This is a genomic window from Corynebacterium sp. 5QC2CO (assembly GCF_024580435.1).
Lineage (GTDB): Bacteria > Actinomycetota > Actinomycetes > Mycobacteriales > Mycobacteriaceae > Corynebacterium > Corynebacterium jeikeium_D.
Genome location: NZ_JANIKI010000004.1, coordinates 57,672 through 115,342 on the forward strand (window position 1 = coordinate 57,672; position 57,671 = coordinate 115,342).

Below are 57,671 nucleotides of genomic sequence, written 5' to 3' on the forward strand. Positions count from 1 at the left end.
TTTCAAGCAGGGTCACCGGTGCAGACCGGTACGACATTCCGACGAGAAGCACACTCACCGCTCAATCACCGCTCTATTGCTCCTTCACAGGCCCCGCTACGGGCTTTTTCACACAGCTATGACTGTTAACGCTAGACAACTCTGCCATCTCGTCACAACAAAGGCATACTTTACTTAGTCTCTACCTCGATGTTCGCAGCACTCCCCTACTTCTTTGCCGCTACTCCACATTCTGCCATGTCTCCGCAGCTCCTAGCAGTTCGGCAGAGTTGTCTCCCGAACTTATTCGGCCTCCGCTATCGCTTCCAGGAGTTCATCATCATCGATTTCCCAGCAAGCGATCTCCTCATCATTGACCAAAATCACCGGCACGCGATCGCCAAATTCCATGGCCAAGTTCGGATCGGTATCGACGTCTTCCACCTGGAACTGCGCATTTTGGTCCCGAACTAGCGGCTCAATCTGCGCAATCACTCGGGCGCACGAACCGCAGGTCTTCCTACTCATCACCGTCACAGTCACCATAACGGCCAGTCTAAAGGTCGACTGTTTCGCTTTACGACGTCCCCCTCCCCACACTTACCCTGCAAAAGTGACTCTTCTTATCCTTGCCCCATCCGCTCCTTGAATCTCAGCGCGCAGCTTTGCCTAAAGAGCGGATACTATTCAACAAGAGCTTCCGATAACGGATGTCGGTTGCATACCACCGTGGAAAGAGATTTTCGTGCCGTGAGTGAGTTCAGTGCCGACAACCGCTCCCCCTTCCCCATCGACATGCTGGGCGACCTTGCGTCCTCGCAGGGTAACGTCCGCAACTTCCTCGAACAGGTAGTTCTCGCTCCGCTCAATGACGAAGCACAGGAGGAAGCTGGTGCTGCAGCGGCTGCCAATGCACTGGAAGCTCTCGGCGAGGTCTACGACGTCGGCGGCGAAGAACTGGCTACGGGGTTTCGCAGTGTAGCGGGCGCCGAAGATGCCGCTGGCGGTGCACGCGTGCTCTCGCAGCCCATTCCAGGTGTCGAACGCGATCAGGGCGCAGCCGCCTTCTTCGATGTGGACAACACGCTTGTCCAGGGCGCATCAATCTTCCTCTTTGCCATGGGTTTGGTCGAGCGCGGATTCATCAAGAAGCGCGATTTGGCCGGCATGATTTGGAAGCAGCTGAAATTTCGAATCTCAGGCGCGGAAAACGCCGCCGACGTAGCTAAGGCCCGTGAACAGGCATTGGAGTTTTTCGCCGGCCATGATGTGGATGAAATGGTCAAGCTCGGCGAAGAAATCTTTGAAGAAAAGATTAGCGACCGCGTTTACCAGGGCACCCGCGATCTTGCGGAATTACATATCCAGGCTGGCCAAGAGGTCTGGCTGGTCACCGCTACCCCGGTGCAGCTGGCTCAGGTTATCGCTAAGCACATCGGACTGACCGGCGCCCTTGGCACAGTCGCCGAGGTCAAAGATGGCAAGTTCACTGGCCGCCTGGTAGGCGACATCCTCCACGGCCCGGGTAAGAAGCACGCGGTGGCAGCTCTGGCGGCCTCCTCCGGGCTGGACATGTCTCGCTGCACGGCATACTCAGATTCCGCCAACGATATCCCCATGTTGTCCATGGTGGGCACCGCCGTGGCCATCAACCCGGACCGCAAATTGCGGAATTACGCTCAGAAGATGGGGTGGACTGTCTACGACTACCGTCACTTCCGCTCCGCAACCTTCGCCACGATGCGGTGGCTCTCGATCGGAGCACTGCTGGCAGGAGCTGTCGGGGGCGCGGGACTCGTCGGCAAGCGACTGTGGGACGCGAACAAGGAAAGTTAAGCGCTGCTAGGCGTACTCGAGAGTTAGTGACTGCGTTTATGACAAAATTGGCTCGAAAAATGGCCTGAAAGTGTCATAAACTCCTACAGTTTCACATTTGCAGCCCGTAATCGGCAGCCCATGATTAGCCCCCCCCCAACGACAAAACCCGCCCTATCTCAACGAGCCCGGGCGGGTTTTGCTTTTAAAACGTGTACGCGACGCAGCACGCGCGCTCCTGCGATAACGGCAGGAATGCTGGCTTACTTGCCGAGCTTACGACGCTGCACGCGGGTACGGCGAAGCATCTTGCGGTGCTTCTTCTTCGACATGCGCTTGCGACGCTTCTTAATGACGGAACCCATCGGCTCGACCTCGCTATTCGTTGACGGAAATTTCTATTCTTGCACAATGGCGGCGTACTCAATGCGGCCTTACAACCGCCGAGATGTCACGCCCTTTTTCCTTCCGCCTTCACAGCTAGATACCTCATGACTTGAAGACGATAGGAAACAGGGGCGCAGCACAGCACCATGTACTAATCGGATTAATCATAGCGGGGACATATGCGTTCAGGTCAAACAGCCCCGCTTAAAGGCAGAAAAAATTAACCCGCGTTGTAGAAGGAGGAGTCCAGGTATTCCTTGACTGCGGACTCATGGACGCGGAAAGAACGGCCAACGCGCACTGCCGGCAGCTCGCCAGCGTGAACCAGGCGGTAGACGGTCATCTTGGATACGCGCATGATGTCAGCAACTTCCGCAACGGTCAGAAAGGTGCCTTTATCTGCATTCTGCATTAGTAAATATTCCCTTCAGCGCACGCGACGCGCTGCAGGCTTCCCCTCCTGCAGAAAATCGTGACACGCACGTGCTTTTCATATCCTACCGGTAGGCAAGGTACCGGTGCGATTTTTGATAAAAAATAGGGGCATTGGCGAATGGTGTGACAGTTGTGACTAACCCATCGTCCCTGCGTATCGGATTAGCTACTGCCCCTGACCATTTCCAATGCCCCAAATATTGGGGTTACTTGTACACCCGTCTCTACTCGGCGAAATACTTATTTACCCATCTCATTGGCCTTGTCATAGCAAGCTTGCAGCGCGCGATGCACTGCGCGGCGAATGCCTTCTTCCTCGAAAACTCGGGTGGCCGCAGCTGTTGTACCGCCCGGCGAAGTGACATCGGCACGCAGCGCAGTCGGGTCCGCGCCTTCCTGCATCATCATCTCGGCCGCACCAGCAGCCGTAGCCGACGCCAGACGCTTAGCCTGATCACGCTTGAGACCCAGATTCACACCCGCATCGGTCATCGCCTCGACAAACTGGAAGAAGTAAGCCGGACCAGAGCCCGAGACTGCAGTAACTGCAGACATCAGCGACTCATCGACAACCTCAACGCTGCCGACCTTCTTCAACAGTTCGACGACTTCGTCGGTCTGGCTCTCCGTGACAAAGCGGCCCGGCGCGACTGCACAGACACCCTTGCCCACCAGCATCGGGGTATTCGGCATTACGCGGATCACCGGAGTACCGACAGCACAGACGCTTTCCATCTTGTCCAGCGTGATGCCAGCCGCCATGGACACCACGATGGTGTCGACCTCAGAGTCATCGAGCACGTCGGCAATCTGCTCGAGCATGTCGATAATCAGGTACGGCTTTACGCACAAGAACACCACGTCGGCACCGTCGACGGCCCCTACTGGGTCATCGGTATCGACAATGCCGTAAGTCTCCTTCAGACCGGCCAGGCTCTCCTTGGTGCGACCCACCACATAAATCGAGGAGGGCGAGACACCACCGTCGATGAGACCACCAACGAGTGCGCTACCAATCTTTCCGCCACCAATTACAGCAATTCTTGTCATGGACGCTAAGTGTGCCAAAACTGGCCCACACATGCGAATGCAGGGGCCGGAAAACTACGCTTCCGTCCCCTGCATCAGGTGATGATTATTCTGTTGGCCCGCTACAACTGGAAGAGAACCCAAGGGCCAAATGTCAGTGCCAAACCGACAAGTCCTGCGAGAATCGGTGTCAGTTTGTCCTTCTCACGACGCAGGTAGTTTGCCATTGCCGCGAAGCCACCAGCGACCGCGAGAGCCATGATGACAACCACAATCTTTGGCAGCGACGACCAGGCCATGGTGAAGCCCAGGAACACCAATGCACCAGCAATCAGACCCACGAAGACCTGGATTAGCAGCAACGGCACCGAGAGGGAATTGTCCTCGGCGTAGCCATCGCGCGCGGCGGCCTTGCCCTTGGCGCTCCTGGGTTCTTCACGCTTAACGACGTCCCGGGGCTCCGACTGCTTCTCGTCAGCTGTGGCCTGGGCCGGTGTGGTCTCGACCTGTGCAGCCTCAGCGGGGGCGTCCTCGGCCGGCTCGATATCGGCCTGTGCGCCTTCTGCCCGTGCAACTTCAGGAGCGACAGCGGCGGCCACTGCCGCCTTGGAAGCGGCACCGGTATCGGCGTCAGCGTCGGCAGCCTCGAAGCTAGCGGTTTCCTGAGCAGCTTCAGCCTCAGCAACCTGTTCACCGTCGACATCATCCGATTCAACGGATGACTCAGACGCTTCGTCGATACTGTCCTGGACAACCGGAATGGAGGCAGTCGGACGGTCGTCGTAAGCGTTGGAACCGGTGAGTACTGCACGAGCGACTGGCCCCGGCTCCCCAATCTGCTGCGACTCGTCTGCCATGTCACGAAGTTCGGTGAAGGTGTAGGTAATCTCCGAACGCTCGGAGTTGACCATGACCGGACGGGGTTCCATCGGAATTGCCAATGGCACTGCAGGGGCTGCTGGCTGCGCAGTTGGTGTGCTCTGCGCGGCTTGCTCTTGCTGCGGAGCTGCCGGTGCAACCGGAGCATCCGGCTCTTCGGCAACCTCGTCAGCTTCAACGTCGTCAGCTTCGACCTCAGCTACCTCGGCGTCAGCGACTTCGGTGTCAGCCTCAGCTAATTCCGACTCCTTTTCTTCCTGAGCAGCAGCTTCAGCCTCGGCCTCAGCTTGAACCTCATGCTCCGAAGAATCCGCCCCTTCAGCAACTACCGCTGACTCAGCGACAGCCTCCGAGTGCTCCGGAGCTTCTACCTCCGGTTCGGTTGCCTGCGCTTCTTCGGCGGCATTGGCCGCAGCTTCGTCGGCAAGCAGATCGCTCGTAGTCGTCTGATCGTCGTCTGCGTTGGAAAGAGCGTGAGCACCACGTCGCGGTTCGTCGGCCTTTACACGAGGGATTGAGCCGGTGAGTTCCTGAACGGACACACCGCCTTCTTCAAGGCTGCGTCGACGGCGGCGCCGCGGTGGTTCAGAGGGGGCTCCCTCCTTCTGCCGCCGCGCCAGCAGTTCGGCAACGGTGAGCTTTTCCTCGCTCATCTCAACCCTTTCCGTATAGGTCACTGTCCAGTCGTCGGAAGATGATGCCCTCGCGCAAAGCCCAAGGACAAATCTCGACCTTCTCTAATCCCAATGCTCGCATACTAGCCTCTGCAACGAGAGCACCTGCGACAATTTGGTGAGAACGATTCGCACTAACACCCTCAAGTTCAGCACGGTCAGCCGCCGTCATGCGGGAAATAAACGCAATCAACTGGCGCAAACCAGCGGCAGTCAGAGTGCGCTTAACCCGCGGACCAGCGGCGGAAGGCGCCGCACCGGTCAGGCGGGCAAGAGTGCGGAAAGTCTTCGAGGTAGCGACCGCCAAGTCTGGCTCACCAAGCGTACGCAGATGACGAGCTGGCTCAGCGAGCTCAGCATCAATGTAATCGCGCAGCAGGTCAATCTTCTTGCGCTCCGGCGGATCGGTCTCGAACCACTCGTGGGTCAAACGCCCCGCACCGAGCAGCAGCGAGTACGCCGCCTCCGGATCTTCATCGGTACCCGACGTCAGCTCAAGAGAACCGCCACCGATATCCAGGTTGATTAGACGACCAGCAGACCAGCCGTACCAACGCCGTACTGCCAAAAAGGTCAGACGAGCCTCATCCTCACCGGAGAGAATCTGCAGCTTAATGCCAGTTTCTTTCTCAACGTGGGCGAGAACCTCGTCCGCATTCGTGGCATCGCGAACAGCTGAAGTGGCGAAGCTAATCATCTCTTCGCACTTCATCTGCTCAACCAATTCCTTGGATTCAGCGACGTAGCCCGTCAGCTTGTCAATGCCCTTCTTGGACAGGTTGTTGTCCTTATCCAGGTACTCGACCAGCTTCATCGTCGACTTGGAATCGCTCATCGGAGTCGGATGTCCGCCCCGGCGGGCGTCCACCATCACCAAGTGGACGGTATTACTACCTACATCTAATACACCTAATCTCACTCTTAGTAGGTTAGACGGTCTACGGTGTATTGGTGTGAATCAACCCCACCCCCGCCCCGGTCGCGGACCACAACCGTCTCCCGCTGAAGTCGCCTATGACTTTCCCCGCGAGTGGTTCGAGTTCGCCCACCCGGAGGACCCAGAACACATCATCACCTGCGACCTAACCTGGTTGATGAGCTCCTATCAATGCGCTTTCGGCACCTCCGCTTGCCAGGGCATCGACTCCGCGAACGCGGATGTCGGATGCTGCGGCCATGGCGCCTTTATCACCGACGAAGAAGACCGCGAGAGGGTTATTGACGTCGTAAAGCGAATGGAAGGCAATTCCGCAGAGCCCCAGTGGTGGCAGAACCGCCCCGAACAAACGCTGAAGTGGCTCGAAACCTACGAAACCGACCCCTCCGAACCGTTGGAACCGTGGTTAGTATGGGACGAGCTTGACGACGAAAACGGAGAGCCTGAGCCGGCTCTGAAAACGAAGGTCGTGAAGAATGCCTGCATTTTTGCCAACCGTGACGGGTGGCGGAATGGTGCGGGCTGTGCCATCCACCAGTGGGCAATGGCCAACGACATTGACCCCGTGAAGGTCAAGCCGGATGTGTGCTGGCAGGTGCCGCTGCGCCGACTGGAGGACTGGGAGGAACGCCCAGACGGCCAGGAGATTCTGCGCACGACCATTACTGAATACGATCGTCGTGCATGGGGCGATGGCGGCGAGGACTTTGAGTGGTTCTGCACGGGCGCGCCGGCCACACATACCGGTGGCGAGCCGGTGTGGCGCACGCACAAGTCCGAGCTAATAGAGCTCATCGGCGAAGAGTGCTACGAAATTCTGGCGGAGCACTGCCGTGCCCGAGAAGCAGCGGGCGCGGCCAAGGCTTTCGGGCCGAGTGGCTACCCACTGCTGGCGATTCACCCGGCCACACGCGCAGCGGCCGAGGGGCTGGCGCCGGACGAGGTTTAAGTCGAGGTTTCTCAGACCGCCGGCGGAGATTGTCGGCAGCAGTCTGATGAGCTAGTCCTCGAACTTGTAACCCAAGCCGCGAACGGTGACCAGGAACTCCGGCGAGGAAGGATTGCGCTCAATCTTGGAGCGCAGGCGCTTGATGTGTACGTCCAGCGTCTTGGTGTCGCCGACGTAGTCGGAGCCCCAGACGCGGTCGATGAGCTGGCCGCGGGTTAGCACACGACCACGGTTGCGCAGCAAGTACTCCAGCAGGTCGAACTCCTTGAGCGGCATTGCGACATCATCACCGTCAACGGTGACTACGTGACGCTCGACGTCCAGCACGACTGGGCCGCCGCGCAAGACCTCCTCGTAGATATCCTCGACATCGTCGGAGTCGTCGTGACGACCGCGGCGCAGCACAGCCCGGATACGTGCAATAAGCTCCCGGGAGGAATACGGCTTGGTCACATAGTCATCCGCACCAATTTCGAGGCCGACGACCTTGTCAATCTCAGTGTCACGGGCGGTGACCATAATCACTGGGACAGAGGACTTTAAGCGGATGTTTTTGCAGACCTCGGTGCCACTCATACCTGGCAGCATGAGGTCCAGCAGCACAATGTCCGGTTCTGCCTTGGAGAATTCTGCAAGTGCTTCCTGGCCGTCAGCGGCCATCCGCACCTCGAATCCTTCGCGCTGCAGCAGAAACGCAAGCGGCTCCGCCAAAGCCGTCTCGTCTTCGACAATAAGTACCTCAGTCACGGATTACTTCATTCCTTCCTTGGAATCCTTGTTCTGGGAATCCTTATCCTTGCCACGGGTTTTGCCCGTACCTCGCTGCGCGTTTTTCTTAGCCGCAATTTTACCCGCAGGCGGGGTGTGGCCGATTGGCAAACGTGCAGATACATCGCCATCATTCGACGTGGAACCGTTCTTTTCCATCAGCGGGAGCTCAATGGTAAAGGTCGATCCTGTGCCCAGCCGACTCCACAGCTTGACGGTTCCCTTGTGATTCGCTGCGACGTGCTTAACAATTGCCAAGCCCAGACCGGTACCGCCTGTCGCCCGCGAGCGTGCCTTATCCGCACGGAAGAAGCGCTCGAAGATACGCTTCTGGTTCACCTGGGAAATGCCGATACCGCGGTCAGTGACGCGGATAGCGACGGTGTCGTTATCCTCCTTGACCGCAGTCACGGATACAGGCGTGGCTTCTGGCGAGTAGTTGATCGCGTTCGAAATCAGGTTGGACACCGCCGTGATCAGCAGGCTGCGTTCACCTTCAACAACCAAATCCGGCTCACAGTCAACGGTGATTTCAATATCAGCCTGCTCCGAGAGCATCTGGTTACGACGCACGGCTCCCTGGACAATCTCTTCAACCTTCACGGGAGACATGTCCGGCAGCGGCTCTGCCCCCTGCAGTTTCGACAGCGAGATGAGCTCCGTAATCATGGTCGACATCCGCTTGGACTCCTGCGTCAGGCTCTCACTAAAGTGACGCACGGCAACCGGGTCGTCGGTAGCTTCATTCAGCGCCTCGACCAAGAGGCTGATGGCCCCCACCGGAGTCTTGAGCTCGTGGGAAACGTTAGCCACAAAGTCACGTCGCGCGGCCTCCATACGGGCCTGTTCGGAGACATCCGCCGCATAAATCACCACAAAACGGTCGTCCACCAGCGACAACGGAGTTAGCTGACAGCGGACAATTGTGTCCGGCGCCCCCGCCCGGCGCGACGGCAGCACCAGCGTTAGCTCCTGGTCCTCCTGCGAGTCAAAGACCTTGAGCGCAGCTTCCCAGCCCACGTCATTGAGGCGGCGCTCATAGACCAGCCCCAACTTGTGCGCCATGGAGTTCGACAAAATCAAATCACGCGAGATGTCAACGACCACCACACCCGTCGGAGACTTCTGAATGGCCAGATGCATGACCTGCGCCATGGTGGTTATTGAACTTTCCTCGTCGCTCTTCTGACGCCGAGCGGCGTTATAGGCACCCGAGACAACTCCACCAAGAATCAGCACAGCTGCCATAACCGCAGCACCTAATAGAGCGGCGATAATGATTTTTGACACGGGTCTTACCCTAAGCTCTTTTCACAGTCGGCGCGCGCTGAAAAATCATTGCGCTAGCTAGCTCTAAATAGACCAAGGAGCACAGCCCCACTTGGCTGCGCCCCTTATCGGCCTATCAAACACCTACATATTTACTTGTTGCCCTGAGCGGCAACAGCAGCAGCACCTGCAGCTGCAGCTTCCGGATCCAGGTAGGTGCCACCCGGGTTCAAAACCTTGCCCTCAGCATCAAAGTCGTAAACCAGCGGGATACCGGTCGGGATGTTCAGAGCGGCAATGTCCTCGTCCGAGATGTTGTCCAGGTGCTTGACCAGTGCACGCAGGGAGTTACCGTGAGCTGCCACCATGACAGTCTCACCGGCCTTCAGACGCGGCAGGATTTCCTCTTCAAAGTAAGGAATGAAACGCTTGACGACGTCCAGGAGGCACTCCGTGCGCGGAACCTCATCCAGGTTGGCGTAACGCGGGTCATTAGCCTGCGAGAACTCGCTGTCATCCGACAGCTCCGGCGGCGGAGTGTCGTAGGAGCGACGCCAGGACATGAACTGGTCCTCGCCGTACTTCTCCTTGGTCTCTGCCTTGTTCAGACCCTGCAGAGCACCGTAGTGGCGCTCGTTCAGACGCCAGTCACGGATAACCGGAATCCACAACAGGTCAGCGGTATCCAGGGCAATGTGTGCGGTGTTAATTGCGCGACGCAGCAGCGACGTGTAGAGAACCTGCGGCTTCAGGCCTGCCTCTACGAGCATCTCACCGGCACGTACTGCCTCAGCGCGGCCCTTGTCGGTCAGTGCAACGTCGACCCAGCCCGTGAACTGGTTGGATGCGTTCCACTCACTCTGGCCATGACGGACAAGAATCAGTTTTCCATTGCTCATACCCCCAATTGTGCCCCAAAACTGGAAAGCCCGCCGTTAGTTGCCCCGCTATGTGGGTTGCTACCCCCGGCTACTCAACCATGTGGCGGAACTGCTCCAGATTGGCCAGGTTTTCCCCACGGTCAACCCGCCACTCCCACTCGCGCTTGATTGCCGATGCAAAGCCGCGTTCGAGGATCTGGTTGAAGTCCCCATCTGCCGTCTCCAGCAGCTGCCCGAGGAGGAGGTCGAGGTCATCGTCGGAAAGCTCAGCGGGCAGTTGACCGACCAGGTAGATGTCGCCGGCGGCGTCGATGGTGTAACCGATGCCGAACAGACGACGGTTGCGCTGCAGCAACCACTTGTAGACGGCCTCGTGGTTTTCTTCGACCGCGCGACAGACGAAGGCTTCGACGCGCAGGGAGTCCGGCGCCGGGATGAGGCCGACGACGGTCTTGAGCTTCTTCTTACCAGGCAGGACCACCACGGCGGCATTGTCCGCAATACCATGCTCGACACCGAGGCGTTCCAGCTGCTCACCGAGGGATTTCAGCTGTACTTGGATGTCCGTGCTCATCGTGAATCATCTCCCTGCTTTTGTGGCTACGGCCCCGGCGATATTGAAGCTAACGAAACCTACCGGGAGCCGCCCGCATCCCGGATAGAGCCGGGACAATTTTCCTTTTGAAGTTCGGTTCGATGATAGACATCGGCCAACCGATCCACGGTCTTTTGCCAGGAAAACTCCAGGGAGTGCTCGCGTGCCTGGGTGGCCAATTTAATGCGCAGCTCGTCGTCCCCCACCAGGCGACCGAGGGCATCGGCCCAGGCTGCGGGCTCGTGACCGTCGACAAGCAAACCGCTGACCCCATCGTCGACAGCGATGGAGAGCCCGCCGACATTCGCCGCGACAACGGGAGTGCCGGTGGCCTGAGCCTCCATCGCCACCAACCCGAAAGTTTCGTTGTAACTGGGTACGGCGACAATATCGGCGGCCTGGTAGAGCTTCGCCAGGTCCTGCGGCGGGCGCGGGGGCATGAACCGGACTAGGTGATCGATCCCCTCTTCTGCGGCGAGATTGGTGAATTCGTCGGGCGCATGCAGCCCAGAACCGGAGAGGCCACCGCAGATAATCACTCGGACATTAGTGGCGGGATGGCGACGCATGAGCTCGCCAACACCGCGCAGCAATACCTGCGGACCCTTCAGCCGCTGCAGCCTACCGACGAACAAAATGACCTTAGTGTGCAACGGGATGCCCAGCTCACGACGGGACCGCTCGGTGGCACGATCGCTGCCCGGCGAAAAGAGCTCCACGTCCACCCCGGGCGGCACGACATTGATGCGCCACGGGTCGGCATCGTGGAGATCCGCGAGCTGCTTAGCCTCGGCATCTGTATTGACAATGAGCCGGCACGCATTGTCCACAATCTGCTGCTCACAGATACGACGCGACTCCGGCTCCGGCGTATCTCCCTCCGCCAGATGGAGATTCTTCACTGCCGCCAGCGTGTGCGCCGTGTGCACAAACGGAATGTCAAGCAAATCCGACAGCAGCCACCCCACCTGGCCAGAGAGCCAGTAGTGCGAATGGATCAGGTCGTATTCAATCCCCTGTTTGCGGGCGAATTCAATGACCCCACCGGCAAAGGCCGGCATCTGCGTAGCCAGGTCTGACTTCTCCAGCCCCTCATATGGGCCAGCCACGATGTTGATGACGCGGAAGTTCTCACTGACCTGAATCACCGGTCCATCACTGGAACGCGTGGCGCGGGTGAAAACGTCCACTTTCACACCGCGTCGTGCCAGCTCCTCGCAGGTGCGCAGCACGTAGACATTCATGCCACCAGCGTCACCGATGCCCGGTTGTTCCAGCGGAGAGGTATGCATGGAGATCATCGCGATGCGGTTCGGCCACGCCGGGGTGTTAGAGGTGGCTGCGTCTGCGCCCGCCGTTGCCGCCGGAAATGTTTCGCTCATGCTGCCCAGAGTGCCTACGCCAGGGGCAACCCCGCAAATGAGTACCTCAAATACGTGTATCGGAATTCCGGCATCGCAGTGCGACGTACGGCACAATAGAGGTCGATACCTACTACGTCGTAAGTTATTATCACCTCACGACATAGTCAGGTGCTAAACAAAAACCTAGGAGGACCCCATGGCCGATACATCCAGCTCACACGCTGCAAATGACTCCGCCCCAGCTCACGGTTCCACACCCAACGCTGCGGTTTCCAAAGCCTGGCTGAACCTGTATCCGGAGTGGACCCCACCCCACATCGACTACAACTTCGACACCCTCCTAGACGTCTACCGCCACACTCTGAGCAACCACCCGCGCCGCAAGGCATTGACCTTCTTCGGTCGCTCCACCTCCTATGCCGAGCTAGATGTCAAGGTTCGCAGCGTTGCCGCCGGCCTGCGCGCACTCGGTGTACGCAAAGGCGATCGCGTGGCGCTGCTCATGCCGAACTGCCCGCAGCACGTCATCGCCTACTGGGCAGTTCTGCACCTCGGCGCTGTTGCCGTAGAGCACAACCCCCTCTACACCGCCCACGAACTGCGCCACCCGTTCAACGACCACGGCGCCCGCTTTGCCATCTGCTGGGACAAGATCGTCCCCGTACTTGAAGACCTTCGCAACAACACCCCGCTCGAGACCATCATCGCAGTCAACATGCTGCAGGACCTGCCGTTTGTCATGCGCACCGCCCTGTCGATCCCGCTGCCGAAACTCCGCGCCGCCCGCGCTAAGCTGCACTCCTCCGCACCGCAGGTCATGGGTTTTGACGCTTTGCTTCACGACGCCGTCGGCGGAGATGGCCACGACCTCCAGGCCGATGAATCCATCACTGCCGATGACACTGCAGTGATGATGTACACCTCTGGCACCACGGGCTCGCCAAAGGGCGCGCAGCTGAGCCACCGCGGGCTGGTCGCCAACATTCTGCAGGGCAAGGCCTGGGTGCCGGGCCTCGGCAAGGAGCGGGAAATCTCCCTCGGCGTTCTGCCGATGTTCCATGCCTACGGCCTGACCATTGTCACCAACTTGTCCATGCTGATTGGCGCTGAACTGGTGCTGGTGCCGGCACCGGAGATTCCGCTGATTATGAAGGTGATGAAGAACAACCGCCCGACATGGGTGCCTGGTGTGCCGACTCTCTACGAGAAGATTGTCGAAGCAGCCGAGCGCGATAATGTCGACCTCTCTGGCGTGAAGTTCGCTTTCTGCGGTGCTGCTACCCTGCCGGTTTCCCTCGTGCAGAAGTGGGAGAAGCTCACTGGCGGTCGCCTCGTCGAGGGCTACGGCCTCACCGAAACCTCGCCGATTATCGTCGGCAACCCGATGGACGGTAACCGCCGCCCCGGCTACGTTGGCCTGCCATTCCCGGACACCGAGGTCGCCATCGTTGACCCCGAAGATCCCACCAAGCTCCGCGCTGACGGCGAGGAGGGCGAGGTCATCGTCCGAGGCCCACAGGTTTTCGCCGGTTATCTCAACCTCCCGGAGGCAACGGAGAAGTCCTTCACCGATGGGCCTGCTGAGCTTCCCGCTGGCGATTGTTGGTACCGCACCGGCGATGTCGGAGTCATGGAGTCGGACGGCTTCATCAAGCTGGTTGCCCGCATCAAGGAGGTCATCATCACCGGTGGCTTCAATGTCTACCCGGCCGAAGTCGAGGAAGTACTGCTCTCCCACCCGGACATCACCGATGCCACGGTCGTCGGCCTGCCAAAGAGCGACGGTTCCGAGATGGTCGTGGCCGCCATTACCCTTGCTGACTACGCCCGACTGGATTCCGACGCCTACCGCGACCACTGCTACGACAACCTGACCCGGTACAAGGTGCCGCGCGCATTCTTCCACCTCGAGGAACTACCTCGCGACCAGATGGGCAAGGTCCGCCGCCGCGATGTCCGCGACGTGCTGCTCACACAGCTGGAGCAGAAGGGCCAGAGCGTCGATTCGCTTTACCACCGCAAGCACCATTAGTTCACGGTGGTTTTGTAGTTGGGATTGGGGGCCTGGGTAGGCCTGGCTCCTATCCCCTTAAGGCGGATCCCCCGGCTCCCCCCCCCGGACTTGGTGACTAGGTTTATGACAAAAAACTGCGGGTGAATGTCATTCATGTGTCATAAACTTAGTCACTTTCTCTATCCCTACCCTTGAGAGAAGGCCCGGGAGCGCAAGCTGAGGACTACCCAGCGGTTCTGTCAGCCCCAGCGGCTCCGCCAGCCCCATCAGTCACGCCAGCCTCTCCAGCCCGCCCCCACTGGCCATCAGCCACCCGCCGCGGACCTAATCGATGCTCACGCCGACCCACACCGGCTCGGGCACCAGGGTCACACCGAAGGCCTTTTCCACACCAGCACGCACATCGCGTGCCAAAGCCACCAAGTCGGCGGCGGTCGTAGGCGTACCATCGCCAGACTCCCCGCGGTTGGTCAAAGCAAGAGTGTGCTTAGTCGACAGTCGTGCGGGCGCACCGTCACCGGGGTAGCCCTTGGGGAATCCGGCGCGCTCGATAAGCCACGCCGCCGAGAGCTTCACAGCCCCCTCGTGGCCGGGGCCAGCGGGGAATGCGGGCATATTCGCGGCTTCATCGGCCCCCCGCAGCGCGGCAACCTTTGCACGCACGGCCTCCACCGAGCTCTCCGGAATGATTGGGTTGGTAAAGAAAGAACCCGCCGACCAGGTATCGCGGTCAGCATCTTCGAGCACCATACCCTTGCCCCGGCGCAGCTCAAGCACCTTTTCGCGCACCAGCTCAGCCGGCCTGCGAATCTCGCCAGCCGCAGCCTCGGCCTCGTCGACGCCCAGGCGCCGCGCCAGTTCGCCATAGCGAAGTGGCGCGGACATCCCATCCACGCTGAGCTCGAACCGCACGGCCAGCACCACTGCCCGTGCGGTGAACTTCAAGTTCGAGTAGCGGTAGGAAAGGTCGAGAGACTCCGGTTCCACCCACTCGACCGAGCCGGTTGCGCGGTCGTAAAGCTGCACCGCGTCCAGGACCTGCGACACCTCCGCGCCGTATGCACCAACGTTCTGCACCGGTGTGGCTCCGGCCGATCCCGGAATACCCGACAGGCATTCGAGGCCACCAAAACCTGCGTCAACGCTCATCTCGACGACCTCGTCCCAGACCGCACCGGCCTCGGCCTCCAAGATTGCCGACACGGACTCTAGCCCGTGTCCGCGAGTGCTCATGGTCACGTTGTCGGCCTCGATCACTACAGCCACCAGCGGCTCGAGGTCATCGGCTACCACCAGGTTGGATCCGCCTCCCACGATGAGGAGGGGCACGTTAGCGTCGTCAAGCGCGCGTACAACATCGACCACAGCGTCCGTCGTGCTACACCGGACGACGGCACGCGGCACCCCGCCGAGGCGGAGCGTCGTCAAATCCGCGAAAGCGGTATGCGTGCTGAGCTCCACCCCCTCTAGCCCCGCAAGCCCATCGATGGCTTCTTCCATGTCGGAGGTCAGGTGAATTGGGTTCGGCGATTGGTCGAGATTTTCCACGCCCCTAGCGTAGTGCAAATTACGTATCATCAAGCGCATGACTACGACTAACACGCACACCGTCAACTTCGACCAGCCGATTGAGAAGGTTTACGAGGCCCTCACCGACGCCGGTTTCTGGGAGAAGGTCGCAAACCGTTTCTCGGCAGCTGACGGCAAGGTGGAAAAGTTCGAGACCACCGACGCTGGCACCACCGTCGTGATTCGCCAGACCGTCTCTGCTGACAAGATTCCGGCGCAGGCGCAGAAGTTCGTTAAGTCCGGGGTCGGCATGACGCGCACGTTCGTCATCAGCCCGCTTAACGACGACGGCGCGACCTCCACCGTGACCACAGAAGCTTCGGGCGTACCGGCGTCCTTCAGTGCGTCCCAGAAGCTCACCGCCCAGGGTGAAGGTTCAGTGCTGACCACCAACTCCGAGTTCGCCATCAACGTGCCGCTGCTCGGTGGCAAGCTCGAAGAGAAGGCAGCTCCGTACCTGGAGCGCGTCCTCAACGCTGAGACCGCTGTGCTGGCGGACTACGTCGCTAAGTAGGTTGCGCAGCGGGAGCACTCCGGGGCGGCACCGGGGGCGGACACCGGAGCGAAGAAAGGTGGTAGCGGCGGAGCCGTCGTTAAGCAAGACTGGGAACCATGAGTTCTGCTAAACGCTCGTCGAGCGTCAAAGTCCTGCCCACCGTCCTCGGTGTCATCATCGTGGTGGCACTCATTGCGATCGCCGGCGAAATCGGCGTCCGGATGTTCGTGAGCAAGGAGATTTCCGACAGCTACCGCACCTCCGCCGAGGAGCGTGGTGCGACAGTCACTGAAGACCCCAAGGTTTCTTTCGGCACCCGCCCGATGCTGCTCGCCTTGGCCACCAAGTCCGTGCCCTCGATGGATCTGTCCACTCCGAACACGCTGGAGGTCAAGAACCCGGAAGCGCTGGGTGGCGCACCGGAGATCAACGGTGACCCGGCAGCGGAAGTGCACCTGGAAAACGTGGATCTGAGCAATCGTGCGGATCCGACGGCAGAGTCGCTGCGAGTAGATGTCACGATCCCACCTCAGCTGCTGCAGGCGCTGATTAACCGGGAAAGCGGTGTTCGCGCTTCCACGATCACGCCGCTGCCGGACGAAGGCCTGTTCAACATTGAATTCGCCTCCGGATTTGCGACCTCCAAGTTCCGCCCGATTGCTAACGGCGGTCACATCGAAATCAACCTGGAGGGCGGCTCAATCCTCGGCTTAAACCTCGATGGCCTGGCCGGCTGGCTGGGAGAGGCGAGCGGTACGCTGTTGAGCTACGACATCGGCCACGGCCTGCAGGTGGAGGAAGCGCACGTCACCGGGGAGGGCCTGGCGTTGACGCTGACGGGCGCAAATCTGCCTTTGTCGACCGTGAGCGAACTTACCTTTAGCTAGCAGGTAAGATACCGAGAATGACTCGCTCTCTCATCACCGCAAATAGCGGTACTCCCACCGAGCGCCAGTACATCTTCTCGCTCGGCTGTCCAGACCGTACCGGTATCGTTTCCACCCTGTCGACCTTCCTGTCCGACATTGGTGCGTGGATTACCGAGGCGGACTTCTTCTCCGACCCGGAGACCGGATGGTTTTTCACTCGCCAGGCGGTCCGCGCCGACGCTCTCGACCTGACGGTAGAAGAGCTGCGCGAGAAGTTCGCTGAGCTCGTCGGTGATTGGGGACCTGAGGTCCGCTGGAAGGTCACCGACAACGCTGTCCCGAAGCGCGCTGTCATCCTGGTGACCAAGGAAGGTCACTGCCTGCAGGATCTGCTCGGCCGCGTCGCACAGTCCGACTATCCGATGGAAATCGCTGCAGTAATTGGTAACCACCGCGATCTGGAGCCACTGGTCGCAGCGTATGACATTCCCTTCCACCACGTGCCCTTCCCCAAGGATGCCGTCGGAAAGCGTAAGGCATTCGATGAGGTCGCCGAGATTGTCGATGCCGAAAACCCGGATGCCATCGTGCTCGCACGTTTCATGCAGATTCTGCCGCCGGATCTGTGCGAAAAGTGGGAAGGCCGCGCGATCAATATCCACCACAGCTTCCTGCCGTCGTTCATGGGCGCGCGCCCGTACCTGCAGGCTTATCGACGTGGTGTGAAGCTCATCGGTGCCACCTGCCACTACGCCACTGAGGACCTCGACGACGGCCCGATTATTGAGCAGGACGTCATGCGTGTCTCCCACAAGTACACCGCTGCGGACATGCAGCGTGAGGGTCGCGATGCGGAGAAGCAGGTCCTCGCCCGCGGTTTGCGCTGGCACCTGGAGGACCGTGTGCAGGTCTACGGCAACCGCACCGTGGTGTTCCAGTAGGTTACCGTGGTGTTCCAGTAGGTTTTCGGGGAGCCAGACCTATCCCTATCCCCTCCCCCAGAAAGAAAGTGTCTGGGTTTATGACAAAATAACCGGGTTTTTCACCCAGAAACTGTCATAAACCCAGACACTTTCTCAGTTGTGCGGGCTAGCACCCGCCCGGGACTAATACCCGCCCTGTGCGTTCGACAAAATGTCCTTGATCTGTGGGCGGACATCCAGCCAGTAAATACCCGTGATGACTAGTCCGGCAATCAGCGGGATGCCCAGCATTGCCCAGCCCAGCCACGGCAGGAGCAGGAAGATAGCCGAACCGACCAGCATGCCGGCCCAGACGTTGCGGCTCTTGCGGTCTGCAGCGTCAAAGGCATCCGCGCGGGTGGTGATGACAAGCACCGCACCGATTAGCGCCAAGATGCCGATGACAAACGGAATGGCGAACTGAAACAGGACGTCCACATAGACAGAAATTGCCATCAGCGGCGAATCCGCAAGACTGGGCAAAGATGGTAACAGGCGCACCGGGGGAACAACTCCTTTAACAGGGATGCATTGCTTTTTACATGCTAACGCACGCGGTCTGATGTGCTGGGTTGTGCTGCTAAATAGCCCCAAACACCAAGGTCGACAGGGTGTAAATAGCCAAACCGGCCAGTGATCCGACAACCGTGCCGTTAACGCGAATGAACTGCAGATCGCGACCGACCATCAGTTCAATCTTGTCGGAAGCCTCATCGGCGTCCCAACGCTCGACGGTCTCGGAAATGATCGAGGTAATCTCGCCCGCGTAGTTCTCAGCGATGAAGACGACAGCCGCTTCCAGACGGCGGTCCATTCGTTTGCGCAACTCAGGATCGGACTGGATCCGCTCGCCGTAGCGGGCGGCCGTTTCCGAGACCTTCCGACGGAGCAGGGAGTCCGGGTCGCGGGCAGCGTCGACAAGCTTTGCGGATGTCGATGCCCAAATCTTCGCCGGTGCCTGTGTGACGGCGGCGGACGAAAGAATGTCAGTCTTAATCTCTTCGACCTTGGCGATGGTCTTCTCGTCGTTCTGCAAATCAACGGCGAGCTGCGTGAGGAAGCGGTGGAGCGCCAAGCGCGCGTCGTGCTTAGGGTCATGCTGCACCTGCCAGGTCCAATCAACCAGCTCGCGATAGACCTTGTCGCCGATGAGATCGTTGACAAAGCTCGGTGCCCAGGAGGGGGCGCGCTCTCCGACGAGTCGGTCGATAAGATTCTGCGAGCCCAGCGACTTCCGGTGCAGCCACTCAGCCATCTGCTGGACAATAGGCTCGGTGCGCCCTTCTTCGATCAGCTGCTCGAGAACCTTACCCGCTGGTGGCCCCCACTCCGGGGCTGCAACTTCGTCGATGACTGCTGACTTCAGCACTGCGGCGGCATCGTCAGGATTAATCGCCTCCAGCACATTTCCGGTGAACTTACCGACCTCTGCGGACACTTTGTCGGCGTTTCCCGGCGCTACCAGCCATTCGCCGATACGCTCAGGAATCTCGGCCTTACGCACCTTGTCCACAATCAAAGCGGGGTTCAGGAAGTTATCACCGACGAACTGCGCCAGGGACTCACCGACCTGGTCCTTCTTGCGGCGGACGATAGCGGTGTGTGGGATAGGAATGCCGAGCGGGTGGCGGAACAGAGCTACGACTGCGAACCAATCGGCGAGGGCACCGACCATGCCTGCCTCAGAAGCAGCGCGAACGTAGCCCACCCACGCGGGCACAACTTCGCCTGCGGATAAGTGTGAAGACTCAATACCGCGGCATGTGAAATACACAGCGGTTGCGATGACCAGCAGCATCGTAGCGAAGGCCTTGGCCTTACGCAGTTGCGCACGTTTTTCCGCCTCAACCTCTGGTGATGGCCCGGGAACTTCGAGACGGTCCGAGACCGTATCTACAGCTGCCGGGAGCTTAGCGGGGTTGTTATCCATGTGTATAGATTAGGCGCCGAAAACGCGAAAATGCCACCGCGCCGCAGTCCGCTTTTGGTGAGAGAGGTACTTCTCAATACTTCCCTACCCCAGCGCACTGTGCACAGTGGCATCAACTGTGGAGGTGCTAGTTCAAAAGGCTAGCGTTGCATCCGCCTAGAGGCGAGCCCCTTTAAACTGGGGCAAGCCTTTAGTGGTGAGTGCCGAATTCCTTTCGGTAAGCCTTGTAGTCACGACGACCGACGCTAATCAGCGCGAAACCGCCGATGGTCATGATCAGAGCGAGAATCAGGCCACCCCACATGAAGGCGGAGCCATCAAATGCCATCTGATTGGTGTAATCAGCGTAGTTCGCAGCGTCCTTAGCCAGCATGCCGTGGCTGTGCGCAGCTTCAGCATTCTCAGACTTGAGCACAGTCGACAGACCGAAGATGAACACGCCCCAGGCTGCCAGAGAGGCAAGGACGAGTCCGGCACCAATCCAAGTGGTGCTCTTGTGGAGCGACGAGTACTCGGCATTCATGCTCTGCGGCACGTAACCGTCGACGAAGTGCTCCTCGCCGCGGTAACGCTTAACTGCATTCGCCATTGTTTATGTCCCTTTCTGGAGAACCTTAGTTAGGAAAGAGTCTAGTCGTCCTTACCGCGGAAGAACGAACGAGCTCGTTCCTTGGTAACGGCGGCAACCGCAGTCAGCGGGATACCTGCCGGGCAGACGTCAGCACATTCACCATAGAGGGAGCACGGACCGAAGGTGCCTTCGACCTCGTCAACCATCTTGCGAGCACGCTTGCCACGCTCTTCCTTACCCAGCGGGACCAGGGAGAGGTGAACCAGCTTTGCGCCGGTGAACAGGTGTGCAGCACCGTTCGGGCAAGCTGCGACACAAGCACCACAGCCGATGCAGGCTGCGTGGTCAAGTGCGAACTCAGCCGTCTCGTGGTTCAGGTGCAGAGTATCTGCATCCGGAGCGGTACCAGCGTTGATGGAGACGTAGCCACCCTGCTCGAGGACACGGTCCAGAGCGGAGCGGTCAACGACCATGTCCTTGATGACCGGGTATGCGGCGGAGCGCATCGGCTCAATCTTCAGGGTGTCACCATCGCTGAACTGGTGCAGACGCTGCTGACAGGTCGGGGTGTTCTGGCCCGGGCCGTGCGGACGACCGTTGACGTTCAGACCACAGGTACCACAGATACCCTCACGGCAGTCAGATGCGAACGCGAACGGCTCCTTGCCGGACTCGACGTACTTGGAGTTGACGTGGTCAAGCAGCTCCAGGATCGACATCTCTGCGACGGCGTCGTCAACGTCAACGGATTCAAAGTGTCCCTCGACGTTCGGACCTGCTTGGCGCCAGATTTCAAGGTGCAGTTTCATTACTTGTAGTTCCTTGTCATGAGCGGGACGGCTTCGAAGGTGAGCGGCTCGGCGTGGCGAATGAATTCGTGACCGGACTGATCCCATGCAGGACCATTGTTGCCTCGCTCCCATGCGGAAACGAAGCACCAGTTAGCGTCATCGCGCTCTGCCTCGCCATCTTCGGAGATGTGGTCATCGCGGTAGTGAGCACCACAGGACTCATCGCGGTCGAGGGCGTCGACACACATGAGCTCACCGAGGTCGATGTAGTCAGCAACGCGGTTAGCGTACTCGAGCTGCTGGTTCATCTCGTTCGGCTCACCCGGGATGAACAGGTCAGACCAGAATGCCTTACGCAGTTCGCGGATCTCCTCGATACCGCGAGCCAGGTCTTCCTTGTTACGGGCCACACCACAGTCGCGGTAGAGAATCTCACCGAGCTGACGGTGGAAGTACTCAGCGCCGTGCTTACCCTGGATGCTCATCAGCTTGTCCAGGCGAGCCTGAGCGCGGTCCAGTGCTTCCTTGGCCTCCGGGGCATCCTCAGCCAGGCGGTCGGTACCGAGCAGCGGGCCGAGGTAGTTCGGAATGGTGAACGGCAGGGTGAACCAACCGTCGACCGAACCGGACAGCAGGGAGTTTGCACCAAGACGGTTTGCACCGTGGTAGGTCCAGGATGCCTCGCCACCGGTGAACAGACCCGGGATGGAGGTCATCTGGTTGAAGTCAGACCACAGGCCACCCATGGTGAAGTGGCAGGTCGGAGCAATACGCATCGGAACCTTGTACGGGTCCTCACCGATTGCCTCTTCGTACATCTGAATCAGGTTCGAGTAGCGTTCCTTGATGACCGGCTGGCCCAGGCGCTCAATTGCGTCACGCAGATCCAGGTAGACGGAGTTCTTCAGCGGGCCAACACCGTAGCCGGCGTTAATCTGCTGAGAGTTGGCACGGGAAGCGACGTCACGCGGGACGAGGTTACCGAATGCCGGGTAGCGACGCTCCAGGAAGTAGTCGCGCTCGTCCTCCGGGATGTCGTTGGCCGGGCGCTCGTCGCCCTTCTTCTTCGGGGTCCAAATACGTGCGTCGTTACGCAGCGACTCGGACATCAGAATGGTCTTCGACTGCCAGTGCGCGTTGACCGGAAGACCGGTCGGGTGGAACTGGATGAAGGACGGGGATGCGAAGTAAGCACCCTGGTCGTATGCACGCATGATGGCCGAAGCGTTGGAGTTCTTGGCCAGCGTGGACATGTGGTAGACGTTGCCGTAACCGCCGGTAGCCAGAATAACTGCGTGAGCAGTGTGAACGGTCAGCTCACCATTGATGAGGTTACGCATGATGGCACCCTGGCAACGGCCGTCGGCGACGATAATGTCAACCAGCTCGTTGTGGGTGAAGATCTCGACGTTGCCGAGACCAATCTGACGCTGCAGAGCCGAGGTAGTCGACAGCTGCAGCTGCTGACCCGTCTGACCACGGGTGTAGTACGTACGGGAGACCTGCACACCACCGAAGGAACGGGTTGCCAGGGTACCGCCGTACTCGCGAGCGAACGGAGCACCAATTGCATTCAGGTGGTCGATGACGCGGACGGACTCGACAGCCAGACGCCAGCAGTCGTTCTCGCGGCAGCGGTAGTCGCCGCCCTTAACCGTGTCCTTGACGTGGCGGTAAGCGCCGTCGTTGTCGACCTTCTTACCGCGAGCGGAGTTGACACCACCCTGTGCAGCAATGGAGTGCGCACGGCGCGGAGCGTCGTGGTAGGTGAAAACCTGCACGTCGTAGCCGAGCTCACCGAGGGCAGCAGCGGCAGCGCCGCCAGCCAGGCCGGTACCGACGACCATGACGCGGAACTTACGACGGTTCAGCGGCGAAACCAGGTTGGCGTGATCCTTCTGGTACTGCCAGTGGTCCTTCATGGAGACCTTGTCACCCGGGGAGTTATCGGACAGAACCTTGCCGATCTTGACCCCGTCGACAGCGCTTTCCGGCGCGCGGAAGTCCGCAGCGACGGTTGCTTCAGTGTTAGTCATAGTAAATTTCCTCCTCGACCTACGAGACCAGACCGGTCAGGACGGCGACTGGGATGAAGATGTTGCCGACAACAACCAGCAGCGGCAGCAGGCCGGACAGGAACAGCAGAACCTTGCGCCAGCGCTTACCGGTGATACCGAGGTCGGAAGTAGCGGTCCACAGACCGTGGGACAGGTGCAGCAGCAGAGCGAGCTGAGCAATGATGTACCAAACAACAACACCCGGACGCGAGAAGGATGCAACCACGTTCCGGTATGCCTCACCGTGCTCGAAAGAAGACGGAGCAACGCCAGCACCGATGGTCAGGTCCAGCAGGTGGAAGATGATGAAGGCCAGCAGCACGATGCCGGTGATCACCATCGAACGTGCGGTAAAGGTGTTCCAGCTGGACACCATGCCCTGACGGCGGAACTTGCCGCGGGACTGCTTAGCACGTGCAGCCAGGGTGAGGCCACCGAAAATGTGCAGGACAATAGCTACCAGCAGGACAATGCGGAAAATCCACAGAATGCCCTCGTTCGGAACTGCCGGAGCACCGACAGTGCGCAGGAAGGTCGCGTATGCGTTGAAGTCTTCCTCGCCAGCGAAAATCTTCAGGTTACCCAGCATGTGGACAATAACGAAGAGGCCAAACAGCACGCCAGTGACGGCCATGGTCAGCTTCAGAGCCCATGAAGGGTATTTAGGCTGCTCGCGCAGCGGTTCTACATTAATTTTGCCGTGCGCGATTGCGTCACGGTTTGAACTTTTAACAGTCATGGCACCTCCAGTGTCATATTCACTCTAAAGTCACACAGCGCCTGGTAAACATTTTTCCCCCTTTTGGGTGGGGATTTTCACAGGTTACCTAGGTCTTTTCTCCGCCTTTTCTCAGGTTATCGCATTTTAGCCACTTCTGAGGTCGTCGCTGCATAAACCCTCTCCCCCACCATAAAAACGCGCCTACCCCGACTTTTGCCGATTTTTCACCCGCCCAAACCGACTAATAACGCAACATAAATAGCACGAAAATAGAAAACCGCCCACTTTTCTCAGGTGGACGGATTTAATACTCAATAATTATGTTGCGAAATTCTTTATTTTTACCCCTGCCGAATTCCCCAAAGGCCCAAACAGCCACCCCCCCAACAGGCAATCCCCCCCATTGGCACCGGTACGGCCGAAGCCGTCCGACTAATCCTCGCCCTGATCCGAGTTCGCCATCACCACGGTCAACGGCTCCGGGCCAATGATCACCTCATGGCCTGCGACCATAATCGGCCCAACCTGGTGGTCTCCCTCCTCCAGGACGACTTCCACCGTGCGGCCGCGCACCGTCACTCGGATACGACAACCACGAATAGTGACTCGGTACGTCAGACCACTCCAGTCCTCCGGCAGACGCGGGTCAATACTGTAGCGGCCGTCATGATCGCGGAAACCACCGAAGCCATAGACCAGGGACTGCCACACACCACCGGCAGATGCCACGTGGACACCATCGGCAGCGTTGCCATGCAAGTTCGCCAGGTCCACATAGAGTCCGCGGAGGAAGAAATCCATTGCCTGCTCCTGCAAGCCCAACTCGGCCGCAACAATGGACTGCACAACGGCGGACAGCGAGGAATCACCAGTGGTGAGCGGATCGTAATACATGTAGTCTGCGCGCTTTTGTTCCGTCGTAAAGCGATTGCCCATGAGGAACAGTGCGAGGACGACGTCCGCCTGCTTAATGACCTGGTGACGGTAAATCGTCAGCGGGTGGTAATGCAGCAGCAACGGGCGCAGGGGTCCGACCTCGGGATCGTCGAGATTCCAGCGCTTACGCAGTAGGAACTGGTCATCCTGAGGGTGAATGCCGAGCTTCTCATCGAACGGGATGTACATCGCCTCAGCGGCCTGCTCCCATTCTTCAACCTCGCGCTCGGTGAGGTCGAAGCGGTTGGTCAGTTCGCGATAGGCGGCAGGGCGATCACGCTTCATCTGCTTGACGACGTCCGCAGCAACCCGCAGGTTATACTGCGCCATCACGTTGGTGTACAGGTTGTTGTTCACCACCGTGTTGTACTCATCCGGACCGGTGACGCTGTGAATCTGGAACTCTCGCTGCTCAGCATCGAAGAAGCCCAGCGACATCCAAAACCTGGCCGTGCCGAGCAGTAGATCAGTGCCCTCCTTGAGCAGGAACTCCTCATCGCCGGAGGCATAGACGTACTTCATCATCGCGTACACGATGTCCGCATCAATGTGGTACTGCGCCGTGCCGGCCTCAAAGTAGGCCGAGGACTCCTGCCCATTGATAGTGCGCCACGGGAAGAGGGCACCGTCGTGCGCCAGTTCGTCAGCACGCGCCCACGCGGCTTCGAGCATGTCCCAGCGGAAACGCATGGCATTGCGCGAGAATTGCGGCGACGTATAGGTAAGGAATGGGGTCACGTAGATTTCCGTGTCCCAGAAGTAGTGGCCGCCGTAGCCGGTGCCGGTCATTCCCTTGGCTGGGACGCCTTGGAATTCGGCGCGGGCGGCGGCCTGGATAATCTGCCAAATGTTCCAGCGCACTGCCTGCTGAATCTCTGGCTGATTGTAAATGACCACGTCAGAGCGCTCCCAGAAGCGTTCGAGCCACTCTTCCTGGTTCTCCATCAGCCCCAGCATGCCGATGCGACCGACGCGGTTCAGAGTGCGCTCACAGCGGAATGCCAGCTCTTCGGCACGCACCTTTCGGGAGGAGTGGTACGCGACCAGCTTCTCCAGGCGTATAACAGTGCCGACCGGCGCATCCAGATTGAACAGGGAGCTGGCCACATCCGGCTCGGTCGACTGCGAAATCTCTACGAACGGCTCCGTGCCGTCGGGAGTGTGGACAGTAAAGGTGTGGTCCATGGAGGTGGCCACGGTCATACCGGAGTTCGCGCAGCGGTAGCCCAGCGTCGAGCGCTGCCCGTGCGCCGATTCCGACTGAAATATCGGAATGAGAACGCGGTCTTCCAGCGCCTCGGCGCGACGGGGATCCAGTTCGGTGCCCTGCGCTTTAGCGGCATCGTGGTATTCGTCCTCGCCGTCCTGGCGGTTGAGGATCTGCGAGTTAATCATCACCGCAGCATCCGCATCCAGCAGCTCGACTTCCAGACTCATCGCGGCGACATGCTTTTCCTGGAAAGACACCATGCGCTCAGAGGTGACGCGAACGTGCTTGCCACCCGGGGTACGCCAGATGAACCGACGACGCAGCACCCCCTCACGGAAATCCAGACTACGTTCGTAGTCGCTGACCTCAGCATTGCCGAGACGCAGGGGCTCATCGTCAATGTAGAGACGCATTGCCTTGGCGTCCGGAGCATTGGCAATCGTCTGCCCCTGGCGGGCTAGGCCGTAGGCATCCTCGGCGTGCCTAATTGGCCAGGTCTCATGCAGACCGTTGATATAAGTGCCGTGTTCACTGGAGTCCCGGCCCTCCGGCGGGTTTCCACGCATGCCGATGTACCCGTTCGACAGCGCAAACAGCGTCTCGCCCAAACCGAGCGGGAGGCCGTTCGGCTTCGTCTCAATCAGACGCCACTCATCGACCGGAGTGATGTCTCGGTCCATGAGTCCCTCGGCATTCACCAGGTGGTGGTGCTTATCCGCACGACCCGCCGGGAAGTTACGACGCTCCTTACGACGAACTGGGGACACCGTCTCCTCCTGCTGTTCAGCCTCTGCGGTCTCCGCGTCGTGACCCTGCCCCTGCGGAATCACACGCTCGGTCTCGTCGACTGCTGCCGTGGTCGAATCGTTGGCCATTATGCCTTCCGGTTTTGTCTCAGCCATTTGTCACGAGCCAGCCTAGACGAGTTCCGCCAAGTCACTGACCACAACGTCGGCGCCCGCTCGGCGCAGCGCTTCCGCACCAGCACCGCGGTCAACACCAATGACCAGACCAAATGCGCCGGCTGCACCCGCTTGCACACCACTGATGGCATCCTCGACCACTACAGCATCGCGCGGCGCTACCCCCAGGTTCTCCGCCGCGTACACGAAAGTATCGGCGGCTGGCTTCCCCGGCAGGTTGTTCTCGTGCGCCACCACGCCGTCAACGATCTCCACGAACCGCTCACGCAGCCCAGCGGCCGTCAGCACCGGCACCGCGTTCTTCGATGAACTAACCACCGCCAACTGTGGTTTTTCGCTTGCCGACGCGTCCCCCGCGCCCTGTAACTCGTCGAGCAGCGCGACCGACCCCGGGTAGGCCTCAATTCCCTTCTCGACTCGCGCCAAGAAGTCATCATTCTTGCGCTTCCCGAGCCCCACAATCGTCTCGTCTTTCGCTGTGTCCTCATCGCTACCGTGTGGCAGCGAGATGCCGCGCGATTCGAGAATTGCTGCGATGCCCTCATCGCGTCGGCGGCCATCGAGGTAGGTGAAGTAGTCCTCCTCTGTGTAGGCCGAGACACCCTTGTGCTCGAAGTAGTCGCTAAACATGTCCGCCCACGCCTGCTCGTGCACATCAGCGGTAGGGGTAATTACCCCGTCGAGGTCAAAGAGGATTGCGCCCGCGCTATGGAGGAATTCTTTGGCCTTGGCAAGGTTGTTAGCACTGTCGGTCGTGGAATTAGTCATGGGGGGTCGCAGCTCCTTGGACGTTGCAGACTGCATATTCTCAATTAACTTCCCAATCAACGCTAGCAACGTTGCCCCTACCCCGCTTGTGAACCCGGGTATCTCGAATCTGAGAATCATGGTGCGCTTCCAACATGAGCACTCAATGCGAGTGCTCCCAGCACAAGCTCGCCCTGCACCCCAAAACAAAACTGCCGGCGCGCATGCGCGCCGGCAGTTTGGGTATCTATTTTGTTATTTCAGGCTCGGCAGCCGCAGCCCGACCAAGAATTAATCCTGGTCGATGCCCTCGCGCTTCTTGAACTCCAGGCGACGGCGGTGCAGGATCGGCTCGGTGTAACCGGACGGTTGGTTCACACCATCGAGGATGAGCTCCTTGGCAGCCTGGAAACCAATGGACTTGTCGAAGTCCGGAGCCATCGGCAGGTATGCCTCATCGCCCTCGTTCTGGCGGTCAACGACCTCGGCCATGCGCTGAAGCGAATCGATGATTTGCTCCTCGGTGACAACACCGTGCAGCAGCCAGTTAGCCAGAGTCTGGGAGGAAATACGCAGGGTAGCGCGGTCCTCCATCAGGTCAACATCGTTGATGTCCGGCACCTTGGAGCAGCCAACACCCTGCTCAACCCAGCGGATAACGTAGCCCAGGATGGACTGGCAGTTGTTGTCCAGCTCGTTAGCCTTGTCTTCATCGGACCAGTCAGCGCCCGGCTCGCCAGCCTTAGCTGCCGCTACCGGGATGGTGAGCAGATCACCGAAGGTGTCGCGGCGACCGTCGGTAAGCAGCTTGTCCTGAACGCCGAAGACGTCAACCTCGTGGTAGTGGGTAGCGTGCAGCACGCCACCGGTCGGGGACGGAACCCACGCGGTGGAAGCACCCTGCTTTGGCTGACCAATCTTCTGCTCCAGCAGCTCCGCCATCTGCTCGGTCATGGCCCACATGCCCTTACCAATCTGAGCCTTGCCCTGCAGGCCGTGTGCCAGACCGGAGTCAACGTTGTTGTCCTCGTAAGCCAGCATCCACGGAGCGGTCTTCTGAACAGCCTTGCGGAACATCGGACCAGCCTGGATGGAGGTGTGGATCTCATCACCAGTGCGGTCCATGAAGCCGGTGTTAATGAAGACGACACGCTCGGAAACAGCCTTGATGGCGGCGTCCAGGTTGACGGAGGTACGACGCTCCTCGTCCATCAGGCCGACCTTCAGGGTGTTGTGCGGCAGACCCAGCAGCTTCTCAACGTCTGCGAACAGCTCGTTGGTGAAAGCAGCCTCATCCGGGCCGTGCTGCTTCGGCTTCACGATGTAGATGGAACCGGTACGGGAGTTCTTACGTGCGTTGTCCTGGTCCAGGCCCGGGATTGCACACACAGCGGTGACGACGGCATCCATGATGCCCTCGAAAATCTCCTCGCCGTCGCGGTCGAGGATGGCCGGGTTCTGCATCAGGTGGCCGACGTTACGGACCAGGTTCAGGGAACGACCGTGCAGGGTGACCTCGGAACCGTCAAGAGCGGTGTAAGTGCGGTCGTCGTTGATGGTACGAGACAGCTTCTTGCCACCACGGGTGAACTCGACTGCGAGGTCACCGACGTTCAGGCCCAGCCAGTTGGTGTAACCCAGGGTCTTGTCAGCAGCGTCAACTGCGGCGACAGAGTCCTCGAGGTCCATGATGTTGGTGACAGCGGCTTCCAGGATGATGTCCTTGACGCCAGCCTTGTCGGTCTTGCCAACCGGGGACTCCGGGTCAATCAGCAGCTGGATGTGCAGACCGTTGTGCTTGAAGTAAATGGACTCCGGTGCGTCCTTGTCGCCGGTGTAGCCGACCAGGGTCTCCGGCTCGCGCAGACCGGAGGTAGCGCCGCCTTCCAGGGTTGCCTGCAGGTGACCGTCGACAATGTCATAAGAGGTGACGTCCGCATGGGAACCGTCGACCAGCGGCAGAGCCTTGTCCAGGAAGTCACGACCCCATGCGATAACGCGGTCACCGCGGACCTTGTTGTAGCCCGGGGTGTCCTTCTCCGCACCGCCATCTTCAGGAATAGCGTTGGTGCCGTACAGCGCGTCGTAAAGCGAGCCCCAGCGTGCGTTCGCAGCGTTGATGGCGAAACGGGCGTTGAGGACCGGCACAACCAGCTGCGGGCCAGCGGTGGAAGTGATCTCGGTGTCGACGTTAGCGGTAGTGACCTGGAAGTCACCCGGGTTGTCAACGAGGTAGCCAATTTCCTTCAGGAATGCGACGTACTCATCCTGATTCTGCTCGCCCGGGTGTTCCTTGTACCAAGCGTCGAGCTTTTCCTGCAGCTCATCGCGCTTGGCCAGCAGCTCGCGGTTGCGCGGAGTGTACTTAGCGACAATGTCACCGAAGCCGTTCCAGAACGCGTCCTTGTCCTCAATGCCGGCGGCGGGGAGTGCGGTGTCATTAACGAAGTCGTAAAGAACCTTCGCGACCTGCATTCCACCTGCCGAAATACGCTGTGCCATTGCTCTCCTCAAAACTATTGATTGCAATTTGCCCATCCAGCCACGGCCACGTAAGCAGCTCACACTGGATGCGTTGTTCCCCTACTGTATGTGATTCGGCGCACTTATGAACCGTCTTTTTCCATAACCGCCAACCGTCAGCCCGATATAGCGCCGCTCACATTTGCCATTTCATTCGCTTTACGACGAGCACCCCGCGAACAGACCCCACCCCCTCCCCGATGACCATTCGGGCATTCAATCCTGACACCACAACCAGCCCTCCCCCACCCGCATTGACTGCAGCATCCCCGGCACTCTTTCCTCCAGCCACGGAACACCACACGCAATGGGAAAGTGTCGCGCCTCACAGACATTTACTATTGCGACCTGCGTATCAACGGACAGCGACCAACCGCGTCGCTACAGCCTCCACCTTCAAACCAGACCATAAAAGCGAGATGACAACCGAGACCCTGACCACTATCCAGGGACGCTCCGGCGGGGGATTTGACGGTGTAACGGCAGTGTATTTAGAAGCCCATTTCTACCTTTACGGCCGTAATTTCGGGGGTAGCGAAACACCCCCTAAACCCCAAACACTGTTAACGGCCAGCTTTGATAATTACCAAAATATAAATCACCCCAAAGCGGGGGGAACATTATTAGCGAGCCCGCCACAAGGAAATAACAGTACAAATGTACCGGCCGGTCACAGGCGAAAATCGCTAAAGCCAAGCTACACATTGCAATGTTTGCAATCTTCACAAGTGTTATCCGTATTACATACTTGAATTCACATCCGAAGCTGCTTGACGAACTTAACGCTATGCCCCAAAATGTGAGTCATGGCACGCGGAAGCGGACATTGTTTTTGTTCGCGTGTTTGCGTGCAGGGGTACAGCACTTTGCTAGCGCCCCTGCATTCACGTGACACCGCGGTCACTATCGGGTCAGCCTGTAGATCGGTTCTGTCGGAATTGTTCTTAAGTCAGCACCCGGAGTTCAAAAAGCAAGCAAAAGGAAGTGACTCCGTTTATGTCTAACGTTGGTAAGGCACGTACCGCCGCCGAAATCCAGAAGGATTGGGACGAGAACCCGCGCTGGGAAGGTATCACCCGCGACTACACCGCTGAGCAGGTTGCCGAGCTCCAGGGCACCGTCGTCGAGGAGAACACCCTCGCTCGCCGTGGCGCTGAGATCCTGTGGGAAGGCGTCAACGTTAAGGACGACTCCTACATCAACGCTCTGGGCGCACTGACCGGTAACATGGCCGTTCAGCAGGCTCGCGCTGGCCTGAAGGCTGTCTACCTCTCCGGTTGGCAGGTCGCTGGTGACGCTAACCTCTCCGGCCACACCTACCCGGACCAGTCCCTGTACCCGGCTAACTCCGTGCCGAACGTCGTTCGCCGCATCAACAACGCTCTGCTCCGCGCAGACGAGATCGCTCGCATCGAGGGCGACGACTCCGTCGACAACTGGCTGCTGCCGATCGTCGCTGACGGTGAGGCTGGCTTCGGTGGCGCTCTGAACGTCTACGAGCTGCAGAAGGCTATGATCAACGCTGGTGCCGCTGGTACCCACTGGGAGGACCAGCTCGCTTCTGAGAAGAAGTGTGGTCACCTGGGCGGCAAGGTCCTGATTCCGACCCAGCAGCACATCCGCACCCTGACCTCTGCTCGCCTGGCTGCTGACGTCTCCAACACCCCGACCGTCATCATCGCCCGCACCGACGCTGAGGCCGCTACCCTCATCACCTCTGACGTTGATGAGCGCGACCAGAAGTTCATCACCGGCGACCGCACTTCCGAGGGCTTCTACCACGTCCAGAACGGCCTGGAGCCGTGCATCGCTCGTGCGAAGTCCTACGCTCCGTACGCTGACATGATTTGGATGGAGACCGGTACTCCGGACCTCGAGCTGGCTAAGAAGTTCGCTGAGGGCGTCAAGGCTGAGTACCCGGATCAGCTCCTGGCTTACAACTGCTCCCCGTCCTTCAACTGGTCCGCTCACCTCGAGAAGGACGAGATCGCCAAGTTCCAGAACGAGCTGGGCAAGATGGGCTTCAAGTTCCAGTTCATTACCCTGGCTGGCTTCCACGCCCTGAACTACGGCATGTTCGACCTGGCTTACGGCTACGCTCGCGAGCAGATGTCCGCATTCGTCGACCTGCAGAACCGCGAGTTCGAGGCTGCCGAGAAGCGCGGCTTCACCGCTGTCAAGCACCAGCGCGAGGTTGGCGCTGGCTACTTCGACCGCATCGCCACCACCGTCGACCCGAACTCCTCCACCACCGCCCTGAAGGGCTCCACCGAGGAGGGTCAGTTCTAAGTCACTCGGCTTAGGGCTTAGGTCAAGGACCTAACTTCAACACCCAGCGAGGGTTGCACTTGCAGCCCTCGCTGGGTGTTTTTGTGTGTTCATCGACGTGTCGACTCCGGGCCGTCGTGAAGCGCGCCTAAGAACCTCAGCACCTACATACGTAAGCAAAGGTTGCAACGGTTTTCTACACAAGTTCAGCAAAGCCCGCGATATGCTGGGCAGTATGTCGAAAACCTATGTCGGATCCCGTCTCCGCCAGCTGCGCCGCGAGCGCGACCTCAGCCAGGCTGCGCTCGCGCAGGCGTTGGGCCTCTCGGCTAGTTACGTCAACCAGATTGAGCACGATGTCCGGCCCCTGACCGTGCCCGTTCTGCTTCGTATCACGGACACATTCGGCGTTGACGCGACTTTCTTCTCTCGCGATGACGACTCCCGCCTCCTCGCTGAGGTTCAGGACGTGGTGATGGACAAGGAGATCGCCAAGTCCCCCATGAATCTGCAGGAGATCTCGGAAATGGTTCGCGATCACCCCGACATCGCCCGCATTATGGTGGACATCCACCGCCGCTACCGCAATGTCACCGACAAACTCTCTCTGGCCACCGAGGAGCGCAACTTCGGCAACAGCACCGACACCGCCTCCGGCTCACAGGCGCTGACCATGCCACATGAGGAGGTCCGCGACTACTTCTACGCCCGCCAGAACTACATCGCTTCGGTCGACACCGCCGCCGAGGAGCTCGCCCGCGAGCTGCGCATCACCGACGAAACCACCGATGTGGTCTCTGTGCTGGCCGACAGGCTGTCCAACGACCATGGGATTCGGATTGCGCTGGAATCGTCGTTAGGCGATGTGCAGCACAGCCTTGATCGGCGGACGAAGACGCTCTACCTCGCGCGGCACCTCTCGCCGGGACAGCGGGCCTTCCGCATGGCCACGGAACTGGGGTTTTTGGAGCAGGGCGAGACCATTTCCGAAGCCGTCGCGTCCGGGCATTTCATGTCGGAAGAGTCGCGGAAGCTGGCGCAGCGCGGAGTCGCGACGTATTACGCGGCGGCGCTGATTCTGCCCTATGAGTCGTTCCATGCGATGGCTGAGTCGAAACGCTACGACATCGAGCTGTTGTCGCGCACGTATGGAGTCGGCTACGAGACCATCTGCCACCGACTGTCCACGATGCAACGCCCCAGCCTGCGCGGTATCCCGTGGACATTCGTGCGCGTCGACCGCGCGGGCAACATGTCCAAACGCCAATCCGCTACGGGCTTCCACTTCACGCATTCGGGCGGTACCTGCCCGCTGTGGAACGTCTACGAGACTTTCTCCTACCCCGGCAAGGTCATGCGGCAGGTCGCGCTCATGCCGGATGGTCGGCCCTACATGTGGATCTCGCGGACCGTGGAGCATCACGCGGCACGTTTCGGCAAGCCAGGTAAGGTTTTCGCCATCGGTTTGGGCTGCGAGGCCCGTCACGCTGAGCGCACTGTGTACGCCGATGGTCTCGATCTCGCGGACCTCGATGCCGCCACTCCGATCGGGGCTGGCTGCAGGGTCTGCTCCCGGGAGGCATGTCCGCAGCGCGCGTTCCCGCCGATCCATCGCGATATCGACATCAACATGCACCGCTCCACCGTCTCGCCGTACTAGTTCGCTTTACGACGGGCGCAGGACCGGCCTGTTTGCTGGGGGCTTGGTTTGCGGGGGGGAAAGACCCAAAAAGGAAGACCCAAAAAGAAAGTGCTTAAGTTTATGACACTTTCGCACCGATTTTCACGGTCAAACTGTCATAAACTTAAGCACTAACTCGCATCTGCCTGAGCCGGGATCAGCCCAGTGAGAGCCCAGGCCAGCGAAAACCGGCCCCAGGCCAAAGCCACAACCTCTTACAGGTTGATCATCTTGCCCATAACGCCCTCGGCTGCTTCCTTCATAGCCTCGGACATGGTCGGGTGAATGTGAACGGCGCGGCCGATTTCCTCAGTGGTCAGTTCGTACTTCTCAGCCAGAACCAGCTGCGGCATGAGCTCGGAAACGTTGGCGCCCACCATGTGGCCACCCAGCAGCTCGCCGTATTCGGCATCGGCAATGAGCTTCACGAAACCAGCCGGCTCCGCCAGACCCTGGGCCTTACCGTTTGCAGAGAACGGGAAGGTGGAGACCTTAATCTCGCGGCCGTTCTCCTCAGCCCACTTCTTGGCCTGTGCCTCGGTCTTACCGAAGGAACCAACCTGCGGGTTACAGAAGGTTGCGCGCGGCATCATGTTGTAGTCCGGGATGGTCTCGGTCTCGTGACCCGCCATGTGCTCAGCTGCGATAACGCCCTGTGCCTCAGCGACGTGTGCCAGCTGCAGCTTCATGGTGACGTCACCGATGGCGTAGATGTTGTCGACGTTGGTGCGCATGTACTCGTCGATGACAATCTCGCCGCGCTCGCCCAGCTCAACACCGGTCTTGTCCAGGCCGATGCCTTCGGTGCGCGGTGCGAAGCCGATGGAGACCATAACGCGGTCGACGGTCAGAGTCTGCTCGTCGCCACCATCCTTGGCCTCGACCTTGACCTCAACCGAGTCACCATTGTCCACGATGGAGGTGGTCTTGTGCCCGGTCATGAGCTTGACGCCCAGCTTCTTGTATTCCTTGGCAATAACCTTGGAGACGTCTGCGTCCTCGTTCGGCAGAACGTTGTCCATGAACTCGACGATGGTGACATCCACGCCGTAGTTAGCCAAGACGTATGCGAACTCCATACCGATGGCGCCAGCGCCGACGATAACCATGGAGTCCGGCAGCTCGTCGGAGAGAATCTGCTCTTCGTAGGAAACGATATTGCCGCCGACTTCAACGCCCGGCAGGGAACGGACGACAGAGCCGGTTGCAATAATCGCCTTGTCGAAGGTAATTTCCTTGCCCTTGTCATCGCCATCAGTGATAGCCATGGAGGTCGGGCCAGTGAATTCACCGAAACCGTTGATTTCGGTGATCTTGTTCTTCTTCATCAGGAAATGAACACCCTTGACGATGCCCGCGGACACCTTGCGTGAACGCGCGTGTGCGGCACCGAAGTCAAAGGAGACATCGCCGGAAATACCGAAGGTCTTAGCCTCATGGTTGAAAATGTGCGCCACCTCGGCGTTCTTCAACAGAGACTTGGATGGAATACAGCCAACGTTGAGGCAGACACCGCCCCAGTATTGCTTCTCCACCACAGCGGTCTTCAGGCCCAGCTGGGATGCACGGATTGCTGCGACGTATCCGCCAGGACCGCCGCCGAGTACTACAAGATCAAAATGTTCAGCCACGTGCACAAGTCTACGCACCACTTGCCTTTACTTCACGCGCGAGTCCCGGTTTTACCTACTGCGGTCGGCTACGGTGGTGGGCATGGGCACCGACACGGACACCGACATGGGCAACGATTTCTCCTTCCTCTCCACTGACCTTGTCCCCGATTGGCTGGACGATATCGACGGCTCCCAGGCACTGGCGTGGGCTCGCGCGCAGTCGGAGGCCGCCGTCGCAGGCGTCGATTCGCTTGCCGACGACACCAGCGACCGCACCAACCTGGAACAACGCATCCTGGCTGCGCTCAACACCGATGCCCGGATCGCATACCCGGTGCGGCGCGGCGAGTACCTCTATAACTTCTGGCGGGACGCCGAGCATCCGCGGGGCCTGTGGCGGCGCACCTCGTTGCAGAGCTACCTGGCTGGCCAGGACGATCCGCAGGCGACCGAGTGGGAAACTCTCATCGACCTCGATGCGCTGGCGAAAGCCGAGGGAGAAAACTGGGTTTGGAAGGGCACGGTGTGCCGCTATCCGGAGTATGACCGCGCGTTGATTCTGCTCTCTCGCGGCGGCGCCGATGCCACCGTGGTGCGGGAGTTTGACCTTGTCAACTGCATTTTTGTCGAGGATGAGCCGTTCTACCTCCCGGAGGCGAAGTCCGATGTCTGTTGGTTGGGCCGTGACGAGATTCTCGTTGGCAGTGACTTTGGTCCGGGGTCACTGACGGATTCGGGCTACCCGCGGCAGGTGCGTAGGTGGCGGCGCGGCATGCCGTCGTCAAGCGCGGATGTGATTTTCTCGGGCCACAGTGATGATGTGGCCGTAGGCGGCTGGTTCGACGCGACGGAGGGTTTCGAGCGGCTGTTCGTCGAGCGTGCGCATGATTTTTATAATTCGCAGCGGTTCGTGGCGGCGGAGCGCCCGGGCAAGTTGGCGGCGCAGCAAAACGGGGACTTTTCCCTGCAGATCCTGGAGGTGCCGCAGGACTGTCGGACGAGTGTCCATAGGCAGTGGTTGGTGCTGATGCCCCGCACGGAGTTCAATGGCATTCCGGCTGGTGGCGTGGCCGTTGTGGAGCTCGAAAAATGGCTGGCGGGCTCGCGTGAGGTGGAGGTGATTTTCACCCCGGATGCGCACACGTCGTTCCAGCAGCTGGCGTGGACGAAGAACTTCCTGGAGCTGACTCTGCTGGAGGATGTCGCGACGAAGTTGGTCGTCTTGCGGGAGGGCTTGTGGGAGCCGGTGGAGGCTTTCGGCGAGTTACCTGCACAGGCCACTGTGAGCGTGATTGATACGGCCTCTGAACGCGACGACGAAATCTGGTTGGTGTCGACCTCGGCAACGCAGCCGGCAACTCTCTGGTACGGGCAAGTCGGCAGCCCGCTCACGAAAGTGCGGCGTGCTCCGGCGCTCTTCGACAGTGAGGGGATGGAGACGCGTCAGCACTGGGCGACCTCGGCCGATGGCACGCGGATTCCGTACCGCATCACCGGCCGCTTCGACGCGGAGGCGGGCGCTGGTGCAAGCGCTGGCACAGGCGCGGAGGCAAGCACAGACGCACCCACTCCGACCCCAGCCCCTACCCTCGTGCACGCCTACGGCGGTTTCGAGGTCTCACTGGTCCCACAGTACTCGGCGATTCGTGGCCTGACCTGGCTCGAGCGCGGCGGTTACTTCGTCGAGGCCAACCTGCGTGGCGGTGGCGAATTCGGCCCGACCTGGCACTCCTCGGTGGTCAAGACTGAGCGGATGAGGGTCTATGAGGATCATCAGGCCGTGCTGCGCGACCTGGTTGCACGCGGCTACTGCACGCGCGAACAGCTGGGCGTGCGCGGTGGTTCCAACGGCGGGCTGCTGACCGCAGTCTGCCTCACCTCCTACCCGGAGTTAGTGGGAGCAGTGGTCTCCCAGGTGCCGCTGGCGGACATGATGCGCTACCACACGCTATCTGCGGGAGCCTCGTGGATGGCCGAGTATGGAAACCCGGACGACCCCACCGAGCGGGCTGCGATTGCGCAGTATTCGCCGGTCCAGCGCGTCGTCAAGCGAGAGCAGCTCGCTTACCCGCCGGCGTTGATTACGACGTCTACCAGGGACGACCGCGTCCACCCGGCGCATGCGCGGAGTCTGGCGTGGCTGCTGGCAGAAGCGGAACAGCCGGTGGACTATCACGAAAACACAGAGGGTGGGCACGCCGGCGCGGCGGATAATTCGCAGGTCGCGTTCGTCGAGGCGCTCATATCTACGTGGCTGTGGAACAAGCTGAAGTAAGGTAACAGCCGTGAGTAGCGCTGATTTCACTAATCCTTATACCGGTATTGCGTTCAACCTGGGTTTCCGGGTGAATAAGTACGAGCTGGACCTCGATTATCGGGTCGGGCCGAATCGTCTGAAAGCGACGGCGACTCTGCATATCGAGATCAACGCCTGGACCTCGCACATCACGCTCGACTTTGCGGATGCGCTGGGGGCCGATTCGGTGGATGCGATTTCCGATTCGCAGGCACACTCCATCGATGTGAAGCGCTGGCGCCATTCGGGACGCAAGCTGCGCGTCACCTTTGACCGCGAGTTGGCTCCCGACGAGACGCTGCGGCTGATTGTCACTTACTCGGGCACGCCACGTCCGGTGCGCTCGAAGTGGGGCGACATTGGCTGGGAGGAACTGGAAAACGGCGCGCTCGTGGCATCGCAGCCGGTGGGCGCGGCGTCGTGGTACCCCTGCGATGACGATCCCGAGGTCAAGGCATTTTACGAGTTCACGATGGTCACCGACGCTCCCTACGAGGTCGTCGCACCAGGGCTTGCCGACGCTCCGGTGAACGTGGGCGGATCGCGCCGCCGCTGGCGGTTTGTCACCGAGGAGCCCATGACCTCCTACCTGGCCACCATCAATGTCGGCCAGTTTAAGAAGGTCGAGCTGCCGTGCCAGACCTCGACCGTAGTGGCCTGGGTGCCCTCTGAGTTGGTGGCCAATGCCCGCCACGACTTCCGCGACCAGGGGCGCATGCTCGATGAATTCGCCAAGCTCTTTGGCCCTTACCCCTTCCGCGCCTACCAGGTGGTCATTTGTGAAGACGACCTGGAGATCCCCATCGAGGCACAGGGTCTGTCCATCTTCGGAGCCAACCACGCCGACGGCAAGGACACGTGGAATCGACTGATTGCCCACGAGTTGTCGCACCAGTGGTTCGGCAACAGCGTCGGCATTTCGCAGTGGCGCGATATCTGGCTCAACGAGGGTTTTGCCTGCTATTCCGAGTGGGTGTGGTCCGAAGTCAGCGGCGGTGCCAGCGCGGATGTGCACGCCCGCAAGCACTACCTGGACCTGCTTGAAGATGATCAGGACATCGTCATCGCCAACCCAGGGCCCAAGCTGATGTTCGACGACCGTCTGTACAAGCGCGGCGCGCTGACTGTGCACGCTCTGCGTCTGCTGCTGGGCGACGAGGTGTTCTTCGACCTGGTGCGCAAGTGGACCACCACCAACCGCCACAGTGTGGTCGATGCAGTGGACTTCCGCGCACTGGCCAACCGCGTATGCCGTGAGCGTGGCATCACCACCTCGCACCTGGATGTCATCTTTGACTCCTGGCTGTCACGCAGCTCCTTGCCGGACTTCCCCACCGACCCAACGCGTTCCCCTGCTGACCAGGGCATCGACGATAATGGTGCTCCAATCGTGGACGAGGAACTGGCCGCTCAGTTTGAAAAGCTCGGCTACTCGAAGGCCAAGGACTAGAGAGCTAGAGGCACGTCAATGTCCGGTTTCAAATGGTTGTCGCTGGCCACGATTGTCGCGGCGATAGGCAGCTTCGCGGTGCTGATTATCTCGGCCCGCGCACTTCCCAATGCGGTAAACCTGCAGTTCGTGGCGTTCTGGGGGTTTTTCTTCGCGCTCACGGGAGTTCTCGGCGGGCTGATGCAGGAGACCACGCGGGCAATCGGCGCTGCGGAATCGCGGGAGCGGGAGCGAAAACAGGAGCAGAGGCAGGAGCAGGGAGCCTCGGAAGCAGGTCAAATTCTCGGCGCTCGCCCCATCACAGTTTCCCTGGGCGTCGCCGCAGTTACTTTCATCACCATGGCAGTGACGGGTCCGCTGTGGGCCCCACTGGTCGTGCAGGATGACGCCGGCACTGCAATTCTGCTTATGGCTTTTGGTCTGGCGCTGTACTCCATGCAGGCCACCACCTCGGGTCTGCTCAGCGGCCGCCAACTGTGGGGCCCCTACGCCGCGCTAATCATGATTGACATTCTCGTGCGCGTGGCTCTGGCACTCATCGCCTGGTACTTCGGCTGGGGCCTGCTGGCCTGGCTGATTATCACGGTGTTCGGCACTGTCAGTTGGCTTATTCTCGCGCTGTTTTCCCCGGCAACCCGCTCGGTCATGTTCGCGCGTGCCGACGTCCCGGTGCGCCGCTTCGTCGCGCTTATGGTCACGGCCATGGGCGCATCCGGCGCATCTGCTGTGCTGGTCACAGGTTTTCCGACAATCGTCAAGATTGCCGGCGAAGCGGTCACCACTGGCGCCGGGATAGCCGAGTCGCTGACCCCGCCGCATGCCAACAACTTCACCGCAGCGGTGACCATTGCGGGTATCGCCTACGCTGTAACGCTGACCCGCGCTCCGCTGCTCATGCCCTTGGAGAAGTTCCAAAACGCCATCATTGTGAGCTTTGTCCGGCACCGCTCCGAGGGCGTACTGGCAGCGCTGGCCAAGCCGTTGGGAGCGCTGGCTGCTTTCGGCACCTTCGGGGCGGGCCTGGCATGGCTCATCGGCCCATGGATTATGACTCTCATCCTGGACGATAGCTATCACGTGTCCGGGCCGGTGCTCGCAGCGCTGACGCTCGGTGCGACGTTGACCGCCATGTTGATGATTACCGGCTCGGTCACCTTGGCAGTGGAAAAGCACCATATGTATCTGATCGGTTGGTTGGCTGCGACCACGATCGCCGTTGCCATTCTTTTCCTCCCTGGGCACCTGTCGGTACGCACGGTCGCGGCTATCGCCGTAGGCTCTGCAGTAGGTGTTGTCATTCACCTGCTTGCGCTGCGCAAACTTTCCCCGCGTGCTGCCAGGTCAGCCGTATCGGAGGCTTTTGCGGTGGAATAACATCACCCGCATCCAATGCCCCCCCAAAAAAAACCGTCCAAATCCCCCTGCAACTCCCAAGGTTCGAGACTCACATGTCCACCATCACTAACCTCACGGTTCTCATGACCGTCTACCACCGCGTCGTCCCCGACCAGCTCGACGCTGCACTGCAGTCGCTGTGGAACCAGACGCGTCCGGCCGCGCACGTCATTGTGGTCATCGATGGCCCGATCGGGCAGGAACTCGACCGGGTCGTCGTCAAGCATGAGCAGGCGCATTCGGAGATGACCGTGCTGCGGTGTGCGGAAAATGGCGGTTCGGGAGTGGCTTCGCAGGCGGGTCTTCAGTTGGTGGAAACGCCATGGGTGGCGCGGCTGGATGCGGACGATATTGCGCGTGCGGACCGCTTTGAAAAGCAGTGGGACGTACTGACCGCTAATCCGGAGTTGGATGTGTTGGGCAGTGCAATGGCGGAGTTCGAGGGCACGCCGGACAACGTGGTCCGCGTGCGGACTCTGCCGCAGACGCACGCCGAGATTGCGCGGTATATCAAGATCAATTCGCCCGTGAATAACCCCTCCTCGATGCTGCGAACGGCAAAGGTGCGTGAGGTCGGCGGGTATCGCGACATCCGTCTGATGGAGGACTACGACCTCTGGGTGCGCCTCATGGCCGCCGGTGCGAAGTTTGAGAATCTGCCCGAGCCGCTGGTGTACTTCCGTGCCGACGGCATGTTCGAGCGGCGAACCTCGCGCGGCATCATCCGCGGTGAACGTCAGCTCCAGCGCACGCTGGTAGCTGAGGGGCTGATTTCCAGGCCGCGGGCGGTGTTGAACTTGGCGGTGCGGACACTTTTCCGACTTTTGCCAACTCAGCTCATGTCACGCGCATATCGACGATTGTTTGTGCGGTAGGCTTCGGAGCGATGACTGACAACATGGATTTCTCGGACACCTGGCTGATTGTGCCGTGCTACAACGAGGGCCAGGTTATTCGTGAGGTTCTCGAGCACGCTCGCGAGACCTTCCCCAACATTGTCGCGGTCAACGACGGCTCTTCGGATAACTCCAGCCTGGAGATCCACCGGGCTGGCGCTCACTTGGTCAACCACCCTGTCAATTTGGGTCAAGGTGCCGCTATCCAGACCGGTGTGGAATACGCTCGCGCGCAGGCTGGCTCGAAGTACTTTGTCACCTTCGACGCCGATGGCCAGCACCAGGTCAAGGATGTCGTCGCCATGGTGCAGCGACTGCGCACCGAACCAATCGACATCATTGTGGGGACCCGTTTCGGCCGCCCTCGCGCCGAAGATGACCAGGTTCCGCTGATTAAGCGAATTGTCCTCAAGACGGTGGTCATGTTGTCACCACGCACGCGCCGACTCGGGCTTACCGACGCCCACAACGGTCTGCGCGCCTTCAACCGTACGGTGGCAGAGCAACTGAACCTGCGCATGAACGGTATGAGCCATGCCTCCGAATTTGTCGAGGTCATGGACAACAGAGGTTGGCGTACCGCTGAGCAGCCGGTGGATATCCTCTACACGGAATACTCCATGTCTAAAGGGCAATCCTTGTTCAACGGTGTCAATATCCTTGCCGACTCCCTGATTTCGAAGAGGCTGCCATGACCGCATCCATCGTTCAAATTATTTTGCTGCTGGCGATGGTGGGCCTGGTCGCTTACTTCGTCGCTAACCGTCGTAAGGCACGCGCCAAGGCGGGCGTGAAGCTGGGATTCGTCCTTTTCGTCGTCGCGTGCCTGTGGGCAATCGTGCGTCCCGACGACCTGACCGTGGTGGCCAACTGGATTGGTGTGACCCGGGGCACCGATTTGCTGCTCTACGTACTGGTGTTGGCGTTCGTGTTTACCACGGTGTCGTCCTACATCCGCTTCCGCGAACAGGAGCTACGCTACGCGCGACTGGCTCGTGCTGTGGCTTTGAAGACCGCTGTGCGTCCGGAAGAGGAAATTGTGATTTCGGGCAGCCAGAACAGCAGCCAAAAAGACAGCGCGACGAACGTCGAGAACAACGCTCCGTCCGACTAATCGACACGCTAAGCGCATGTGAATCTGAGGCTGTGGTTCCATAGAAGCCATGAGCGAAGAAAATAAGGACAACGCCGCCGCTGACAACAGCAGCGATTCGCAGCAGCCCTCGACAGACGCAGCGTGGCAGGCGACATCGCAGGAACCCCAGCAGGGTTCCCAGCCAGTACCCACTGAGCAGGACCTGGAGTCCTGGTCTGCCGACAGTAGTGGGAAAACCAAGTCGTGGTACTCGATCCCGAACGCCGCATGGGCGCTAGCTGTCGTCGCATTGATTGTTGTCGGCGCAGCGGGCTTCTTCGCTGGTTCGCGTTCGGCTAGCTTCAACGGCGTGAGCACCGTCAACATGGCGGGTGTTGCACCAGGCGAGGGCGAGATTGCGCCAGTGCCTGGCCCGAATGGCTCTTTCGACGCCAGCATCTACGGACCAAAGGCGGGAGCGCAGCTGAAGTCCCCGGAGGACATGGACAATGTCCACCGCCGCAATGAAAATGATCCTTTTGCTCTCGGTGCAGTGGATGCGCCGGTCGTAATCTCGATCTACTCGGACTTCGAGTGCCCGTTCTGCGCGAAGTTCGCAAACGAAACCGAGCCTGACCTCGTGGAAAAGTACGTCAACGAGGGACTGGTCCGCCTGGAGTGGAACGACATGGCCATCAATGGCGAGAAGGCCATCAAGGATGCTGAGGCCGGCCGTGCCGCGGCAGCTCAGGGCAAGTTCTGGGAGTTCTCCCGTGCGCTGTTTAAGAAGGCCGGGGAAAAGGGCCAGGGCCACCCGGAGTTCACTGAGAAGGACCTGATTGCCGTCGCTCGCGAGTCCGGTGTGCCGGACATGAAGCGCTTTGAAAAGGAGCTTAAGGACGGCAAGTGGACCGAGGCGGTCAAGAATGCCACCCAGTTCGGCTCCATGCTGGGCATTTCCGGAACTCCGGGCTTCCTCGTTGGCACTCAGTTCGTCTCGGGCGCACAACCTCTCGACGTGTTCGAGGACAATATCGAGCTGGCTCTCATCCACGCAAAGCGCATGGAAGAAGCTGGCAAGTAAGTTGCGCTAGCCCTGATTCCGGAAGTACTCCACAGTACGGGCAACGCCCTCCTGAATACTCATAGCTGGCTCCCAGCCGAGTACTTCACGCGCCCGCGTGGGGTCCAACGCCGACCGCGCCACATCACCAGTGCGCGGCGGTGCAAACTCCGGATTATCCTCAGCACCCGCAGCCTGCGCCACCAACGAGTGCAGCTGCCGATCCGAGGTTTCGACACCGGTGCCAATATTAAAGCGCATTCCGCCACCGACCTCGCCAGATGCGCGGTAGAAAGCATCCACCACATCGTCGACATACACATAGTCGCGGGTATTTCCGCCGTCGCCGAACACCTTGGTCGACTCTCCCGCCAGCAGACGCTGGGCGAAAATAGCCACCACGCCGGCCTCGCCGTGCGGATCCTGCCGCGGGCCGTACACATTCGCCGGCGCGATGTGCGAGCATTCGAGCCCGTAAAGATTGCGGAACATATTCAAGTACAGTTCGCCCGTCGCCTTTGAGGCGGCATAGGGGCTCATCGGATTGACCGGCACGTTCTCCGAGACCGGAAGCTCCTCCGGCGTGCCGTAGATGGAACCACCCGAAGATGTAAACACAACCTTGCGGACACCGTGCTTTCGAGCCGCATCGGCAAGTTTGATTGTGCCAATGATGTTCAGCGTCGCATCCCGCACCGGGTCGGCCACGGAAATCCGCACATCAATCTGCGCTGCGAGGTGGAAAATAACCTCCGGACGGTTTTGCTCGAGCAGCTCGTCCCAGTCAACCTCCAGCACATCGGCGGTTATGAACTCAAAGTCGTCGTTAAGCGATGCCTGCTGGAGGTTTTCCAGCTTTCCGTGGGAGAGATCGTCCAACGCCGTGACCGCGTACCCTTCAGCCAGCAGCCGGTCAACCAGCGTCGAACCGATAAATCCCGCACCTCCCGTCACCAGCGCACGCGGTTTCGCGCTTACCGACGATTCTGTCATCACGGTGGCCGGTGATTCGTTCTTGTGCTTCTCCATAGGAAGAACTATAGGCGCTTAGTAAGGAAAACCGCTTATACGTGTACCAACCTCACATTGACGGGGTTGATTAGTACTCCGAGGAATGCGTGATTACTCAGCGCGCTGTGGCAGGTTGACGGTGGAATTGAAGAAAATAACCAAGCCCATCAGGATGGCGATGACCATACCGCCACCGAGCATGACCGGATAGGTCATCCAGGAGATGGACTCGGATAGCTTGGTCAGAATTGCCGGGAATGCGAAGCCGATGTAAGTCAGGCAGTAGAAGATACCGGTCAGTCCGGCCATGTCGCGCGGGCCGGCGATGCGCTGGACCTCGTTGAGGCCGGTAAACATGGCCAGGCCGTATCCGGTGCCCAGCACCAGCGCTGCAATAAACGCCGTCACTGCGGTGGGGTTGGTGGACATCCAAGCGGCCATTCCCATGCCGATAACCACAATGCCCATTGCGATCAGCGAGCCGCGGGCGTTGTGTTCGGTTACAAAGCGTGGACCAATCTGCTGAATACCAAAACCACAGAGCAGCGCAAACAGTGTGACCATCGCGGAGTAGAACACTGGCTGGGAGACGTGGTCCTGAAGCAGAGAAGGAATGATTGCATAGGCAACACCGGCTGCACCGAAGACCCACGGCGCTCCCATCGCGGCGACGAGCAGGAAGCGACGGTTAGTTACCGAAGGGGTGTGTAGGGACTCCCAGACGCTTTCGTGCGGAGCGTTGCTGCCGCCCAGGTGCGGCGACTGGCGGGTCTCCGGCACAGCCACAAGACCGAAGATTGTCGGGATGGAAATCAGGATGTGGATGATATAAGCCAACTGCCCCGGCAGCGGTGCGAACTGCGCCAGCGTGCCGGCAATACCCGCACCCAGGCCAAAGCCCAAGGTCAACGCCATGGACTGACGCTTGGCACCCGAGGTGGAAGTGGCCTTGGGGTCAAAGCGCGGATCGGAAAGCTCCTTTACCCACGAGCCGCCCACGGCCATGACAATGCCGACTGCCAAGCCCGAGATAAAACGACCAGTGAGGATGAGCGGGGCGATGGTCTCGCCCAGCGCGATGAGAGTCGAACCCAGAATCGAGAGCACCGGCGCGGCGAGCATCACCGGCTTACGGCCGATACGGTCCGAGATTGGGCCAGAAATCAGCAGTGCCGGCGCGATGCCGAGGGCGTAGACCAGCAATAGAAGGTCAATGAACACCGGCGCCAGGTCGGCGTTTTCGCGGTACATCACCATCAGCGGTGTGAATTCATTGCCACCCCACGCGACGGCGAAAACTGCAATTGCGGCGAGCAGCCACAACGGCGTGCCCTTATTGGATTTGGCCCTGCCGTGCGGTACCTCATTTTCATTGCCGTTAGTTCCTGCGTGAGAAGACATGTCGTTTACTTTACGACGGTCCCCAGCCTCTTACCCACAATGGTGCAGATTTAAGCCACCGGAGCTAACCACAAGAGGTGTGTCGGGGTGGCTTCGGCGCTTCGGGCCACCTCCGACCGAAATGCCCCTAAAACCTGGGGCTCATACCCCCGTCTCAGGGTGGCAATTTAACAGCCTCAGTCGCCTGCCCCATCCGGGGGCATTGCCCTTTTCGACACTACATCGTTACTGTTCCGTTATTTTGACCATATCTTGCGCCACTTTTGCCACAGGATTCACACTATTACTGATTATATAATTACAAATCAATCCAGATGGGGGTAGCCGAACTGCCACGAAACGCAGATTTCCCCTATTTGAGACAATCTCGCGCACAAATTTGAGACAATCTCGCGCACAAACAACCACAAACTCACGCAAATTCAGTCAGAAACGGCCCGTCGTTAAGCACCACCTTTCCCACACCCTTTGCATACCCCCGATGCCACGTTTTTCAGACACACGGATGGGTGAAGCGGTCACAAACAAAGGAAATCTACCGTCATTCACAAACCCCCATTACCCCCGTTGCCCACTTTTTGTCGTCGCTCGCTGAAGTTCAAACGCTGGTCGCTACCGGTCTGGCTGTGTAAGAATTCGACACCGTCAAACAATCTGTCCATTCCCCAAACGCTGGCTGAGAAAAACCTGGGGCGATTTCTGCACGACCGCTGAAATCACCAAGGTCCTCGATGGCCGTGCGGACGGGTATGTAAAGAAAGTCTTGTTGTTTTATGACTACTTCGATCATCGCGAATGATCCCAAGCAGCGCCGCAAGGTGCTCACGGGAACTCTCGTGGGTACGACCATCGAGTTTTATGACTTCCTGATTTACGCTCAGGCCGCAGCTATCGTGCTCGCTCCGCACTTCATCGAGCCGGCTGCGAAGTCGAACCCACAGGTCGCTCAGGTGCTCGCCTGGGCAACCCTGGGTATTTCCTTCCTCTTCCGCCCGCTTGGCGCTATCGTCGCCGGCCATATCGGTGACCGCTACGGCCGCAAGATGATTCTGGTCTTCACCCTCATCGGCATGGGTGCAGCTACTTTCTGTATCGGTCTGCTGCCGACTTATGAGTCAATCGGCATCGCTGCACCTATCCTGCTGGTTCTGCTCCGTATCTTCCAGGGCCTTTCCGCGGGTGGCGAATGGGGCGGTGCGGCCCTGATGTCCGTGGAGTACGCACCGAAGGAAAAGCGCGGTATCTACGGCGCATTCCCGCAGGCCGGTGTTCCGCTGGGTCTGACCCTGGCTACCGGCACCATGCTGATTGTTATGGCTATCATCGGCGAGGAAGCCTACATGGACTGGGGTTGGCGTGTGCCATTCCTGCTGTCCTTCATCCTGGTTCTGATTGGTTACATGATTCGTCGCACCGTCGATGAGTCCCCGGTCTTCCAGGCTATGCAGGCTGAGTCTGCTGAGCGCTCCGCTCCGCTGCCGGAGCTCTTCCGCAACCACTGGGGCAAGGTTATCCAGGGCGCCCTGATCTTCGCTGCTCAGCAGGCCACCGGTTACCTCGTGATCGCATTCTTCGGCGCTTACGCACAGAAGACACTGGGCTACCCCGCAACCGTCGCTTGGACAGGCACTCTCATCGCCGGTATCTGCTGGACCATCTTCATGTTCATGGCCGGCGCTTGGTCCGACCGTATCGGCCGCGCTAAGACCTTCATCATCGGCTACGTCCTGATTATTATTTGGGAAGCCGTCATGTGGAGCCTCCTGGAGCAGGGTCCGTTCCTCTACGTCATGACCGTCGCAGTCCTCACTCTGCCGCTGGCACTGACCTTCGGCCCGCAGCCGGCCATGTACTCCGAGATGTTCCCGGCTGAGGTTCGCTACTCCGGCGCTTCCATCGCTTACGCCATCGGCGCTGTCCTGGGTGGTGCATTCGCACCGATGATTGCCCAGATGATTATGGACGCCACCGGCAACCCGTTCTACATCTCGATCTACCTGATGGCTATGACCATCCCGGCTCTGATCGCCCTGTTCCTGCTGCCGAAGGGCCTCGAAGACCGTGACCTCATCGAGCACCCGGAGACTAACCTCGACGAAGTTAAGTCGCGCGTCTAGTTCCCACAGCTAGGGGGTCTGACCGACCGAAGGTCTGATTACGCGAGCCGTCGTCAAGCACTGCACAACGCAGTATTTGCTTGACGACGGCTTTTGCGTTTCTGCCTTCCTTTTATCTCGGTAACTGGTTTTCTCTTGCCGCGGCCCCGATTTCCTCATGAGTTTCTCAGTCGAAAGCGGCTGACAAGCCCCAGATATCCCATTAACGTTGGGTTATGGCACAGACTTCTTCCACCTCCACGCGAATCCCCCGCCGTCGCTCGACCGACGCTCCGAAGACGCTCCCCTCCCGTCCTGAACCGGAAGTGGCAAGCGCACTGCAAAAGGTCCTGGACGGCTATTTCCCCGAGGCGCGCGCTGATGTCCGCACTCTTCTAGAAGATCCGTCTCTACGGCCCACCTCTGAGCTGACCGTGGAGGAGGCCAGACAACACACCACTGACGCACTATCCAAGGTGCTTAAGACCGGCATGCCCTATGGCGCTTTCCGCACTGACCAGGGCGGCACAGGAGATACCGGTGGCACTCTCTCCGGGATTGAAATGCTCGGCCACACCGACTTGTCGTTGATGGTGAAGTCCGGAGTGCAGTGGGGCCTTTTCGGCGGCGCTGTCAGCAACCTGGGAACTGAGCGCCACGGCGAGTTGGTGCGCAATCTCATTGAGCTGCGGGCTCTCGGCTGCTTTGCGATGACCGAGCGCGGCCACGGCTCGGACGTCCAATCACTCGAGACCACGGCGCACTACGACCCCGAGACGGAAGAATTCATCCTCAATTCCCCTACGGCTTCCTCTGAGAAGTGGTTTTTGGGCAATGCCGCGCGCGATGGGCGCTGGGCTGCGGTCTTTTGCCAGCTCTACACACCAGGGCAGGAAGAATCCCATGGTGTGCACTGCATTGTCGCTCGAATCCGCAATGATGATGGTTCGCCTGTCGACGGAGTTGCTATCGGCGACCACGGCACCAAGGGCGGCCTCTTGGGCGCGGACAACGGCACTCTCATGTTCGATCATTACCGCGTGCCGCGGGAGAACCTGCTTAACCGTTTTGCAGATGTCTCGGCCACTGGCGAGTACAGCAGCGATATTGACAGCCCCAATGCACGGTTTTTCACGATGCTCGGTGCCCTCGTGCGTGGCCGCGTGACAGTCGGTGCGGCCGCTGGTGCGGCAACCCGCACCGCATTGACCATCGGCACCAAGTACGCACACTTGCGGCGCCAATTTGCTCCCGACGATTCGCTGCCGGAAAAGAAACTCATTGAGCACCGCCAGCACCGAATCCGGCTGCTCCCCCGCATTGCGCGTTCGTACGGTCTGCAATTTGCCACCAATCTGCTGATCAAGCGGATTCACGACCTCGAAGCAGAAGGACTGGACCGTGCGAATCTAACCCCGGAGCAGGCTCGCGATCTGCGTGAAGCGGAGGCGCATGCCGCCGCATTGAAGGTGGCCAACACCGCGCATGCCACCAACGCCATCCAGGAGATGCGTGAGGCCACCGGTGGAGCTGGCTACATGGCCGAAAACCTGTTGACCATTCTCAAGGAAGACTCTGACGTATTCACCACCTTTGAGGGCGACAACGTGGTGATGTTGCAGCTGGTCACCAAGGAACTCTTGGGTGGTTTTGCCCGGGAGGTGCAGAGTTTTTCCAACCTGGAAATGCTGCGCTTCGGCCTCGACAATTTCAGTGGTATATTGCGCCGTCGCACCGGTGCGGATGCCGTCGTTCAGAACCTCTTGGATGCGCTGACTGACGCTGATGAGTCCTCGCTCTTTGACCCCGCCAGCCAGATGCAACTGCTCATCGAGCGCGAGAACCGACTTCTCAAGTCCCTTGCTCGCAGGCTGCGCCCGGCGCGGAAACTGCCTGTTGAAAAGGCCGCGAAGCTAGTGGACAAGGTCCAGGACCACATGATTTCCTGCGCCTGGGCGCATATCGATCGCATGATCTTGGAAGCATTTTTCGAAGCCGAATCAACACTCACAGACGAGCGCTCTCAAGAAGTCCTCGAGCAGGTTCGTGATGTGTTCTTCTTGTCGGTTGTCTGCGATAACGCCGGCTGGTTCTTGGAGCAGTCACTGCTCACCGGTACTCGTACCAAGGGCGCGCGGGCGGGCTTGGCCGATCTGGTGGATTCCCTTGGCCCCTGGTCTGAGGTACTTGTCGACGCCTTTGGTGTCCCCAGCACCATGCTGGATATCCCCATGATGGAGCCTTACGACGCGATGACGCCGAAGGCTAAGGCCAACCCCGCTAGTTAGCGGGTTGGCTACTGCGCCAAGAATCCTTCCAGCCCAGCCACAGTGGCCTCTGCCAAGCGCTGACGGCCTTCGCTGGAAGTCAAGAGGGCAATGTCGCTGCTATCGCGCATGTTGCCGTATTCGACCAGTGCCTTTGGCTTCGTCGATAGGTTGAGTCCAGTGAGGTCCGCGCGTGGATTCAGCCCCTCGCTGCCGAGATAGTTGGATGGAGCAAAACCGGCTGACACGAAAGCATCGCGCAGGGCGGTTGCCAGCGCGGTAGATCCCTGCTCGTCATTATTAGCGAGCGGCTGAGAAATCGCCGACACATGGAATCCGCGGTTGCCCTCTCCAGCACCGTCAGCGTGGAGGCTCACCACGGCATCGGCGTTGGAGGCATTTTCCTTCTCTGCGCGGGCATCGATGCAATCTGCACGACCTGCGTCATCCTCGCGGCTGAGTAGCACCTGAGCACCGCGCTGTTCGAGCAGCTGCTTGATTTCCTGCGCCATCAGCCAATTGAACTCGTGCTCCGGGAAGCCGTCATTGGAAGCGGTGCCGGAAGTATTACACGGCTTTTGGCCACCGCGACCGTCAGTGACCATCAGGTCGGCAGGTGGTGGGGTGCCGGCGTGTCCCGGGTCGAGGTAGATGACCTTGCCGGCTACAGCGCTGGAGCCGTCGGCACGCGAAGTAGCGCGATTAGCTTGCTGTTGTGGCGCGTCGCCCGGAGCGACTGCGTCGGGGTTAGCAGAATCAGGCATTGCAAACTCCTCATTCGGCGGAGTGGGGTTCGGCATCTGCATGGCCTCTTCTTCAGCAGCCAAGGAGGTTTGAGTTTCCGTAGACGCAGCCTGCTGAGCGCTTCTGGCTTTGGAGGCCTCCGTGTCGATGGTGCAGGCTACAAGACCGGCTGGCACAACTGCCGCAGCCACCAAAGCCACAGCTAGTCGTCCTGCTGATCGCTGCACTGCTAGTCGCTGGTGTCCGAGCTGCCGCATAGTGCGTTCTCCTAGTTTCCGCGTACCTGCCATGTGCTGAGTAACAGTAGCAAACACTCGATTGAGAGTCCCCGGCTCCGAGATTTCCGCCCCCATTCGTTTCGGGGAATCACCCCACTCCTCGGCCTGCCGCTGGATTCGCTCTCCTCATGTTTGACCAATCCAAAAAATAAAGAAACGGGACCCTTTTTCAAGGATCCCGTTTCAAACCGAGCCGCCTGCGAGAATCGAACTCGCGACCTTCTCATTACGAGTGAGACGCTCTACCGACTGAGCTAAGGCGGCACGCACATTGCGCCGAGCTTTCAAGCAAGCAGAAATAACCCTGCACAAAATGTACAAGCGGTAATACTACTGCACTGCCCCCATCGCTACCAAAATGGGGCCTGCAGTCCGCTGAATAAGGTGCTTCTCCCTGCTTACCTGCGACCAACCTGCCCTGCGATCTGCAATTTAGCCATCAATTCATCCATCAAGACCGTCAACTTCACCGCGGTCACCAGCATGCCGCGCACCTCGGTTACGGCATCGATGGAGGCCAAAATCGCCTCCGGCGGAAGGCGTCGGGCTAGCTCTGTGGCTGTCCGACGACGGTCTGGATTTATGAGGTAGACGGAGCCATCCCCAAACTCGGAATCAGCGCCAGAAGCCGACCCAGCACGTTCCGCCCCAAACGCCAACACCAGAGCATCCCGGTAAAGCCCCATAATGTCGGTCAACGACAGGTCAATCAGATCTGACTCCGCGCGCCTGCGCCGCCGCTTCTGATTTTCCTCCAGCTCCTTGATCACGCCCTTAGAGCCGCGCAGCGCCGCCTGCGCACCCTTGCCAGACGCACCTACACCCAACGAGCGCTCGAGATTCTCCAGCTCCTCAGCCTCTAGTGGCTCCATCCGGCGCTTCACCTCGCCAGCCACTTCGTTGGCTAGCTCTCGTGCCGCCAAATACGACTTCGCCGGGTCGAACACGGCCTCCACGAAATCCAGGGCCTTACCCCGCCAGGCACGCGAGCCCTCATCAGAGACAAAGCCACGCGCACGCCCAATGTGACCGTTGGACACCGTCGCAGCCCAGACCGCTTGTTCGTCGGTAAGCTCTGGCCGCTCGGCGCGCAGGAGGTTTGTGACGTCGTCGATATGCGGCGTCGGTACATAGACGTGACGGCAGCGCGAACGGAGCGTAACGGAGAAATCCTCCGCGTTCGTCGTTGGTGCGCACATGATGATGACGGTGCGCAGCGGCGGCTCTTCCACCACCTTGAGCAGCGCATTTGAGGCGGATTCATTGAGACGGTCGGCATCTTCGATGATCAGCACGCGGCAATCTGCCGTCGTGGGCATCTTGTAGGCCCAGGGTCGCAGTTCGTCCCTCACCGTCGCCACGGAAATGATGGTGCCCTCCGGTCGCACAATCTTGATATCGCCATGCGTTCCCGCCAGCGCCGTCCGGCAGCCCTCGCACTCGCCACACCCGGGGTTGTCATGCCGCGTGCACAGCAGCGCCGCCGCAAACGCCGTCGCCGTCACCGACCGCCCCGACCCCGCAGGTCCCGTGAACAGCCAGGCGTGCGTCATGTCCGAGTCGCGTGGCACATCGCTTAACGACGACCCCGCGTCCCCACCTTCCGGCGAAACCTCCACCCCATCGCCTGCCAGCGGTTGACCATTGGCAAAGCGATAATGCGCAGCGCGCACAGCAGCCTGCAGCCGCTGGCGAACCCCACCGGTTTCGGGCATACGAGAAAACACGCTGCGCTCTGTCATCGGCTCTGTCATGGCCACAACTCTAGCGCGCCCCACGGGACTCTTGTGAGGTAACTACTCCCTGCAATCCGGGGTTGCCACTAAGGTAGTAATCATGCAACGGCTCTGGCGAAATCTGAAATGGCTACGTGGGACAATGTGGCCTGCTTATGCCTCATTTATCTTCGTCTGCAACCTTGTCGGAGCCATGATTGTCGGCTTGTTCCTCGGCATGCTGTTGCCACTGAACCAAGAAACTCACTTGCCGCGGTTAGCTAATGGGGTCATCTATGCCCTGGCTGGGTACCTGGTTCTGGCGATTATCGCGGGTATCGGCACTACCTGGATTCTGTTCAAACCGCTGGTGAAATGGCAGCGCCATCCGGATATGCACGATCCGCGGCGGGTGCGATATCTGGTCATGCGCGTGCCTGTCTACCAGGCACTTTTGGGTACCGTCATCTGGTCTTTGGGCGTGATTGTCTTCAGTGGAGTTGCGTTCGCCTATGACAGCAAGATTGGCCTGATGGTGCTGCTCACTTCGGTGCTCGGTGGCGCTATGGTGGCGCTGTTGACCTATCTAATTGCGGAGCGCATGGTGCGTCCGGTCGCCGTGGAGGCGCTGGCGCGTAGGGCTCCGGATTCTTCGCTGGAGCCGCCGATTGGCCACCGCTTGCGCCAGACGTGGGTGCTGACCAGCGGTGTTCCAGTGGTGGCAATCCTGCTTGTGCTGATAGGACAGCGCCGTGGCCTATTCACAGATGACGCGGCAGATTTGCTGCCCACCATCACCGCGCTGGCAATTCTGGCTCTGATTACCGGCTATTTCGGCACGATGTTGGCCACTATGTCCATCGTCGACCCGATTCGTGATCTCACGGGTGCGATTAACAAGGTCCGCCAGGGCCAGGTGGATACGCGCGTGCCTATTTACGACGGCTCCGAGATGGGCGTTCTCCAGGCGGGTTTCAATGAAATGATGCGTGGCCTGCAGGAGCGTCAGCGGGTCCGTGACCTCTTCGGTCGCTATGTCGGGTCTGAGGTCGCCCGTAAGGCTCTGGAAGAAAAGCCAACTTTGGGTGGCGAGAATCGCCTCGTCGCGGTGCTTTTTGTGGACGTGATTGGTTCGACCAACTTCGCGGAGAAGAACTCGCCAGAAGTCGTTGTCCGTGAGCTCAATGCCTTCTTCGACCACGTTGTTGACTGTGTGCACCGCAATAAGGGCATTATCAACAAGTTCCAGGGTGACGCGGCTCTGGCTGTCTTCGGTGCTCCCCTGCCCCTCGACGACACTGCTGGGCACGCCCTCACCGCCGCCCGTGAACTGCGCGAGGAACTGCTCGACCTCCAGCTCACTGCGGGTATCGGCGTCTCTGCCGGGCACGTCGTCGCCGGCCACATCGGTGCCCGCGACCGCTTTGAGTACACGGTCATTGGTGACGCGGTTAACCAGGCTGCCCGTCTGACCGAGCTGGCCAAGGACACCCCGGGCCGCGTGCTCGCCACGGCTTCCACTATTCGCCTGGCCAACGAGGACGAGCAGGCTCGCTGGACCACCTTGAAGTCCGTGGAGCTGCGCGGCCGTACACACATGACGCAGCTGGCGCGCCCGGTGCGCCCGACGCTTGCCGACGAGGCCTAGGGGGGCAGCGGACTCGTCGGTCTCGCGGTGCTCATGCTGTGCTCGTTGGACGCCTAGCATCCCTAGACTTCTCAGACGGCGAGCGCAACTACTCCACCGAGAATAAATCCCCTGGCTGGCAGTCCAGGGCTTCACACAACATAGTGAGCGTCGTGAAGCGCACGGCTTTCGCCCTGTTGTTTTTGAGCACTGAGAGGTTGACCGGTGTGACCCCGACCTGTTCGGAAAGGGCTGCGAGCGTCATACCGCGGCTTTCCAGTAGCTCATCTAAGTGGCACACAACCTTCGCCATTTAAATGAGCCCTTCCTGGTCTTCCTGCATTCGCGCGGCTCGGAACAACATAACTCCGAGAGTGGAGATGACCATCACAAGGACAAACCATATTCCTAGGTGCTGATAGAAATCGGCATGGTCGCGCTGGAACCACGTGCTCAAATTCAAGTCACCCGCGACCCAGTTTTCGCCCATAAGTTGCAGGAAACCACTTGCCGGATAGATCACTGCCAGCCAGGAGATAGCCATAACGCGTCGCGCAGTCTTAACCGTAAAGAACTCGCCCTTCAGGTACGAGAGTGAGAACAACACGCAGAGCACGGCAATCGCGGCGACGATAACGCATCGAACAACAGTAGCGGCAATAAACAAGGAGAGGGCTCCACCACTCATAACCTCGATAGGAACCCCTTTGTCACTTCCCAGGACTTCAGGCAGGAGCAGAGTCAGATCGCTGGGGAACTGTTGGTGAAGAACCGGGTGGCGGAGCTCAAGAAGGATGTACGCCAGCGCAAGCACTCCGACAAAAAGGCCCGCAACTACATCCCGGCGTTCCTTAGTTTGATTGACATATGGGTCATTTGGCTTCTTGGCCTGGGGAGATGTCATAGCTAGTTTCCTTGCTGCACCGTCATTGGCGCGGTTAGTGAATTTTTTCTGCGGGTCGCTTGGAGCTGCAGCCAAACCCCGACACATCGTTATTCGATGTATCGCTTTTCGATACTATATCGTTTTTCGATATGTCGCAAGACTCCTGCAACAATCGCCGTCCGCCGCCAACCTGCGCACCCGCCCACAGTTCCTTTACGTTGGAGGAATGACTGACAACCGCCCCAGTTCTAGCCCCAACCCCAGACCTCGCATGCTCGTCCCCGACGCTGCGCGCGGGTTCGCTCTCCTCGGCATCGCAATCGCGAACATTGCCACCGCCTGGCTGGTTGCAGATCCCGAACTGCCCGCAGCATTCTTCGGCGGCGTCATAAGCGACAGCATCGCCGACAAGGTCACCGTGCTATTTACCGCAGTGACCGCGCATAACCGCGGGCTGCCGATGTTCGCAACGCTGCTCGGCTTCGGTGTAGGACTCATCGTCCGCAGTTTGGCCAGGAGGAACTTTCCACGGTCGCGGGCGCGGGTGGTCGTCGTAAAGCGTTATGCGTTCCTGGGGCTGTTCGGCGTTGCGCACATGCTGTTTCTGTTCTTTGGCGACATCATGTTTCTCTATGGCATCTGCGGCATCATCCTCGGGCTACTTATGGGCCTCAGCAACAAGGTGCTGACGATTCTCGCGTGGATTGCGCTGACGATCAACGCTGCACTGAGCCTGCTGTTTTTGGGATTCGTAATTGCGATGCCCGACGCCGAGTTCGTCGGCTCCGACATGAGCCAGTTCGTCAACGGCGGTGCGATTGAAACAAGTTACCTGGATATGCTCGCCGCGAATCTGCAGGTCCTGACAATGAGCATCACTACCCTGCCGCTGCAGCTGTTCCTCTACCTGCCGGTGATGATGATTGGCTTCGTGTGGGCTCGCAAGGGCGTGCTTGACGACGTTGACGCGCACCGCCCCCTGCTTATTCGGTGGCTCGTGGTGGCTGTGGTCGTGGCTTTCGGCATCGGCATCCCTATGGGGTTGGCAGCGATTGGTGTTCTTCCAGCCGGACAGCACATGGCCTTCTTGGTAATTAATAACTTTGCCGGAGTGTTCGCCGGTCCTGGCATCCTAGCCGGGCTGGCGTTAGCACTGCAGCCGCTCCAACGACGCCTGAACGAGGGCGCCGCTGTACCTGGTTGGCTGGTGCCGATTGTGGCGCTCGGCAAGCGTTCGATGACGGGCTACCTGATGCAGTCGGTGATCTTCTTTGCGCTGGTGTACCCGTTTACTCTGAACATCCCGCGCGATATGGGTGCATTTGTGCAAACACTCATCGCTGTTGGTGTCTGGCTGGTGACGTTGTTGGCCGCGTGGGCGATGGAGCGTCGCGGCATGCAGGGTCCGTTTGAGAAGGTGCATCGCCGGCTGTCGTACGGGCCGACGATGCGAGCGGAGTTGGCCGGGGTCGGTGGCCCCAAGCCGGCTCCGCAGGGCGCACCGAGCGCGGCGGGCGCTTAAGACCTACTTGCCCTACTTGCCCCGGCGCATCGCCTTCACCACGCGCTTGGTGGTGCGCTTGACTGCTTTCCTGGTGGTCTTCTTCGCAGCCTTCTTCGTGGTCTTGC

49 protein-coding genes and 1 tRNA gene (2 of these 50 cut by a window edge) are annotated in these 57,671 nt (G+C 59.7%); 19 read left to right on the forward strand and 31 right to left on the reverse strand.

Going from position 1 to position 57,671, the window contains the following annotated elements; translation table 11 throughout:
* Together NQ014_RS05025 and NQ014_RS05030 are read right to left on the reverse strand one after the other, a co-directional pair.
* A protein-coding gene (locus tag NQ014_RS05025; protein ID WP_257074033.1) for a glutamyl-tRNA reductase crosses the window boundary here: on the reverse strand, positions 1–58 show its 5' portion. 1,385 nt of this gene lie to the left of the window's left edge; the window shows 58 of its 1,443 coding nt (coding positions 1–58); it begins with the start codon at positions 56–58; its stop codon lies off the left edge, out of view.
* Positions 59–282: 224 nt separating this feature from the next.
* Positions 283–525: a glutaredoxin family protein gene (locus NQ014_RS05030; protein WP_016421985.1), complete on the reverse strand. Its 243-nt coding sequence runs from the start codon at positions 523–525 to the stop codon at positions 283–285.
* Between the two features lie 249 nt (positions 526–774).
* Between NQ014_RS05030 and NQ014_RS05035 the strand changes: the two genes are divergently transcribed.
* Positions 775–1,815, forward strand: a complete 1,041-nt coding sequence (locus NQ014_RS05035) for an HAD family phosphatase (protein ID WP_257074151.1) — start codon at positions 775–777, stop codon at positions 1,813–1,815.
* A gap of 242 nt (positions 1,816–2,057) precedes the next feature.
* On the opposite strand, the gene NQ014_RS05040 is transcribed toward NQ014_RS05035, so the two are convergent.
* The 5 genes from NQ014_RS05040 to NQ014_RS05060 form a co-directional block, all read right to left on the reverse strand.
* The gene (locus NQ014_RS05040; protein ID WP_003855542.1) at positions 2,058–2,159 is read right to left on the reverse strand and encodes a 30S ribosomal protein bS22; all 102 of its coding nucleotides are present in this window, start codon (positions 2,157–2,159) and stop codon (positions 2,058–2,060) included.
* 242 nt (positions 2,160–2,401) lie between these two features.
* On the reverse strand, positions 2,402–2,593 hold the full coding sequence (locus NQ014_RS05045; protein WP_005509751.1) for a helix-turn-helix domain-containing protein: 192 nt from the start codon (positions 2,591–2,593) through the stop codon (positions 2,402–2,404).
* 263 nt (positions 2,594–2,856) lie between these two features.
* Complete coding sequence (gene proC, locus NQ014_RS05050) at positions 2,857–3,666, reverse strand: pyrroline-5-carboxylate reductase (RefSeq protein ID WP_070604898.1); 810 nt, start codon at positions 3,664–3,666, stop codon at positions 2,857–2,859.
* Between the two features lie 101 nt (positions 3,667–3,767).
* Positions 3,768–5,177 carry a hypothetical protein gene (locus NQ014_RS05055; protein WP_257074034.1) on the reverse strand — a complete coding sequence of 470 codons (1,410 nt, stop codon included), beginning with the start codon at positions 5,175–5,177 and terminating at the stop codon, positions 3,768–3,770.
* Position 5,178: 1 nt separating this feature from the next.
* The gene (locus NQ014_RS05060; RefSeq protein ID WP_161798518.1) at positions 5,179–6,117 is read right to left on the reverse strand and encodes a Ppx/GppA phosphatase family protein; all 939 of its coding nucleotides are present in this window, start codon (positions 6,115–6,117) and stop codon (positions 5,179–5,181) included.
* 34 nt (positions 6,118–6,151) lie between these two features.
* Between NQ014_RS05060 and NQ014_RS05065 the strand changes: the two genes are divergently transcribed.
* Positions 6,152–7,084 (forward strand): hypothetical protein, encoded by a 933-nt coding sequence (locus tag NQ014_RS05065; protein WP_257074035.1) that lies wholly within the window; start codon positions 6,152–6,154, stop codon positions 7,082–7,084.
* Between the two features lie 51 nt (positions 7,085–7,135).
* On the opposite strand, the gene NQ014_RS05070 is transcribed toward NQ014_RS05065, so the two are convergent.
* From NQ014_RS05070 to mshA, 5 genes are all read right to left on the reverse strand, one after another.
* Positions 7,136–7,831, reverse strand: coding sequence for a response regulator transcription factor (locus NQ014_RS05070; RefSeq protein WP_016421979.1), 696 nt, complete (start codon positions 7,829–7,831; stop codon positions 7,136–7,138).
* A 3-nt stretch (positions 7,832–7,834) separates the two neighbouring features.
* Positions 7,835–9,142, reverse strand: a complete 1,308-nt coding sequence (locus NQ014_RS05075; protein WP_257074037.1) for an ATP-binding protein — start codon at positions 9,140–9,142, stop codon at positions 7,835–7,837.
* 131 nt (positions 9,143–9,273) lie between these two features.
* On the reverse strand, positions 9,274–10,020 hold the full coding sequence (locus NQ014_RS05080; RefSeq protein WP_016421977.1) for a phosphoglyceromutase: 747 nt from the start codon (positions 10,018–10,020) through the stop codon (positions 9,274–9,276).
* 70 nt (positions 10,021–10,090) lie between these two features.
* Positions 10,091–10,576, reverse strand: a complete 486-nt coding sequence (locus NQ014_RS05085; protein WP_257074038.1) for a YbjN domain-containing protein — start codon at positions 10,574–10,576, stop codon at positions 10,091–10,093.
* 59 nt (positions 10,577–10,635) lie between these two features.
* A complete protein-coding gene (mshA, locus tag NQ014_RS05090) occupies positions 10,636–11,898 on the reverse strand; it encodes a D-inositol-3-phosphate glycosyltransferase (RefSeq protein WP_257074152.1) in 1,263 nt (420 codons plus the stop codon).
* 259 nt (positions 11,899–12,157) lie between these two features.
* Here mshA and NQ014_RS05095 point away from each other — a divergent pair, with 259 nt between their 5' ends.
* Positions 12,158–13,993, forward strand: a complete 1,836-nt coding sequence (locus tag NQ014_RS05095; protein WP_257074040.1) for a long-chain-fatty-acid--CoA ligase — start codon at positions 12,158–12,160, stop codon at positions 13,991–13,993.
* A 306-nt stretch (positions 13,994–14,299) separates the two neighbouring features.
* On the opposite strand, the gene NQ014_RS05100 is transcribed toward NQ014_RS05095, so the two are convergent.
* A complete protein-coding gene (locus NQ014_RS05100) occupies positions 14,300–15,475 on the reverse strand; it encodes a UDP-N-acetylmuramate dehydrogenase (protein WP_257074153.1) in 1,176 nt (391 codons plus the stop codon).
* Between the two features lie 85 nt (positions 15,476–15,560).
* On the opposite strand from NQ014_RS05100, the gene NQ014_RS05105 reads away from it, so the two are divergent.
* The 3 genes from NQ014_RS05105 to purU all read left to right on the forward strand — a co-directional run bounded on the left by NQ014_RS05105 (position 15,561) and on the right by purU (position 17,850).
* The gene (locus NQ014_RS05105; RefSeq protein WP_048732343.1) at positions 15,561–16,058 is read left to right on the forward strand and encodes a DUF2505 domain-containing protein; all 498 of its coding nucleotides are present in this window, start codon (positions 15,561–15,563) and stop codon (positions 16,056–16,058) included.
* A gap of 98 nt (positions 16,059–16,156) precedes the next feature.
* On the forward strand, positions 16,157–16,927 hold the full coding sequence (locus NQ014_RS05110) for a DUF2993 domain-containing protein (RefSeq protein ID WP_257074042.1): 771 nt from the start codon (positions 16,157–16,159) through the stop codon (positions 16,925–16,927).
* 17 nt (positions 16,928–16,944) lie between these two features.
* Positions 16,945–17,850, forward strand: a complete 906-nt coding sequence (gene purU / locus NQ014_RS05115; RefSeq protein WP_016421970.1) for a formyltetrahydrofolate deformylase — start codon at positions 16,945–16,947, stop codon at positions 17,848–17,850.
* A gap of 165 nt (positions 17,851–18,015) precedes the next feature.
* Here the strand turns inward: purU and NQ014_RS05120 are convergent, their stop codons facing one another.
* The 9 genes from NQ014_RS05120 to NQ014_RS05160 form a co-directional block, all read right to left on the reverse strand.
* Complete coding sequence (locus NQ014_RS05120) at positions 18,016–18,372, reverse strand: DUF2516 family protein (protein ID WP_016421969.1); 357 nt, start codon at positions 18,370–18,372, stop codon at positions 18,016–18,018.
* A 79-nt stretch (positions 18,373–18,451) separates the two neighbouring features.
* Positions 18,452–19,801: a DUF445 domain-containing protein gene (locus tag NQ014_RS05125; protein WP_070549781.1), complete on the reverse strand. Its 1,350-nt coding sequence runs from the start codon at positions 19,799–19,801 to the stop codon at positions 18,452–18,454.
* 190 nt (positions 19,802–19,991) lie between these two features.
* Positions 19,992–20,390: a hypothetical protein gene (locus NQ014_RS05130; protein WP_257074047.1), complete on the reverse strand. Its 399-nt coding sequence runs from the start codon at positions 20,388–20,390 to the stop codon at positions 19,992–19,994.
* Between the two features lie 41 nt (positions 20,391–20,431).
* Positions 20,432–21,181, reverse strand: coding sequence for a succinate dehydrogenase/fumarate reductase iron-sulfur subunit (locus NQ014_RS05135; RefSeq protein WP_016421966.1), 750 nt, complete (start codon positions 21,179–21,181; stop codon positions 20,432–20,434).
* Positions 21,181–23,199, reverse strand: coding sequence for a fumarate reductase/succinate dehydrogenase flavoprotein subunit (locus tag NQ014_RS05140; RefSeq protein ID WP_016421965.1), 2,019 nt, complete (start codon positions 23,197–23,199; stop codon positions 21,181–21,183). The genes NQ014_RS05135 and NQ014_RS05140 overlap by 1 nt, the downstream gene beginning before the upstream one ends.
* Before the next feature lie 19 nt (positions 23,200–23,218).
* Positions 23,219–23,959: a succinate dehydrogenase cytochrome b subunit gene (locus NQ014_RS05145; protein ID WP_257074049.1), complete on the reverse strand. Its 741-nt coding sequence runs from the start codon at positions 23,957–23,959 to the stop codon at positions 23,219–23,221.
* A 414-nt stretch (positions 23,960–24,373) separates the two neighbouring features.
* Positions 24,374–26,989, reverse strand: a complete 2,616-nt coding sequence (locus tag NQ014_RS05150) for a glycoside hydrolase family 65 protein (RefSeq protein WP_257074051.1) — start codon at positions 26,987–26,989, stop codon at positions 24,374–24,376.
* 15 nt (positions 26,990–27,004) lie between these two features.
* Entirely contained in the window at positions 27,005–27,778 is a 774-nt protein-coding gene (locus NQ014_RS05155) for an HAD family phosphatase (protein ID WP_257074053.1), read from the reverse strand.
* A gap of 270 nt (positions 27,779–28,048) precedes the next feature.
* Entirely contained in the window at positions 28,049–30,259 is a 2,211-nt protein-coding gene (locus NQ014_RS05160) for a malate synthase G (RefSeq protein ID WP_069359075.1), read from the reverse strand.
* A gap of 1,017 nt (positions 30,260–31,276) precedes the next feature.
* Between NQ014_RS05160 and aceA the strand changes: the two genes are divergently transcribed.
* Together aceA and ramB are read left to right on the forward strand one after the other, a co-directional pair.
* A complete protein-coding gene (gene aceA / locus NQ014_RS05165) occupies positions 31,277–32,569 on the forward strand; it encodes an isocitrate lyase (protein ID WP_257074054.1) in 1,293 nt (430 codons plus the stop codon).
* A gap of 214 nt (positions 32,570–32,783) precedes the next feature.
* Entirely contained in the window at positions 32,784–34,208 is a 1,425-nt protein-coding gene (ramB, locus tag NQ014_RS05170) for an acetate metabolism transcriptional regulator RamB (RefSeq protein ID WP_257074055.1), read from the forward strand.
* Positions 34,209–34,444: 236 nt separating this feature from the next.
* On the opposite strand, the gene lpdA is transcribed toward ramB, so the two are convergent.
* Positions 34,445–35,860 (reverse strand): dihydrolipoyl dehydrogenase, encoded by a 1,416-nt coding sequence (gene lpdA, locus NQ014_RS05175; RefSeq protein ID WP_257074057.1) that lies wholly within the window; start codon positions 35,858–35,860, stop codon positions 34,445–34,447.
* A gap of 82 nt (positions 35,861–35,942) precedes the next feature.
* Between lpdA and NQ014_RS05180 the strand changes: the two genes are divergently transcribed.
* The 7 genes from NQ014_RS05180 to NQ014_RS05210 all read left to right on the forward strand — a co-directional run bounded on the left by NQ014_RS05180 (position 35,943) and on the right by NQ014_RS05210 (position 44,038).
* Entirely contained in the window at positions 35,943–38,117 is a 2,175-nt protein-coding gene (locus NQ014_RS05180; RefSeq protein WP_257074059.1) for a prolyl oligopeptidase family protein, read from the forward strand.
* Between the two features lie 10 nt (positions 38,118–38,127).
* Positions 38,128–39,588, forward strand: a complete 1,461-nt coding sequence (locus NQ014_RS05185) for a M1 family metallopeptidase (protein ID WP_257074060.1) — start codon at positions 38,128–38,130, stop codon at positions 39,586–39,588.
* Positions 39,589–39,606: 18 nt separating this feature from the next.
* Entirely contained in the window at positions 39,607–40,962 is a 1,356-nt protein-coding gene (locus NQ014_RS05190) for a lipopolysaccharide biosynthesis protein (RefSeq protein WP_257074061.1), read from the forward strand.
* Between the two features lie 74 nt (positions 40,963–41,036).
* Positions 41,037–41,858, forward strand: a complete 822-nt coding sequence (locus NQ014_RS05195) for a glycosyltransferase (RefSeq protein ID WP_257074062.1) — start codon at positions 41,037–41,039, stop codon at positions 41,856–41,858.
* 23 nt (positions 41,859–41,881) lie between these two features.
* Positions 41,882–42,574: a glycosyltransferase family 2 protein gene (locus NQ014_RS05200; RefSeq protein WP_048732520.1), complete on the forward strand. Its 693-nt coding sequence runs from the start codon at positions 41,882–41,884 to the stop codon at positions 42,572–42,574.
* Positions 42,571–42,993: a DUF2304 domain-containing protein gene (locus NQ014_RS05205; protein WP_257074063.1), complete on the forward strand. Its 423-nt coding sequence runs from the start codon at positions 42,571–42,573 to the stop codon at positions 42,991–42,993. The genes NQ014_RS05200 and NQ014_RS05205 overlap by 4 nt, the downstream gene beginning before the upstream one ends.
* Positions 42,994–43,042: 49 nt before the next feature.
* Positions 43,043–44,038: a thioredoxin domain-containing protein gene (locus tag NQ014_RS05210; RefSeq protein ID WP_257074064.1), complete on the forward strand. Its 996-nt coding sequence runs from the start codon at positions 43,043–43,045 to the stop codon at positions 44,036–44,038.
* A 6-nt stretch (positions 44,039–44,044) separates the two neighbouring features.
* On the opposite strand, the gene NQ014_RS05215 is transcribed toward NQ014_RS05210, so the two are convergent.
* Both NQ014_RS05215 and NQ014_RS05220 read right to left on the reverse strand, forming a co-directional pair.
* The gene (locus tag NQ014_RS05215; protein ID WP_257074155.1) at positions 44,045–45,010 is read right to left on the reverse strand and encodes a GDP-mannose 4,6-dehydratase; all 966 of its coding nucleotides are present in this window, start codon (positions 45,008–45,010) and stop codon (positions 44,045–44,047) included.
* 129 nt (positions 45,011–45,139) lie between these two features.
* The gene (locus tag NQ014_RS05220) at positions 45,140–46,429 is read right to left on the reverse strand and encodes an MFS transporter (RefSeq protein WP_048732299.1); all 1,290 of its coding nucleotides are present in this window, start codon (positions 46,427–46,429) and stop codon (positions 45,140–45,142) included.
* Between the two features lie 773 nt (positions 46,430–47,202).
* On the opposite strand from NQ014_RS05220, the gene NQ014_RS05225 reads away from it, so the two are divergent.
* Positions 47,203–48,546 (forward strand): MFS transporter, encoded by a 1,344-nt coding sequence (locus tag NQ014_RS05225; RefSeq protein WP_257074068.1) that lies wholly within the window; start codon positions 47,203–47,205, stop codon positions 48,544–48,546.
* Between the two features lie 215 nt (positions 48,547–48,761).
* Positions 48,762–50,813: an acyl-CoA dehydrogenase family protein gene (locus NQ014_RS05230; RefSeq protein ID WP_257074076.1), complete on the forward strand. Its 2,052-nt coding sequence runs from the start codon at positions 48,762–48,764 to the stop codon at positions 50,811–50,813.
* Between the two features lie 8 nt (positions 50,814–50,821).
* On the opposite strand, the gene NQ014_RS05235 is transcribed toward NQ014_RS05230, so the two are convergent.
* The 3 genes from NQ014_RS05235 to NQ014_RS05245 form a co-directional block, all read right to left on the reverse strand.
* A complete protein-coding gene (locus NQ014_RS05235) occupies positions 50,822–51,793 on the reverse strand; it encodes an N-acetylmuramoyl-L-alanine amidase (protein ID WP_257074077.1) in 972 nt (323 codons plus the stop codon).
* Between the two features lie 212 nt (positions 51,794–52,005).
* A tRNA-Thr gene (locus tag NQ014_RS05240) sits at positions 52,006–52,078 on the reverse strand.
* A gap of 134 nt (positions 52,079–52,212) precedes the next feature.
* Positions 52,213–53,568 (reverse strand): DNA polymerase III subunit delta', encoded by a 1,356-nt coding sequence (locus NQ014_RS05245; RefSeq protein ID WP_257074078.1) that lies wholly within the window; start codon positions 53,566–53,568, stop codon positions 52,213–52,215.
* Positions 53,569–53,650: 82 nt separating this feature from the next.
* Here NQ014_RS05245 and NQ014_RS05250 point away from each other — a divergent pair, with 82 nt between their 5' ends.
* Complete coding sequence (locus NQ014_RS05250; RefSeq protein WP_257074079.1) at positions 53,651–55,177, forward strand: adenylate/guanylate cyclase domain-containing protein; 1,527 nt, start codon at positions 53,651–53,653, stop codon at positions 55,175–55,177.
* An 88-nt stretch (positions 55,178–55,265) separates the two neighbouring features.
* Here NQ014_RS05250 and NQ014_RS05255 read toward each other — a convergent pair whose 3' ends face one another.
* Positions 55,266–55,469 carry a helix-turn-helix transcriptional regulator gene (locus NQ014_RS05255; RefSeq protein WP_005511351.1) on the reverse strand — a complete coding sequence of 68 codons (204 nt, stop codon included), beginning with the start codon at positions 55,467–55,469 and terminating at the stop codon, positions 55,266–55,268.
* A complete protein-coding gene (locus tag NQ014_RS05260) occupies positions 55,470–56,060 on the reverse strand; it encodes a hypothetical protein (protein ID WP_257074080.1) in 591 nt (196 codons plus the stop codon).
* Between the two features lie 253 nt (positions 56,061–56,313).
* Here NQ014_RS05260 and NQ014_RS05265 point away from each other — a divergent pair, with 253 nt between their 5' ends.
* Positions 56,314–57,564, forward strand: coding sequence for a DUF418 domain-containing protein (locus NQ014_RS05265; protein WP_257074157.1), 1,251 nt, complete (start codon positions 56,314–56,316; stop codon positions 57,562–57,564).
* Between the two features lie 12 nt (positions 57,565–57,576).
* Here the strand turns inward: NQ014_RS05265 and topA are convergent, their stop codons facing one another.
* On the reverse strand, positions 57,577–57,671 hold the end of the coding sequence (gene topA, locus NQ014_RS05270) for a type I DNA topoisomerase (RefSeq protein WP_257074082.1). It continues 2,866 nt past the right edge of the window; 95 of the gene's 2,961 nt are visible here — the last part of the coding sequence; the start codon falls outside the window, past its right edge; its stop codon occupies positions 57,577–57,579.

Bases quoted from the DNA above. Each gene is read 5' to 3' on its own strand.
- NQ014_RS05030 (WP_016421985.1), bottom strand. From the start codon at position 525: ATGGTGACTGTGACGGTGATGAGTAGGAAGACCTGCGGTTCGTGCGCC.
- NQ014_RS05035 (WP_257074151.1), top strand. From the start codon at position 775: ATGCTGGGCGACCTTGCGTCCTCGCAGGGTAACGTCCGCAACTTCCTC.
- NQ014_RS05040 (WP_003855542.1), bottom strand. From the start codon at position 2,159: ATGGGTTCCGTCATTAAGAAGCGTCGCAAGCGCATGTCGAAGAAGAAG.
- NQ014_RS05045 (WP_005509751.1), bottom strand. From the start codon at position 2,593: ATGCAGAATGCAGATAAAGGCACCTTTCTGACCGTTGCGGAAGTTGCT.
- proC (WP_070604898.1), bottom strand. From the start codon at position 3,666: ATGACAAGAATTGCTGTAATTGGTGGCGGAAAGATTGGTAGCGCACTC.
- NQ014_RS05055 (WP_257074034.1), bottom strand. From the start codon at position 5,177: ATGAGCGAGGAAAAGCTCACCGTTGCCGAACTGCTGGCGCGGCGGCAG.
- NQ014_RS05080 (WP_016421977.1), bottom strand. From the start codon at position 10,020: ATGAGCAATGGAAAACTGATTCTTGTCCGTCATGGCCAGAGTGAGTGG.
- NQ014_RS05085 (WP_257074038.1), bottom strand. From the start codon at position 10,576: ATGAGCACGGACATCCAAGTACAGCTGAAATCCCTCGGTGAGCAGCTG.
- mshA (WP_257074152.1), bottom strand. From the start codon at position 11,898: ATGATCTCCATGCATACCTCTCCGCTGGAACAACCGGGCATCGGTGAC.
- NQ014_RS05095 (WP_257074040.1), top strand. From the start codon at position 12,158: ATGGCCGATACATCCAGCTCACACGCTGCAAATGACTCCGCCCCAGCT.
- NQ014_RS05100 (WP_257074153.1), bottom strand. From the start codon at position 15,475: ATGGAAGAAGCCATCGATGGGCTTGCGGGGCTAGAGGGGGTGGAGCTC.
- NQ014_RS05105 (WP_048732343.1), top strand. From the start codon at position 15,561: ATGACTACGACTAACACGCACACCGTCAACTTCGACCAGCCGATTGAG.
- NQ014_RS05110 (WP_257074042.1), top strand. From the start codon at position 16,157: ATGAGTTCTGCTAAACGCTCGTCGAGCGTCAAAGTCCTGCCCACCGTC.
- purU (WP_016421970.1), top strand. From the start codon at position 16,945: ATGACTCGCTCTCTCATCACCGCAAATAGCGGTACTCCCACCGAGCGC.
- NQ014_RS05125 (WP_070549781.1), bottom strand. From the start codon at position 19,801: ATGGATAACAACCCCGCTAAGCTCCCGGCAGCTGTAGATACGGTCTCG.
- NQ014_RS05130 (WP_257074047.1), bottom strand. From the start codon at position 20,390: ATGGCGAATGCAGTTAAGCGTTACCGCGGCGAGGAGCACTTCGTCGAC.
- NQ014_RS05135 (WP_016421966.1), bottom strand. From the start codon at position 21,181: ATGAAACTGCACCTTGAAATCTGGCGCCAAGCAGGTCCGAACGTCGAG.
- NQ014_RS05140 (WP_016421965.1), bottom strand. From the start codon at position 23,199: ATGACTAACACTGAAGCAACCGTCGCTGCGGACTTCCGCGCGCCGGAA.
- NQ014_RS05145 (WP_257074049.1), bottom strand. From the start codon at position 23,959: ATGACTGTTAAAAGTTCAAACCGTGACGCAATCGCGCACGGCAAAATT.
- NQ014_RS05150 (WP_257074051.1), bottom strand. From the start codon at position 26,989: ATGGCTGAGACAAAACCGGAAGGCATAATGGCCAACGATTCGACCACG.
- NQ014_RS05155 (WP_257074053.1), bottom strand. From the start codon at position 27,778: ATGACTAATTCCACGACCGACAGTGCTAACAACCTTGCCAAGGCCAAA.
- NQ014_RS05160 (WP_069359075.1), bottom strand. From the start codon at position 30,259: ATGGCACAGCGTATTTCGGCAGGTGGAATGCAGGTCGCGAAGGTTCTT.
- aceA (WP_257074054.1), top strand. From the start codon at position 31,277: ATGTCTAACGTTGGTAAGGCACGTACCGCCGCCGAAATCCAGAAGGAT.
- ramB (WP_257074055.1), top strand. From the start codon at position 32,784: ATGTCGAAAACCTATGTCGGATCCCGTCTCCGCCAGCTGCGCCGCGAG.
- NQ014_RS05180 (WP_257074059.1), top strand. From the start codon at position 35,943: ATGGGCACCGACACGGACACCGACATGGGCAACGATTTCTCCTTCCTC.
- NQ014_RS05190 (WP_257074061.1), top strand. From the start codon at position 39,607: ATGTCCGGTTTCAAATGGTTGTCGCTGGCCACGATTGTCGCGGCGATA.
- NQ014_RS05195 (WP_257074062.1), top strand. From the start codon at position 41,037: ATGTCCACCATCACTAACCTCACGGTTCTCATGACCGTCTACCACCGC.
- NQ014_RS05200 (WP_048732520.1), top strand. From the start codon at position 41,882: ATGGATTTCTCGGACACCTGGCTGATTGTGCCGTGCTACAACGAGGGC.
- NQ014_RS05205 (WP_257074063.1), top strand. From the start codon at position 42,571: ATGACCGCATCCATCGTTCAAATTATTTTGCTGCTGGCGATGGTGGGC.
- NQ014_RS05210 (WP_257074064.1), top strand. From the start codon at position 43,043: ATGAGCGAAGAAAATAAGGACAACGCCGCCGCTGACAACAGCAGCGAT.
- NQ014_RS05215 (WP_257074155.1), bottom strand. From the start codon at position 45,010: ATGACAGAATCGTCGGTAAGCGCGAAACCGCGTGCGCTGGTGACGGGA.
- NQ014_RS05220 (WP_048732299.1), bottom strand. From the start codon at position 46,429: ATGTCTTCTCACGCAGGAACTAACGGCAATGAAAATGAGGTACCGCAC.
- NQ014_RS05225 (WP_257074068.1), top strand. From the start codon at position 47,203: ATGACTACTTCGATCATCGCGAATGATCCCAAGCAGCGCCGCAAGGTG.
- NQ014_RS05230 (WP_257074076.1), top strand. From the start codon at position 48,762: ATGGCACAGACTTCTTCCACCTCCACGCGAATCCCCCGCCGTCGCTCG.
- NQ014_RS05235 (WP_257074077.1), bottom strand. From the start codon at position 51,793: ATGCGGCAGCTCGGACACCAGCGACTAGCAGTGCAGCGATCAGCAGGA.
- NQ014_RS05245 (WP_257074078.1), bottom strand. From the start codon at position 53,568: ATGACAGAGCCGATGACAGAGCGCAGCGTGTTTTCTCGTATGCCCGAA.
- NQ014_RS05250 (WP_257074079.1), top strand. From the start codon at position 53,651: ATGCAACGGCTCTGGCGAAATCTGAAATGGCTACGTGGGACAATGTGG.
- NQ014_RS05255 (WP_005511351.1), bottom strand. From the start codon at position 55,469: ATGGCGAAGGTTGTGTGCCACTTAGATGAGCTACTGGAAAGCCGCGGT.
- NQ014_RS05260 (WP_257074080.1), bottom strand. From the start codon at position 56,060: ATGACATCTCCCCAGGCCAAGAAGCCAAATGACCCATATGTCAATCAA.
- NQ014_RS05265 (WP_257074157.1), top strand. From the start codon at position 56,314: ATGCTCGTCCCCGACGCTGCGCGCGGGTTCGCTCTCCTCGGCATCGCA.